Genomic DNA, 45,419 nt, shown 5'->3' with positions numbered 1-45,419 from the left:
TTCTCTTTCTGTAAATCAAAACGAATTCGTCTTGTACCATAAGACTGATAGCTCTGATTAAATAGCGTCACGATTTTATTGGCGTAGGGTCCTACTGATTTTTGTCTATTCAATTTACACTGATAATAAGCGTAATGTCTTGATAATCCTAAATATTGACATAGTTTTGTTATGCTATAACGATGTCGATTTGCTTTTAGGATAGCGATTTTCGTCCTATTATCAGTGCTGCTTGCTTTAAAATATCGTTTTCCATACGGAGTTGTTTAAGCTCTTTACGCAACGCGATTAACTCTTGTTCTTGTGGACTGCGATTATCTTTTGTTTTAAATGAACCGCTTTGGCTTGATTGCGTTATCCAACGGTCCAATGCTGATGGTGTCAAATCATATTCTGCAACGATTTCACTACGTGATTTACCATGTTGATAAAGACTGACCATTTGGTGTTTAAAATCATCTGTGAATGTTCGTCTTTTGCGTTTAATCTTATTCATATTTGTTCCTTTTTTAGTGGTGATAAGTTTACCTTACCCCTTAAAAAAGTTGTATGAATTAGTGTAGCCGATCCAGATAAACCTCCTGCTGATATGAGACCATTGCCAAAAAGGAAAAATTAATATGAATAAATGTGACATATATAAAGAAATGTTAGACTTTGCATTATCGTATATTAGAAATGTTCAGTCTCAAAATGCGATTAGAAAGGCGAAAGATATATCATGTTTTTATGAAGCTGAATTAGTTCATAATATTATGATTAGTATTTTAGAAACAGATTTTAAAGAACATGATATATGGTTTTTAAATAATCAAGCTAAGTTTTATTATGATAATTGTAATGAAGACATATCCCCAAATTATCGGGGGCATATAGAAAGAATAAAGAAATTATTTGAATTGGTTCCTTATCAGCTAAGAAATAAATTAATATGGAGTGGTCCTCAATAAGGAACAAATCCTATGTATTCGCATTACATCCTAAATTTCGTGTATTTGCTAATTAAATGTGAAAATTGATTCTATCAACCAAATTAAAAGGGATAGCGTTGGATCGACGAATAGATCGTCCAGTTATGAGTTTTTCTATCAGCTGGGCAGCCATTAATCGGTATGCTTTATGATAACGCAGGACGTGAATGTAAGCGTCGTCAAGGTAATGGACTGGTTAATTATGATATCAGCACACAGACCTCACTGTAAATATCCCAAACTTAGTACAAGATTCAAGTAGAAAATCATGCTGCTTGTTTTAGTGTTTTATACTCAATCGGTGTCATGTTATTTAACGCCTCATGCGGTCTTTCGGTATTATAAATCGTTAACCATTCTTCGGTTATTCTCCTTGCTTGCACTAAGTTGTTAAAAAGATATAAATCGAGTACTTCAGTACGATAGGTACGATTAAATCGTTCAATATAGCCATTTTGATAAGGACTACTGGGCTGGATATAATCAATGGCTATATCATGTGATTTAGCCCAGTTTATAAAAGTTTTTCCTGTAAATTCTGGCCCATTATCGACTCGTATTTTTAATGGATACCCATGATATTCAGCCAATTTATCTAAGTAACGGGTAACTCTCCCTGCCGGTAAGCTTACTGCAATATCAATGCCTAGCGCCTCACGATTAAAGTCATCGATGACATTGAACGTTCTAAACCGGCGTTGATTACGACTGCTGTCACTCATAAAATCCATTGACCAGCATTCACCTTGTTTATTAGGAACCAATAGCTTTTCTGGTGTTCGTGGGGGGGGATACATTTTTTACGCTTTACCCTGAGATTAAGCTTTAATTCACAATACACCCGATACACCCGTTTATGATTCCATTTATAGCCGAGCTTTTTGATACGATTAAAGCATTTAGGAAAGCCCCAGCGTAAATGCCGGTCTGTGATAGCATTCAACACCGAAACAATCACCGAATCATCCGGTAACTTAGGTTGATAATAGTAAGCACAACGGCTTAAGCCAACAATGGCACAACTCATAGCAATAGTAACAGAATGATTTTGTTGTAGTTGCTGTGCCCACGTTTTACGTGCCTTTGTGGGCACTAAAGCTTTTTTATGATTTCTTCCTGAAGCTGGGATTTTAAGCTCAGTTCGGCAAACATCTGTTTAAGCTTACGGTTTTCAGCCTCCAGCTCCTTTAAGCGTTTGATGTCCGAAGTTTCCATTCCGCCATATTTTTCCCGCCATTTATAGAAAGTTGAGTTAGTTATAGAAAAAATGTTAAAAGAAAACGTCACTATAAAAGAACTTTAGCTACAAAATATATCTATTTGTCAAATCATATTGTAAATTTGGATATAGAGACACATAGTAATTATGCATAAATTTTAGAAAAATTACTATTTTGTATAATAGGATTATCCTATTATACAAAATGCTGCCTAACGGGAATCTTGCCGAAATCACGGGGCATCAGCCACGTCGTTATCGTTTGTTTAAACCAAGCAAGACTAGTTGATGAATGTTGATATTAATCGTTTTGGCGATAATTTGTTACTTTGCATTACACCGGCGCCAATAAATTGCTGGTCTTGATAAATTCGCACTAAGGTTTCAACTTGCGTAGTATTTTCAAGTTCAATGGTTCGTCCTAACAATATATCTTTACCTTGTGCATCAGTCAGCGTGATTTTTGGACGATCTTGTAATGGGCTGTCAACTGGCATAAGTAAGTCATCTTTTTGGTCGATATTTTGTAACTGTTCTAACGTTACCATGTTTTCAATCGGGTAATTGGAAACTTGCAAACGCCTTAAATAAATAACATGTGCCCCACAACCCAGTAATTCGCCTAAATCATCAATAATTGTGCGAATATAAGTGCCTTTAGAGCAGTGTATTTCTAGGGTTAATTCGTTTTTTATGGCATCAAATTGGATAAATTGATTGTCGTAAACGGTAATAGGTCTAGCTTCACGTTCAATGACGATACCTTGGCGAGCATATTCGTAAAGAGGTTTTCCTTGATGTTTTAAAGCCGAAAACATGGTTGGAACTTGTAAAATATTACCTCGAAAATGCGTTAAAGCTTGGTTAATTTGCGATTCGTTCACTTTCACAGGTTTGGTACAAATAATTTGACCATCCGCATCAGAGGTATCTGTACGTTCACCAAGTTTGGCAATCACTCGGTAGCGCTTATCTGAATCTAATAAATACTGTGAAAATTTGGTCGCTTCACCAAAACAGATAGGCAACATACCTGTCGCTAATGGATCAAGAGCCCCTGTGTGACCCGCTTTTTTAGCATTAAATAACCATTTCACTTTTTGCAGCGCATCGTTAGATGTCATGCCTTGGGGTTTGTCTAGTAACAAAACGCCGTGAAGATCACGGCGAGTTCTTTTTATATTCATCATTTATTTTATACTGAAACGCATAGTTACCTGAAACTTTTTAACAAAATTCAGGGCTAATTTTAATATTAATCTTTATGACGCTCATTATCATGCTTGATAACATCCGCCACCAAACTCGACATCTGCATACCTTTAACTAACGATTCGTCGTAAAAGAATTTGATTTCGGGAATAATTCGCAGACGCATCGCTTTGCCAATTAACGTGCGAATATAGCCTTTAGCGTCATTAAGTACCGCTAAACCTTGTTCAATTACTTGCGGATCATCGTCATTTAAAAAAGTGACAAAAACCTTGGCATACGAAAGATCGCGCGAGATATCAACGCCCGAAACAGTGACCATGCCAAGACGAGGATCTTTGATTTCTCGCTGTAAGATAATTGCAATTTCTTTTTGTAGTTCATGCCCTACTCGAGATGAACGGTTAAATGTTTTTGCCATATCTATTTTCCTTAAAAAATGAATAAGCAAGGCCTAAACCTTGCTTATAACATATTGCGTAATAATTAGATAGTACGCTTGATTTCGATGGTTTCAAAAACTTCGATCGTATCGCCAACACGAACATCGTTGTAGTTACGTACACCAATACCACATTCGGTTCCATTACGGACTTCATTAACATCATCTTTAAAGCGACGTAATGATTCAAGTTCGCCTTCATAGATAACTACATTATCACGTAGAACACGAATTGGATTGTGACGTTTAACCACACCTTCGGTTACCATACAACCAGCAATTGCACCAAATTTAGGTGATTTAAATACATCACGCACTTCAGCAAGACCAATGATTTCTTGTTTGTATTCTGGTGCGAGCATACCGCTCATTGCTTGTTTAACTTCATCAATTAAGTCATAAATAACAGAATAGTAACGTAGATCTAAGTTTTCTGATTCGATCACTTTACGTGCTGATGCATCGGCACGAACGTTGAAACCTAAAATAATCGCATTCGATGCTGCAGCAAGCGATGCATCAGTTTCAGTGATACCACCCACACCTGATCCAATAATTTTAACTTTAACTTCGTCTGTTGACAGTTTAAGTAATGAATCAGAAATTGCTTCAGCCGAACCTTGAACATCCGCTTTTAATACGATATTAAGCTCAGAAACATCGCCTTCTGTCATATTAGTAAACATGTTTTCAAGTTTCGCTTTTTGCTGACGAGCAAGTTTCACATCACGGAATTTACCTTGTCGATAAAGGGCAACTTCACGTGCTTTCTTTTCATCACGCACAACGGTGGCTTCGTCACCTGCTGATGGCACACCAGACAAACCAAGGATTTCAACTGGTATTGATGGACCCGCTTCTGTCACTTCTTTGCCAAGTTCGTTACGCATTGCACGAATACGTCCATATTCAAATCCACAAAGAACGATGTCGCCTTTACGCAGTGTACCTGATTGCACAAGAACAGTAGCTACCGAACCACGACCTTTATCAAGGAATGATTCAATCACCACACCACTTGCCATACCGGTTTCGTATGCAGTAAGCTCAAGCACTTCCGCTTGTAATAAAATAGCTTCAAGGAGTTGATCAATACCGGTTCCCGCTTTTGCTGAAACATGAACAAACTGCGTATCACCACCCCAATCTTCTGACATTACACCATATTGAGCAAGTTCACCTTTTACGCGCTCTGGATCGGCTTCTGGTTTATCAATTTTGTTTACCGCAACCACCATCGGCACATTTGCTGCTTTAGCATGTTGAATTGCTTCAATGGTTTGTGGCATCACGCCATCATCAGCAGCAACAACAAGTACCACAATATCTGTTGCTTTAGCACCACGCGCACGCATTGAAGTAAATGCCGCATGACCCGGAGTATCTAAGAATGTAATTTCACCGCTTGCGGTTTTAACATGATAAGCACCGATGTGCTGAGTAATACCACCGGCTTCACCTGATGCCACTTTCGCTTTACGGATATAGTCAAGTAATGAGGTTTTACCATGGTCAACATGTCCCATAATAGTGACAACTGGCGCGCGTGCAACTTTTTCTGCACCGGTATCACGGTCGCTCATAAGTGATTCTTCAAGCTCATTTTCGCGACGTAATACCACTTTATGTCCCATCTCTTCAGCAACAAGTTGTGCCGTTTCTTGATCGATAACCTGATTAATAGTTGCCATTGCGCCCATTTTCATCATGGTTTTGATTACTTCAGAGCCTTTTACGGCCATTTTATTAGCCAATTCGGCAACAGTAATGGTCTCGCCAATAACCACATCGCGGTTAACTGCTTGTACAGGTTTATTAAAGCCTTGTTGTAAGGTACTTTTACCTTTCTTTTTATGACCACTACGTGTCGCTGCGCGAGCTTCTTCTCGTTCTGCTTTGCCTTCAGATAGTTTGCTGCCTTTTTTCTGCTTAGTCTGTTTACCACTACGACCTCGCCCTCGAGCACTTTCAACTTCCCGATCGGTATCATCCTCTGCGGCTCTCGCATATTTAGAGGTGGTCACATGATAATCTTCATCTTCTACATGCTGCTCACTATCATCAACTTTATTATATTGTTCAGCTAGTTTACGTGCTTCCTCAGCCATGCGTTTAGCATCTTCCTCTAGTTTTCGGCGACTTTCTTCTTCAGCTTTACGTTTAATTTCGTTCGCTTCAGCTTCTAATCGTGCTTTTTCCTCTTGTGCTTTTTTTACTTTAGGATCGGCTGAGTGTTCTTGCGCCGCTTTCGCTTTTTCTTCTTGAGCACGTTTTTTGGCTTCTTGCGCCGCTTTCTTTTCTTGTTCTTCAGCTTCTTTGCGCGCTTTTAATTCGGCTTCTTCTTTCGCTTTTTGCTCTGCTTCAAGGCGTGCCTTTTCTTGTTCAGCGGCAATTTCAGCTGGATCACGTTTAACAAAAGTTCGTTTTTTACGCACTTCTACTTTAATTTCTTTGCTTTTGCCACCACCGCTTGACACATTCAAGGTTGAGTGCGTTTTACGTTGCAATGTTAACTTTGTTGGGCCTTGCTGAGGTTTTAAGTGAGCAAGCAAAGCTTCTTTTTCCTTTTGTGTAACAGTATCAGATGCGGTTTTCTTCATACCTGCATCGGCAAACTGTTGCAAAAGTGTTTGCACTGGAGTGTTTATCTCTTGAGCCAGTGTTTCGATTGATACTTTGGTCATGTATTACTTTTCCTCAATTATTCATCTGCAAACCAACAAATATTACGTGCAGCCATAATAAAATCGCCAGCTTGTTCGCTTGTTAAGCCTTCAATATCGTTTAGATCCTCGGTACCTTGTTCAGCTAAATCTTCCAAAGTAATGATGTCATGTTGCACAAATTGATAGGCTAACTCTTGTGTCATACCTGGCAGTTCAAGTAACTCTTGAGCAGGTTGTTTATCGCCACTATTTGCTAGTGCCATTGTGGTTAATGCGTCTTTTGCTCGACTTCTTAAAGCTTGAACCAAATCTTCATCCAGTTCTTCAATTTCAAGTAATTCGTCAACTGGCACATAGGCAAGTTCCTCTAGTGAGGTAAAGCCTTCTTCAACTAATAGCTGAGCAAGACCTTCATCAATATCAAGATGTTTAACCAAATTATTGATTGCTGCAAAAGATTCTGCATGGTGTTTTTCTTGCAAATCTTCAGTGCTCATCACATTTAATGTCCAACCAGTAAGCTGAGACGCTAAACGGATATTTTGACCATTTCGACCAATAGCTTGTGGTAAGGTTTCAGCATTGACAGCTACATCCATGGTATGTTTATCTTCATCAACAACGATGGAAACAACATCTGCTGGTGCCATAGCATTAATTACATATTGAGCAGGATTATCATCCCATAATACAATATCAATACGTTCGCCACCAAATTCATTCGATACAGCTTGTACACGCGCACCTCGCATACCAACACATGCACCAACAGGATCAATACGACGGTCATTACTGCTAACTGCAATTTTAGCGCGTGAACCAGGATCACGAGCTACGCCTTTGATATCGATCATCTCTTCGCCAATTTCAGGGACTTCAATGCGGAATAACTCTTCCATCATTTCAGGATTTGAACGGCTAATGCAAAGTTGCGCCGGTTTATTATTTTGTTCAACTAGATATAAAATACCACGAACACGGTCACCAATACGGAAATTTTCACGCGGTAACATATCATGACGTGACATCATTGCATCAGCATTGTTGCCTAAGTCAAGAATGACACTGTCGCGATTGGTTTTTTTGACAATACCTGTCACAATATCACCAATACGATTTCTAAACATGTCAATTACCATGGCACGCTCAGCTTCACGTACTTTCTGCACAATAACTTGTTTGGCCGTTTGTGTAGTAATACGGTCAAAAGCAACCGATTCAATTTGTTCTTCAATATAATCGCCAAGTTGCACTGATGGGTCTTCATATTGTGCTGCATCTAACGTTATTTCTTTCGTTGGTTGGGAGACTTCATTAACCACTTGCCAACGACGGAATGTATCATAATCACCAGTTTTATGATCGATTTTTACTATAACATCAATATCAACAGCATGTTTCTTTTTAGTGGCCGTTGCTAATGCAGTTTCTAACGCTTCGAAAATTTTATCGCGCGTAAGCGCTTTTTCGTTTGATACCGCTTCAACAACAGCTAAAATTTCTTTATTCATCCTTTATACCCGTACTCTATTTAAGGTTAAAATTAGGTACAATGTTTGCCTTTTGAATATTGCTAAAAGCAAACACTTCATCACTATCATCCACAGTTAATGTAATCATTTCATTATCGATAGACTTAATTCGCCCTTTCCATTTGCGTCGGTTAGCAACAGGAATACGTAAACTAATTGCGACTTCTTCACCAATAAAACGTTGATAGTGTTCAATCGTGAATAAAGGTCTATCCATACCAGGCGATGAAACTTCAAGATTGTAAGCATCTTTGATAGGGTCTTCGACATCAAGCACCGAGCTAATTTGTCGACTAACATCAGCACAATCATCAACAGTTATACCATTTTCACTATCAATATAAACTCGTAACACAGGATAACGGCCACGAATGTATTCAACGCCAACTAACTCAAAACCTAGTGCATTCACTGGCTCTTGAATAATATCGGTCAATTGCTGTTCTATATTAGCCAAACAAACCTCCACTGCAGAAAATAAAAAAGGGCATATAGCCCAACATCACTTTTAAACTCACGCTTAAATCAAAACACGAAAAAAAACCTCGACATGCGAGGCTTACATTCAAAAAATAACTATAATGAAGCCACTTCATTCGAACTTTCAAACAATAACAGGATAGATTGGTTTATGAATGAAAATTTAAGTGGTTGCGGGGGCTGGATTTGAACCAACGACCTTCGGGTTATGAGCCCGACGAGCTACCAAGCTGCTCCACCCCGCGATAGATGAGTGAGAATTATACGGCATTTTCAATAAAATGCAACTGCAAATCACTGTAGTTTTATTCATATGCCTAAAATTGTGAAAAAACATTACACGCTAATTCTAGCGTGTTTAATAATAAAACAAGGCATAACTGATGAATTTATATCAGCACAATAATTCATATTTCAATGCAACTATTTGTACCGATAATTCAGTGCGTTAAATTACTTATGAGTTGCCTTTTTCATGGTTTTAACAAAATTTGCTAACTGGCTAAGCATTTGTTCTGGATTATTGAGATTTTCTTCAATAATTTTAACAGTTGCAGATCCACTAATTGCCCCAGCCGCACCTGATTTAATCACTTCGCTAACTTGAGTTGGCTCGGAAATACCAAACCCTTGTAAAGCAGCAGGCGCTCCAAACTCAATTAATTTTTTTAACAAATGAGTAAGTGGTTTATTCGCGCGATTTTCAGCACCCGTAACACCGGCACGAGATACCAAATAGGTATAACCTTTACCATACTTAGCAATATTTTTAATGACTTCATCATCAGCATTAGGTGGACAAATAAAAATGGGTGCGATATTGTATTTTTCCGCTGCAACTGTAAATTCTTGTGCATATTCAACAGGTAAATCAGCAATCAATACCGAATCAACTCCCGCTTTGGCGCACTTGGCATAAAAATTGTCGATACCATTTTTGAACACTAAATTAGCATAAATAAGTAACCCAATTGGAATATCAGCATGTTGCGCTCTCACATTAGTTAAAATCTCAAAACACTTTTCAACAGTTATTCCCCCTTTAAATGCACGAATATTAGCATTTTGGATAGTTGGACCATCGGCCATCGGGTCTGAAAATGGTATGCCTAACTCTAACGCATCGGCACCAGATTTGATCAATGTTTGAATAATGTTAAAAGACAGTTCTGGCGTTGGATCGCCAACTGGAACAAAAGGAACAAAGGCACCTCGTTTTTCGGCTGTTAATGTGGCAAACAGTTTTTTATAACGGCTCATTCGACTTCTCCTTTTGCTTTTAAAATGTCGTATACGGTAAAGATATCTTTATCGCCACGCCCTGAGAGATTAACAATTAATAGCTGTTCTTTCGTGGGATTTTCTTTGATCATTTTCATAGCATAGGCTAATGCATGTGATGACTCTAGTGCAGGAATAATGCCCTCATGTCGCGATAAAGCCTTAAAGGCATCAAGCGCTTCATCATCGGTAATGGAGACATAATCAGCGCGCCCAATGCTATCTAAGTAAGCGTGCTGTGGCCCAACTGATGGGAAGTCAAGTCCTGCTGATATTGAATATGATTCTTCAATTTGCCCTTCATCTGTTTGCATCATGGGTGATTTCATCCCAAAATAGATACCTAGTTTACCATGTTTAAGCGAAGCTCCATGTTCACCGGATTCAATACCATGACCACCAGGCTCAACGCCAATTAATCTGACGGATGTATCATCGATAAAATTAGCAAACATGCCAATAGCATTTGAACCACCACCAACACAAGCAATCACCGCATCTGGCAAACGCCCTTCTTTTTCAAGGATTTGTTGTTTTGCTTCACTGCTGATCATTTGCTGAAATTCACGCACAATGGTTGGGAATGGATGAGGGCCTGCTGCCGTACCAAGCATATAATGGGCTTTTTCATAGCTTCCAGACCAATCACGTAATGCCTCGTTACAGGCATCTTTTAACGTCGCTGAACCTGTTTCAACTGGGATCACCGTTGCCCCCATCAGTCGCATTCTAAACACATTCGGTGCTTGGCGTTTAACATCTTTTGCGCCCATATAAATTCGGCATTTTAAACCAAGTAGTGCACAAGCTAACGCTGAAGCAACACCGTGTTGCCCTGCCCCTGTTTCGGCGATAATTTCGGTTTTCCCCATTCTTTTAGCAAGTAACGCTTGCCCTAAAACTTGGTTCGTTTTGTGCGCACCGCCATGGACTAAATCTTCTCGTTTTAAATAAAGCTTGGTTTTCGTGCCAGCAGTTAGATTTTTGCATAAAGTTAATGCAGTTGGTCTGCCAGCATAGTTGACTAATAAATCGTTAAATTCTTTTTGAAAGTTGGGATCGTTGATAGCTGAAATAAAGGCGTCCTCGAGTTGCTCAAGTACAGGCATTAATATTTGGGGAACATATTGCCCACCAAATTCGCCAAAATAAGGGTTTAATTTAGACATAACCATTCCTTTTTTTTAATTAAAAATTAAATTTGCTCAAATACAGCTTGAATTTTCTGTTTATCTTTAATTCCTGGTGAAACTTCAACTCCTGAATTAAGATCAACCCCCATCACGCCTGTCGCTAACGCTGCCTTTATATTTTTTGGGTTGATACCACCTGCTAAAATAACATTATTTAAATTGTGATTAGCAAGCATTGTCCAATCAAAACATTTACCCGTGCCACCCGCCCCGTTATCAAATAGATAGCGTGAAACTAATGGATTGTCATGTTTAGGGATGGTGCTTCCAATACTTAGTGCTTTCCAAATTTGGCAAGTTTTAGGTAATTCTTGTCGCAATGTTTCGATATAGTTTTCATCTTCATCACCATGCAGTTGGACAGCATACAAGGATAACTGTTTTGCGATTTGGCATACGGTGTCAATCTCTTCATTTCGAAAAACACCAACCCAATTCAGTGGTGCCGAGGCAATAACCGATCGTGCCTTAATTGGCTGTATATAACGCGCTGAATTTGGCACAAAAATCAAACCACCATAAACAGCACCCGCTTGATAAGCATTTACTGCGTCTTCGGCGCGTGTTAAGCCACAGACTTTATTTTCGCCTAACATTACTTGGCGAATTGCCAACGTTAAGTTTGGCTCAGACATTAACGCACTACCAATTAAAAAGCCATGAGCGTAATGGCTTAATTGTTTAACTTGATTATGAGTATAAATACCTGACTCACTAATAATAATGCGATCGTCAGGAATTGATTTAGATAAAACTTTTACTCGATTTAGATCAACCGTTAGATCCCTTAAATTACGATTATTAATACCGATTACTTTTGCACCCAATTGAATGGCTCTTTCAACTTCGCTTTCAGTACTAGCTTCAGTCAGTATCCCCATATTAAGTTGATGAGCAATTTTACTTAGATGACGATATTCATCATCGTTCAATACAGATAACATTAATAGTATCGCATCAGCTTGATAATAACGCGCTAAATAGATTTGATATTCGTCGATAATAAAATCTTTACAAAGCACGGGTTGTGTCACTTCATTGCGAACTATCGGTAAAAATTCAAAGCTACCTTGGAAATATTTTTCGTCAGTTAGCACCGAAATTACCGAAGCATAATCATTATAAACCTTAGCAATACTAGCGGGATTAAAGTCATCTCGAATTAATCCTTTTGACGGTGATGCTTTTTTACACTCTAAAATAAAGACAGTTTTAGGTTGATTTAGCGCTTGATAAAAATTGCGATCACTTGGGGTTACCGCGGATTGAAAAGTCGCTAGTGGCTTTACAGCCTGCTGCTGAGTTAACCAAATTTGCTTATCTTCAATGATCTTTTTTAATACTGTTGCCATTTCAACATTTTTTACTAATGCTGCAATTGCCATGTTATTCTCCATTTATTATCTTGCTGCTAATTGTTGTAATAGCGCATAGGCTTTACCACTACGCATCATATCAATTGCACGTTGCGCATTTTGTTTTAAATCTAGTTCACCAAATAAGCTCATTAACATCGCAACATTGGCTGCAATAGCGGCCTGATGAGCCGCTTTACCATGACCTTGTAAAATGGCAAGCAGCATATCACGATTCTGCTCAGGCGTACCGCCTTCAATATCTTTTAAGGTAAATGTTGGTAAGCCAAAATCATCAGGCGTCAGAGTAAAGTATCGGATTTCGCCATTTTTCACTTCAGCAACGTAAGTTTCGCCATGAATAGCGACCTCGTCCATTCCTGCACCATGCACCACATAAGCATGGGTATAATTCAGCATGTTTAATGTTTCGGCAATCGGTTTAATTAAATCAGGATGATACACACCTAATAAAATACGTTTAGGGCGAGATGGATTGATCAACGGTCCAAGAACATTAAAGATAGTGCGTGTTTTTAACTGCTGACGAACCGACGCCGCATGACGGAAGCCTGAATGATATTGCTGCGCAAACAAAAAACACACGCCAAGCTCATCTAATGCTTGGCGGGAAGCTTGTGCCGACATATTTAATTTAATGCCTAATGCAGAAAGCACATCCGAAGAACCTGACTTACTCGATACACCACGATTACCATGTTTGGCCACTTTATAACCCAATGCTGCAGCCACAAAGGCACTGGCGGTTGAGATATTAATGCTATTAGTGCCATCACCACCGGTGCCGACAATATCGGTAAAATCATAATCGGGAATATCAAAAGCATCTGCATTTTCAAGTAAAGCCTGAGCGGCACCTGCAATCTCATCAGGTTTTTCGCCTCGAACTTTCATACTAATAATTGCACTGGCCAATATCGTTGGTTCAATTTTTCCTTGAATAATTAAATTAAATAATACTTTGCTTTCTTCTTGGCTTAATGTTTGTCCTAAATACAATTTATTTAGTGTTGGTTGAATATTGTACTCTTGCTTATCAACAATAGCTTCTTGTTTTGGTTGTTCTTTCTGTGCTGGTGGATTAAGTGCCCACGCAATTGTTTGCTCTAATAGTTTTACCCCTTGAATGGTTAGAATTGATTCAGGGTGAAACTGAAAGCCACAAACACGATCTTCATCATTACGCACCGCCATAACAACATTGTTGCAAAGCGCATTAATAGTGAGTGTTTTGGGAATATTTTCGCCTTTTAAAGAGTGATAACGCGCAACCGGTAGCGGATTGGGCAATCCTTTAAACATCGCTTGCTGATCATGTTCAATCAGCGAGGCTTTACCATGCAAAATATCGCCGGCTGGTACAATTGTTCCACCATAAGATTCAACAATCGCTTGATGACCAAGGCAAATACCAATAATAGGTAATTTACCTTTTAAGCGTTTAAGCAATTCAGGCATACAGCCCGCTTCGCTCGGTGCGCCAGGACCAGGTGATAACATTAAAATAGGATTTTGCATTTGTGACAATTTTTCAATAATAACATCGGCAGGAATGGTATTTCGATAAATAGTCACACAATGCTTGCTATTACGTAATTGATCAACCAAGTTGTAAGTAAAGGAATCAATATTATCAATAAATAAGATATTAGCCATTAGAATTCACCTTCTACATGATGTGCTGCCATAATCGCGTGAATGACAGCTCGCGCTTTATTACGCGATTCATCAGATTCAGATTGTGGTTCAGAATCCAAAACCACACCAGCACCAGCTTGTACTGTTGCAACACCCTCTTCTACGTACGCACTACGAATTACAATACAGGTATCCAAATCACCATTCGCGGTAAAATAACCAACAGCACCACCATAGCTACCCCGTTTAACTTTTTCAGATTCGGCAATTAATTGCATAGCACGAACCTTGGGAGCACCAGTTAATGTGCCCATATTCATGGTGGCTTGATAAGCATGCAGCGCATCTAAATCACTACGTAACTGACCAACTACACGCGAAACCAAATGCATCACAAACGAGTAACGATCCACTTTTAATAACTCTTTAGTGTAACGAGTACCTGGTTGACAAATGCGGGCTAAATCGTTACGCGCTAAATCCACTAACATCAAGTGTTCAGCCAGCTCTTTTTTATCAGTACGCATTTCAAGCTCTAACCGGCTATCTAAGTCATAATCTATTTCACCCTTGGCGGTTAATCCACGTGGACGGGTGCCCGCAATAGGGTAGATTTCAACTTGATTGGTTGCTTTAGTGTATTTAAGTGCACTTTCAGGCGATGCGCCAAATAATATAAAATCGTTATCTTGCATATAAAACATATAAGGACTTGGATTATTGTTTTTTAATACCTGATAAGCCGATAACGGATTAGGACAAGGTAAAGTAAAACGCCGTGAAGGCACAGCTTGGAAAATTTCTCCCTGCTCAATCGCATCTTGCATCTTTTTGACAATCGTATTGAAATCATCATCACTTTTATTACAGGTGACCTTGATATTTACCAGCGACTGGGGTTGGATGGCTTTTATTGGTTGATTTAAAGTTGCTTCTAACTCGGCTAATGTTAATGTTAAGCGTTCTATTTCTAGCGCGTCTGACGTAAACGCCGTTGCTTTTAAAATGGATACATGATCTTTATGATTTATCTCTAATAATGTTTCAGCCAAATAAAAACAGAAATCATCACAACGCTGATCAGAAGATAACATAGGCAGATTTTCAAAACCGGCAACAAGATCGTAACAAAATAGCCCACCAACAAAAACCGCATCTTGACCGCATTGCTTAGGAATATTCACAATAGTTAACAATGTGCGTAATGCATCAAAGACTGAGAGTGACTTTAATCGCGAATCTTCATCTTGCAGACTATCAATAGCCGGAAAAACCAATTTAAGGGTTTGTTTATCTATTTGTGTATTGACTAACTTGTCTAAAAAAGCCTGTTGCAATAAAGGTAATAGTTTTTCACCATTTGTAGTCAGTGCCTTAAAAGTGACTTCATTGTTTATTGCCGAAATACGTAATGCACTATCGACAATCATAACACTTTTAATACCTTGCTTATTATCAATTTCAGCCGATTCAAGCAGTAATGTTGCCGGCCGGTTATTACATAATTGACAAAACACTTGAGTCGGATCTTGATAATAACCAATGGTTTTGGTTATCTGTGTTAATGTTGGCTTGTTCATTGTTGACTCTCTATCTATGTTTAATTTTTATTCACACCAATTCTTTGACCTACTAGAAACGACAAAACCCGCACTAAGCGGGTTTTATAAGAAAAGACAATACGTCATCACATCACCCGCCAAAAGCAATGCACCACCAACCAAAAATAGTATTTTGACGAATGTGAGTTAGAAAATATTGTCGTTTCATTATTTTTAATCTGTTTAATATAAATTATGTACTATTAAACTAGTTCATTAGTTTATTGTCAAGAAAATATTGTATAAATAATTATCAAATTTTCATTCACGCATTTAAGAAGCAATAATTCGTGATTCTCTTAAAAATTAAACTGAAAAAGAATATAGAATCAGCTATTCTTCAATTTTTTTATCGAACCTAGAATATCCCATTCCTCTTTTCAAGTAAGCCTCTTTAACTTGACTGCAAGGATAGCCATCTTTAATTGAAAGTTCTAATTTATTTTTTTCCTGCCAATCCAACTCTTGAGATTTAATTTCTTGTAGCTTATTAACACATGAATTATAAGTATTAATAAATTCTGCATTATTTTCTATATATAACTTTACAAATTTGTTGCTTTCATTTTCCCAAGCCTTTTCCCAACTACTTCTACAAACGGATAATTGAGCTATATCGTCTGCACAATATAGAGATTTTTTTGCTTCAATTGTCTGAATATCAGCATTAGTTAATTCATCAGCGGCTTTTTCTTCTAATGCTTTTTGAGCAATACTACAATTAGAATTTGTTCTTTTATCTAATTTACAAAGAGACTGCATTTTTAGCTTTAGTTCATCAAAAGATAGTTGTTTTAACTCTTTTATGCCCTCATCTACTTTTTCATTATAAATCGTTTTCCACGCTTCACATTTAGGGTTTTCTCTTTGCGTGAATGTTAATCTATTCTGACATTCTTCAACCTTTAAATATTCATTAACAGAATCATTCCATGACAAACCCATAAGTTGTTTATTAATAGTGGACATCTCTGATTCTATTGCTTGTTTTTTTTCTTCTTCTTTTCGTTTCTTTTCTAATTCGTATTTTAATTTTTTATCTTTTTTAATTGCAGTCTCCGCAGCACGGCATTCTGTATCTTCCTCTACTTTTTTGATACCTTTTTCATCATTTGCCATAAATGCTTTATTAAAGGCCTTATTACATTGTTCCATTTTTTTATTAGCTGCATCTATGTTATTTAAAAAGTACTCTTCATTTTTTTTATCACAACCAACCAAAACTAAGGTGGTTGTTAATACGAATACAACAGCCTTTAAAGCTTTCATTTTTTCTCCTATTTAAATAAAATTAAAATTTTCCATAAAGTTAAATAATATTTTAGTCATTATTAGTAGATATTAGCCGACTAATCTAACATTTTCAGCAAATTATCTGATATTTAATGAACAAAATTAGAGCGAGATAATTCTAATAATTTTAAAATTATATACAACATAAATTTATATAATTACAAAACATATCCTATTGTATGTGTAAGAACTTATAAAAGAGTATTAGCATTATGGTACAAAAAAACAATGAAATAGATAAATAATAAACTTTATTATAAAAATCAATTATAACTAGTCAAATATTGAAATTATGCTTAGAATAACTAAACATTTTTATTATAAAAAATTATAAGGATTTTTGAACTATGCCAGTATTTTATATCGTCATTGGTGTTATTGTTTTACTTGCTTTAATTACTGTCTTAAAAGCCATTACGATTGTTCCCCAAGGTTACCAATATACCATTGAGCGTTTTGGTAAATATACCCATACGCTTGAACCTGGTTTAAATATTATTATTCCATTTATGGATGGTATTGGTCGTAAGATTAATATGATGGAACAGGTACTTGATATTCCATCACAAGAAGTCATTTCAAAAGATAATGCCAACGTACAAATTGATGCGGTGTGTTTTATTCAAGTACAAGAAGCAGCAAGAGCGGCATATCAAGTAAATCAATTAGAACGTGCTGTGATTAATTTAATGATGACTAATATCCGTACTGTTTTAGGTAGCATGGAGTTGGACGAAATGTTATCACAACGTGATCACATTAACTCTAAGTTGTTAAGTATTGTCGATGATGCAACTAGCCCATGGGGAATTAAAATTACCCGTATTGAAATTCGAGACGTTCGTCCACCAGCAGAACTTATTGCTGCAATGAATGCGCAAATGAAAGCAGAACGTAATAAACGTGCTGAAATCCTTGAAGCAGAAGGTGTTCGCCAAGCTGCAATTTTACGTTCAGAAGGTGAAAAACAATCTGAAATATTAAAAGCTGAAGGTGAAAAACAAGCTGCATTTTTACAAGCAGAAGCGCGCGAACGTGCAGCCGAAGCAGAAGCAAGAGCAACTCAAATGGTATCTGATGCTATTGCTGCGGGTAATATTAATGCGATTAACTACTTTGTTGCGCAAAAATATACTGAAGCGCTACAACAAATTGGCTCATCTGATAATAGTAAAGTAATTATGATGCCACTTGATGCGTCCAGTTTAATGGGCAGCATTGGCGGTATTGCTGAATTGATTAAAAACACGAAATAAAAAATCAAATTTTATACTTAAACATAGTGTTTCCTGAAACTTTTTGACAAAATCTATCAACACTATGTTTAAGATTTTTACTGAATAGATTTTAAAGGTAATTGATGATGACTGATTTTTTTATGGTTTTTTATAACTCTCCTCATTGGGTGTTTATTGCTTTAGGTGGAATTTTGCTAATTGCAGAATTACTAGGCACTGGTGGATACGGGCTTTGGAGTGGGATTGCAGCCATTATTGTAGGTTTAATTGCTTGTGTTTTATCGCTTTCTTGGCCAATTTTGTGGATCTTATTTGCAATACTAACGCTTGTATCTGCTTACCTTTGGTGGCTTTGGCTCAAAAAGCAAGGTAAAGATAAATCAGCTAAAGGCGCAATCAATCAACCACAACAAGACTTAATTGGTATTAAAACAGTTGTCACTGATGCTATTATTAATGGTTCAGGCCGTGTAAAAATCAAAGACGGTACATGGTCAGCAAGATGCGATCAAGATCTTAACGTTGGTCAACGTGTTGAAGTTATCTCTGTTGACGATTTGATTTTAAATGTACTTCCCATAAATCATTAATAACATAAATTAATTCTATTTGATTGTCAGAATAAAAATACGCATTAACAATGCGTATTTTTTGTTATAAAAGCGAAAAATGAATAACGAAAAAATGTTTTTCATTTGGATAAATATCAGAAATCACCTTTTTCAAATCACTTAACGTCATGTTCTCTTGTTTTGCATGTTCTTCAGTTAACTGTTCAAGCGTAACCGGTGTAACACTGATTATTTTTATAGTACAAAAATATTCGTCAGTTTCAAAAGTACCAACACGAAGCTTATCGCCAACTTTAAAATGTGACTCTTTATTATCGCGAATAGTAATAACTTTTAAACCAGCTAAAATATCAGACTTAAAACGTTGATAAAAAGTAATATCATTTTGCATAGTAATTATCCTGCATAAGTAATCAGCCAATTTACTTATTGGCTGATTACTTATAATTATAAATTAACAAATAATAAGTATTAAGGTTCAATGCCTATGACTTTCCAATTATGATTAGACTCATCAGTAATTTTTCCTTTTTTCACTTCGATTATATATTTTATTGTCATATTACGTATAGTACCGTCTTCATCACCAAAAGCAGTACGAGAATTCCAAATTGATTCAACTCTGCGTCCTTCTAATGGTCCCCCTTTTTTAACCAGCATTTCATAGCGATAAGCATTCATGCCAAGTTTAATTTTCATATCATCAGTAACAGGTTTACCATTAAGTAATGTTAACTCTTTAATTCTTTGACCAACAGGTTGTCTTAGATCAATGATATACTTTACACCACCAAACATATCATAAGTCATATATTTTGATGCGCCGCGAATAGAATCATATTGGTAATTATTATCTGTCGGTTTTACTTGAGCAAAATAAGCCGCAGACCATTCCATATAATCCTTTAGATCTCTACCGGTAACTTCAAAAATACTCGTTTCGCCAGCTGTGTATTGATAATTATTGGCAATATCTTTACGTGCTATTTTCCCCTTATTGAGTATAGCTTTTTTATTATCAACTAATACCGATGTCACATCAGCACCGCTATAATAAAGTTGCACTGAGTTCAATAAATTAGTTAATCCTGACTCTTCTAAATAAACAGCGGGAATACCATGAATCAATTGTTGTGGAACTAAATCACTATCGGTTTCACCAATAACTTGATTTGAAATTTCTCTTAGCTGTTGATGATACGGCGCATATATTTCTTCAATTACTGGATCGGCAGGGTAGGTTTTAACTGGCAATGTTTCTGATTTTTTATGCTCTAGCGTTTTTCTATCTGCTTGAATATCAAAAGTTAGATCCACAACCGACACCACTGTGCCATAACGATGCGGTTCAGTAATTACAACATTATTAATTACTTCTTCACTAATATTTTGATGATTATGCCCGGCAATAATTACATCGATATCCGGCACTTGTTTTGCTATATCGGCAACACCAGTACCGGGTTTATTATTTTCATTATCTAATCCCATATGAGCAATTAGAACAATTGCATCAACAGATTGTTGTTTTAGCTGATCAACTTGCTTTTTAATTTCTGGAACAGGCATTGTAAATTCCATCTGATCAACATAACCTGTTTTATTTTCATATTCAGGTACAAATGGCGTCGTTGCACCTATAAACCCAATTTTAATGCCCTCTTTTTCAATAATCGTTGACGCCGGAAGGTAAGGCTTTCCTGAATTTTTGTAAAAAATATTGGCGGCTAGCGTTTTACCATTGAACTGCGAAATAATTTTATCAACAACTGGCATCCCAAAATTAAATTCATGATTACCTAAGACCATAATGTCATAGTTCATTGCATTTAGAGCAGCCATGGCAGGGTGTTGTTTAACATCGTAAAAACGTTCGATTTGATTATCTTGAATAATATCCCCAGCATCAACCAAAATAACATTAGCATGAGCATTGCGATACTCTTTAATAAACGATGAAATTTGTGCATAAGAGCCTGAAGTATCAGTTTTATCTGTACCATAATTCCAAGGTACCATTCTACCGTGAACATCGGATGTAGCTAAAATGGATACATTAACTTCTTTAGCCAAAGCTTGAAATGAACAACTTAACACTAAAATGTTACATAATGACAATAATTTTTTGGTAATGGGCATCTTTATCTCCTATAAAAATGACACGATTTTTTATTTTAATAAATAAACAAAAGTAATAATGTGATTTTTTTCACATTTTGAATATTCATATTTTAGTTAAGTTACATTATCAAGATAACTGTGAGATATTTACTGTTAAAACAAAGTATCATTTATAAAAATGCCCAACAATATTCATATTATTGGGCAAGCGATAATTTGATTAAAATCTGATAAAGACAATAAGATGCTGAACTAACCCCAGCACCCTATTACATAAAACCTAGTGCGACATCGATGTTTTTACACCGCCCTCAGGAATTGGCACATAAGCCGTTTCTTTATCTGTTCTGTGTTTATTATTACGTACTTTTAGTGCAGTTTTAATACCAAAGAAGATGATACCGTAAACAACCAATAGGAATAAGATACTTAAACCAGCATTGGTATAGTTATTAATAACAATGTGGTGCATATTATCGATTTGTTGCGCAGTTAAATCGCTTCCTTCTGCAATGCGACGATTATATTCATTCGCTAAATAGAAGAATCCTTCTAATTGAGGATCTTGACTAAATAACTTTAATGCTAATGCCCAAGTTGTACAAATTAAAAGCCATATAGCTGGAATGATAGTTACCCAAACATATTGAGCACGTTTCATTTTGATTAATACAACTGTTGCTAAGACTAACGCAACCGCCGCTAGCATTTGATTAGAGATACCAAATAATGGCCATAAGCTCTTAACACCGCCTAGTGGATCGACAACACCTTGATAAAGTAAGTAGCCCCATAAACCAACACAACCAATTGTGCCAATAAAACCAGCAACAATTGAATCTGTTTTTTTCAAAAATGGCACAAAATTACCCAATAAATCTTGTAGCATAAAGCGACCAGATCGAGTCCCTGCATCAAGGGCAGTTAAAATAAATAGCGCTTCAAATAAAATACCAAAATGGTACCAAAATCCCATATTTGCACCGGGTAAAATTTGGTGGAACACATGCGCAATACCGACCGCTAATGTTGGCGCACCGCCGGCACGATTTAAGACTGATGGTTCACCAATGTCTTTTGCGGTTTGGATAATTTGCTCAGGCGAAATAACAAATCCCCAAGTACTTACTGTTGCCGCAGCATGGGCTGTTACCTCTTGTAATTGAGCCATAATCATTGGTGCATCTTCAGTACCAAGTCGATGTAGATCTGGCATAGTAACGCCTAACGCCGCAGGTGGCGTATTCATCGCAAAATAAAGGCCAGGCTCAATAATTGAGGCGGCAACTAAAGCCATCATTGCAACAAATGATTCCATCAACATTGCGCCATAACCAATAAAACGCGCATCGTTTTCATTGGCAAGTAATTTCGGCGTTGTACCTGATGAAATTAAGGCGTGGAAACCAGAAACTGCGCCACAAGCGATGGTAATAAATAAGAATGGGAATAATGCACCTTTCCAAACTGGTCCTGTACCATCAACGTATTGTGTAATTGCTGGCATTTTTAAATCAGGGTTTAAAATAACAATACCAATAGCTAAACCTACAATCACCCCAATTTTTAGGAACGTGGCTAAATAGTCTCGTGGCGCTAAGATTAACCATACAGGTAACATTGCTGAAACCAGCGCATAGCCAACCAATACATAAGTGATGGTCGTTGCTTTGAAGGTTAAAGCCGGTCCCCAATAGGCATCATGAGCAATAACCCCACCAAACCAGATAGATAAAACAAGTAGCACAATACCGATGATCGATACTTCTGCTACTCGACCTGGCCGAATAAATCGCATATAGATCCCCATAAATAGAGCAATCGGCACGGTTGAACAAACAGTAAAGACACCCCATGGACTTTCAGCCAAAGCTTTAACAACGATTAGCGCTAATACAGCTAAAATAATCAACATAATTAAGAAGCAACCAAACAGTGCAATGGTTCCCGGTATTAGTCCCATTTCTCCTTTGATCATTTCACCTAAAGATGAACCATTACGGCGGGAAGATAAAAAAAGCACCATAAAGTCTTGCACCGCACCAGCAAAAACCACACCAGCAAGTAGCCAAAGTGTACCGGGTAAATAACCAACTTGTGCTGCAAGTACGGGACCGACTAAAGGACCAGCACCTGCAATTGCCGCAAAATGATGCCCAAATAATACATATTTATTTGTTGGAACATAATTTAAACCATCATTATTAATGACTGCTGGGGTTGCACGAGTCGGATCTAATTGCATCACTCGATTAGCAATATATAAGCTATAATATCGATATGCGACCAAATAAATTGAAACCGCTGCTGCCACAATCCAAAGTGCACTAATATGTTCACCTCGCCGCAGCGCTATAACTGCTAAGCAGCATGCACCAACTAAAGCTAAGATAAACCATGGAATATGTTTACATACTTTATTATTCATAATGATTCTCTTTGTGATTTATAGATTAATTTGATACTTAATGCCATATCGCATATTGCTACAAACCTAATGGCTTACGATAAATTAAAAACTAGCATGTTATCATTATCAATAGATGGTTCATTTTTATATAGCTTTAAGGCATTAAGTACCTGCTAAAGGTCTTTTTATGTTCAAGCTTATAGTAAATTTTTACTTTTAAGAATGATAATAGTATTTAGGTTATAGGTTAAATTAAGAAGATGAGTGGTTAAAATTAGCGAGTTAGCGGTAAAGAAACTCGCTATAAAGCAAATAGCTATCTAAATTTTTACAATCCTAATATCTCTTTAAGTGATTTTAAGTAACGACGACTAACCGGTACAGAAACGTCATTGATAAGAATCACATCAACACCACCAGCTTGATTAAAACGAATTTCTTTAAGTTTTTTTAGATTAATTAGATATTGCCGATGACACCGAACAAGGCAGGTTTTATCTTCAAGTGTTTTTAAAGTTAATTCAGTTAAATACTCATTATTTGTTTGATTAAATACATAAATACCACTTATTTTAGAAGCTATATAAAAAACATCTTCAAGATTTAATAAATAAATTCGGTTATGTCCAACACATGGAATATATTTTAGCTTTTGATTGACACCGTCTAATTGATTAATATTTCCCGAAAAACAATGATTATGCAGACGATACAATGTTTTATTTAACCTTTCTTGCTCTATGGGTTTGAGTAAGTAATCAAATGCTTGTTCTTCAAAAGCTTTAATCGCAAATTCGCCATAAGCAGTTAAAAATACAATTCTTGGCATCGTTTCAGGGTCAAGCATCGATAGCATTTCAATACCGTTTATTTTGGGCATTTGGATATCTAAAAACACGGCATCGGGTTGAAGTCGATGAATCTCACGAATCGCTTCCATGGCATTATTACATTCAGCAACAATACAAATTTTGGGATCAGTTTCTAGCAAGCAGCGTAGATTTTCGCGTGCTGGCAATTCATCATCAACAATAATAACGTTTAACATTGAATACTTATATCCTCTTGCAAAGGTAATATTAGCATTACTTTAGTATACTCATCGGGTTTACATGCGATCTTTATACCATATTTTTCGCCATAACGAATCTTAATTCGCTTATCGACTAAATTAAGCCCTAAACCTTTAGTGTCTTTTTTATGTTCGCGGTAATGGCCAGCATTATCAATCACTTCTAAAACTAACAATTGATCTTGCTTATACGCAAAAATAGTTACATTGCCGCTATCAAGCAACTGGGATGTACCATGTTTAATGGCGTTTTCAACAATAGGTTGTAACGTAAAAGCCGGTAGTTTTATATATTCTAATTCAGAGGGAATATCGATATTAATCGTTAACTGATCCATAAACCGCATTTTTTCAATTTGTAGGTAAGCATTAACGTGTTCTATTTCATCTTTTAGGGTGACAATTTCTTCCGTTCGCTTTAAATTTTTGCGGAAAAAAGTGGAAAGGTTTTGCACAAGTTGTGATGCTTGTGTTTTATCTCGACGAATAACAGCCAGTAACGTATTTAAGGCATTAAATAAAAAGTGAGGATTAACTTGTGCATGTAGCAGTTTAATTTCGGTTTTAGATAACAGCTGCTTATAGTGCTCATTTTGCCCAGCCAAAATTTGTGCAGATAATAAACTAGCAATACCTTCGCCAAGCGTGCGATTAATTGAACTAAATAACGTATTTTTTGCCTCATAAAGCTTAATTGTACCTACAACCGTATTGTTTTCTCCCCTCAGCGGAATAACGAGTGTTGAACCTAAACGACAACTTTTATTTATTGAACATTGATAAGGATCATGAGCCCCATCAAGGTATTGTACTTCATTCTTTTCGATCGCATCTAAAGTACTATTAGATGTGATTAGTGTTCCTGGCAAATGATGATCATCACCAACACCTATAAAAGCCAATATCTTTTCGCGATCGGTAATTGAAACGGCGCCAATATCAAGTTCTCGATAAATAATTTCAGCCACTTTAGTACTATTTTGTTGATTAAAACCATCACGTAACAAACCTTCTGTACTGACCGCAATTTTTAATGCTTTAGCAGAAAAGGCGGAAGTATATCGTTCAAAGATCGCCCGTCTATCAAGCAAAATTCGCATAAACATCGCAGCACCAATGCTATTGGCAACAATCATTGGCGCAGCAATGCTTCTGACCGCATGCAACACTACATCAAAAGGCCTTGAAATCATTAACACTAAAATCATTTCGAGTGATTCAACCAACAAACCTAGCATACCGACTAAAAGCGGGTTATAAATAAGATCGACTCTCCCCCTTTTCATTAGCAAATAATGCAGTAATCCACTAATCAATCCAATTAAAATAGTGGATAACATACAACTATCAGCGGTAATACCGCCTAAAGTATATCTATGAAGCCCACCTGTGACACCCACTAAAAGCCCAACTACTGGTCCGCCAAGTAAACCACCTAAGATAGCGCCAATGGCTCGTGTATTGGCGATGGTGTCTTCAATATGCAATCCAAAATAACTGCCCATAATACAAAATAATGAAAAAATGCAATAACAAATTAATTTGTGAGGCAAATGAACCGTTACTTGCATCAGTGGAATAACGATCGGCGTTTTACTTAGTAAATAAGCAATCACTAAATAAACGCACATTTGTTGAAGAAGCTGTAGGACAAGATCAAATTCAAACATAATAATGACCACAGAAGCACAACCGTCGACAAAAGTCGACGGAAAATGAGAAATTTACTTATCAAGCAAAGTAAACGTTTGCTTATCTTGGGTAGTAGAATCGCTACCTATAAACACATTAAATTTACCTGGTTCTGCAACGTATTGCATTTTGTTATTCCAAAATTTTAACATATCATAGTTAATAACAAATTTTACTTCACCTTTTGATTGGGGTTTTAAGGTAATATTTTCAAAACCAATCAATTCCTTAACGGGACGACTAACTGACGCTGTAACATCTTGCAAATAGAGTTGAACTGTTTGCATGCCTTCTGTCTTACCAATATTTTCAACATTAACGGTAACAACAATTTCACCCTCTTTGTTCATTTCAGTACTAGATAAAGAAAAATCCATCGCAAAGTTGGTATAACTTAAACCAAAACCGAATGGGAATAATGGTTCGTTTGGACTATCAAAATACGAGGTGGTATATTTACCCATATTTTCAGTTCCATGTGGACGCCCTGTGTTTAAATGACTGTAATAAACAGGGATTTGACCGACATTATCAGGAAAAGACATTGGCAACTTACCAGAGGGGTTATACTGACCAAATAACACATCGGCAATGGCATTGCCACCTTCAGTGCCTAAAAACCAGGTTTCAAGCATAGCATCGGCTTGAGCATATTCTTCAGATAATGTTAATGGACGACCATTCATTAATGCAATAACTAAAGGTTTACCGGTTGCTTTTAGCGCTTTCAGCAAGCGTTTTTGACTTGCAGGTAAAGAAAGATCAGTTCGGCTTGATGATTCATGAGCCATACCTTCGGCCTCACCAACAAAGGCAATGACAACATCCGATTTTTGGGCTATTTTAACCGCTTCAGCAATCATTTTATCCGCTGGTCTATTATCAAACTTAGTTGTTTCGCCATATAAATTTAAAAATCGATATAAATTTGCATCATCAGAAAGGTTGGCACCAAAGGCGTAATTAACCAATTTTGAATTCTTAACTGCGTTTTTAATACCTTCTAATGGCGTTACCGCCAAATTAGCGCGTCCAGCCCCCGCCCAACTGCCCAAAATATCACGTTTAGAATCAGCCAATGGACCAATCACCGCAATTTTCTTATTTTTAGCTAGAGGCAAAATCCCATTTTCATTTTTTAATAACACAATACTACGGCGCGCCACATCACGGGCTTCTTCACGATGCAATCGATTATCAGCAAACATTGTATCAATATCTAATTTTGGGTCTAAATTACGATTAGGATCACTAAATAACCCCATATCATATTTAAGCTCCAGAATACGGCGACATGCTTGATTGACTTCATCTTCTGTAATAGCACCTTCATTAACCAATTCAGGCAAAAATTGTAAGAAATATTCATCATTCATACTCATATCAATGCCAGCTTTAATGGCAACTCGAACAGCATCTTTCGGATCACTCGCCACGCCATGATTAATCAGCTCACGAATAGCACCATGATCACTGACCACAACGCCATCAAAATGCCACTGATTGCGTAATACTTCGGTTAATAACCAATGATTAGCCGTTGCCGGAATACCATTGACACTCACAAGTGACACCATGACTGCACGACTTCCGGCATCAATTGCCGCTTTATAAGGCACAAGATATTCTTGGAACATTTTACGTTCGCTCATATCGGTACTGTTATATTCACGCCCACCTTCAACCGCACCATAAAGCGCAAAATGTTTTACCGCAGTAACCAGCGACTTTTTATCGGTAAGCGATTGCTTTTGCATCTTTTGAACAAAAATGCGTCCAGCTTCTGATGTTAAATAAGGATCTTCACCAAATCCTTCTGACACACGCCCCCATCTTGGATCGCGTGTAATATCAACCATAGGAGCCCAAGTTATATTTAATCCGTCCGATGTCGCTTCGTCGGCGGACACTTCAGCCGCTTTTGCTATCGCGCCACGATCCCAAGTTGATGCAATACCTAAATTAATCGGAAACACAGTTCGATGACCATGAATGATATCAAAGCCAAAAAACAGTGGAATTTTATTGGCAGATTTTAAAGCACGTTCTTGCATTCGAAAAAGGTCAGGTTCGACAACGGTATTAAAAATACCACCAATTTCACCTGCTCCGATTTGATCAAGCACTTTATCTAATGTTAGATCACCACCAACGCTAATCAAACGTAATTGCCCCGCTTTTTCTTGGAGCGTCATTTTTGATAATAGATTATCAATAAAAGTTTGCTTTTCATCCTTTACGTTTTTAGCATCTTTGACATCCTTAAAGTCGTCAACGTTTTGAACTTCGTTTTCTTTTTTTATTTCGATATTAGGATTTTGTGCAAACAAGTATCCAGAAAAGACAAGAAAAAATAAAAATAGCGCTAATTTTTTTATCATAATAAATATTGTTATAATTAAGAGGATAGACAAGTAAATAGCATAACGTATTCATAAAAAAAAATCTCATTCTTTACGCTACTTACATTTACGTTTAAGGCAGCATAGCAGTTGTTGGATAAACACCCAGCCCCAAATGTAGAGGTTTCTAAAATTCCTTATAAAGATAAATAATAATGGTTAAAGGATAATATTGCCGACACTTATCGGCAATATTAACGCATAACAAATTAGTCTCTAAAGTTAGTAAACTGAAACGGTTGACCAAATTCACCATTTCGAACTAATGCCATAGTTGCTTGTAAATCATCGCGCGATTTACCTGTCACGCGAACCTGTTCACCTTGCACTTGAGCTTGCACTTTAATTTTGCTGTCTTTAATTGCTTTTACAATCTTTTTGGCTAACTCTTTATCAATGCCCTGCTTAAGTTTAACAGTAATGCTATAAAGTTTACCGCTATGATCCATTTCTTCAGGGATCTCAAGTGCACCACCGTCAATACCGCGCTTGGCTAACTTGTCACGTAAAATATCCAATAATTGTTGTACTTGGAAATCAGATTGGCTTGTTGCTTTAATCGTTTCATTTTTTTCATTTAATTCAAACGATGCTTCAACGTTTTTAAAATCCCAACGGGTAGTTAATTCTCGAGTCGCATTTTCAACACCATTTTTAACTTCAGGCATTTGAATTTCTGAAACGATATCAAAAGAAGGCATAAGTTCTCCTCTTCTAATGGTTATAAAATATAAATAAATTTATTAAGGCAAGTGAACTGTATTTGCTGCCTGATAATTTAGGCAGCATTTAAATTTATACTTATTGATTACAATTAATCAATCGTTCGAAGTAATTCGTTAATACCCACTTTACCTAAAGTTTTGGCATCTACTTTTTTAACAATGACTGCACAATACAAACTATATTTACCATCTTTCGTTGGTAAGTTGCCAGAAACAACCACCGAACCTGCTGGTACACGACCATAATGCACTTCGCCTGTTGCACGATCATAAATTTTAGTGCTTTGACCAATAAATACGCCCATTGAAATGACGCTGCCTTCTTCAACAATAACGCCCTCAACAATTTCACTGCGAGCACCGATAAAACAGTTATCTTCAATGATGGTTGGATTAGCTTGTAATGGTTCTAAAACGCCGCCAATACCAACGCCCCCCGATAGGTGAACATTTTTACCAATTTGTGCACAAGAACCAACTGTTACCCATGTATCAACCATAGTACCTTCATCAACATAAGCACCAATATTGACATAAGATGGCATCAATACGGTATTACGAGCAACATAGGCACCTTTACGCGCAATAGCTGATGGAACAACACGGAAACCTTCTTGTTGGAATCTTGCTTGATCATATTCAGCAAATTTTAATGGCACTTTGTCATAATAATTAGTCGGCCCGCCATCGATCAGCTGGTTTTCGTTAATACGGAAAGAGAGCAGAACAGCCTTTTTTAACCATTGATGAGTCACCCAATCGCCATTGATTTTTTCAGCGACACGCATTTTACCGCTATCTAATAAAGCGATACATTGATTAATTGCATCACGTGTAACCGTATCTACATTTGATGGTGTAATTTCAGCACGACGTTCAAATGCTGCTTCAATAATTGTTTGTAATTGTTGCATCTCAAGTTTCCTTTAACCTATAAGTCCGTTAGCAAATAATAAATGGATAAACAGTATAATATAATCTGCTTTGCTTTTTAAGTGGTTTAATCAGATCATCTAAATCAATCTTGCCCCCCTCTTTTTTATGATGATAATTAACTCTTCAGCAAAAAAATAAAAAACACCAAAATAAAAAATATAATTTATTTGGATAGTACATCACAAATTAAGCTCAACAAATAACTCATTATTTTATTTAAAGCTACACTAGCGCTATCACAATATAAAAAAGACAATATTATGCAAGATTGGGGATTTTCACTACTGGAATTGTTAATAGCCATCTGCATTAGTGCCATTTTAACCACTATTGGTATTGCACATTGGAAAGAGCAACAACGGCGTAATGAATTAGCCGATACAACCAAACAGCTGGCTTATTTTTTATATGAAGTTCAAATAAAAGCGTCAAGCAGAAACGAGAATTACATCATTCACCAATTTACATCACCTTGGTGCATTGCCATTACTCACAATGAAAAACCCACCTTGTGCAGTGCAGGCATACTTTATTTTATGAAACCAGATAATTCTGTTGAAATTAGTGAGTTAACAAATAATAAAACTGCTTTTATTTTAGGGCGCCGCAATATGGCACAAACAATCTCTTTTCAATTAAAAAATAAGATAGGTACCAGCAGAGTTTTAATTTCTTTAATTGGACGCATTCGTTTCTGTGCAGAAAACAGTTATATAACAGGTTTACCGCCATGTTAAAAGCATCTGGATATTCCCTATTTGAAATGCTCATTGGCATGATATTATCAAGCTTAATTGTGCTGGGAATGACCTCTTTTTACATTCAATTACAAGCAAGCATCATACAATATTATCAAAAAACACGTTTGCAACAGGCGATCGAATTGGGATTAGCCGGCATGAAGAAAGACATAAAACGCGCCGGTTTTATTGCTAATGATCCAAACAAAATGACCGCTAAAGCAATTGAAATCAATAAACAGTCCAAATGTATTATTCTGCGATATGATAGTGAGATTCGCAATTCATGGGTTTGGGATAGATTCAACCCAATGAGTTCAGATGTTTTTACCTATCGCTATAAAGAAAACAACATCGCCTATAGAACAGGATCAATAGATTGTGTTGGCAGCAAATGGGAAAACTTGTTCGATTCAAACGAAATTAAAGTAACCGACTTTACAATAAAACAGCTACCCTATGCTATAAGCCTATCAGTTACTGCTGAATTAAGAAAAAACAAACAGATTAAATATCATAGAACTGAAATAATCAAAAATGAAAACCGATTTTAAACAACATTATGTGTCGCATGGTTTTAGCACTATTTTAATGGTGATTATTTTAATGGTTGTGGGTTTGGTTATATTGATCGGCTTTAATTTGCTTATTGCCTCATGGCAAAAAGCGATATTAATGGAATGCCAATACTATCAGCGATTTAATCAAGCCAGTTCATCGTTAACGTGGGCAATTAGTCAAAATTGGCAAGCGCCTAAGGCTCATTGGCATTGTATGACCGAACCAACTTATCAACTAAAGGCCTGTATAAAACAGTCTTTATTAAAAGTCGATGAATATGTATTAGTCCGTGGCGAAGCCAAAGACGAAGATATTTATTTATATACACTTGCACATTTTGATAAAAATCGATTAATTGTCGAAAAAGGCCATTGGCTCGATTATTGCCCAGAAAAAAAGGCTATTCATTGTGAATAATAAAGATATAGCTGGCTTTAGTTTGATTGAAGTCATGATAGCAACGTTACTATTTTCAATTATTATGCTGGGATTTATTAACTATCAACAAGCGTTGCTCAATAAACATCGCTACTTTGCAAACTATTTGCGCGCCAATAAAATTGCTTTTCAGCTACTTGATAGCTATCCTTATACACCCAATGAAATTATCCCTTCTGGTTGGCGTTATACGATCACCAGTAAAAGATATAATGCCCAGTGTAAAATGGTGGTAATAACAGTTAGTGCACCCAACAAACAAGTCGTCAAACAGCAGCGTTTTTTTTGTGATTCACATTGATATTTAACAGTTAAATATTATTTAATCACCTAACCAGTTATGTAAAAGTTGTAAAACTTGCTGCGTTTTTTCAAAATGAACATTATGCCCTGCCCCTTCAACCACTTCAATTTTTGCATTCGGAAATTGCTCAAAAATAGCTTGATAAGCCTGATCGGTGATATAAGGTGAATTGCCACCGCGTATAAATAACGTCGGTTTTAACCAAGGTGAAATCGTTTGCCAATCGCAAATATGACCATACTGTTCGTTAATAGCCTGAATATTAAATAACCAATGTTCATTTTTAAACGATTTTAATAAAAAAAGAATGATTGCATCACTAATACCCTCTTGTCTCATTAAATCCATGATCTGTTTTTTGTCGGTAATCTTCTTTGCAAGGCAATAAGTTAATACTCTTAGAATGATAGCATTGGCTGAGCGCTGATATTTTATGGGAGCAATATCAATAGCAACTATTTTTTGGATAGTATCTGAGAGCACCTGTGACAATTGTAAAGCTACCTTGCCCCCCATTGAATGACCAATTAATATTATATCTTTTAATTGTAAATCATAACAAAGTTCAGCCACATCTTCGGCCATGGCTTGATAGTCCATCTTATCAGACCACGGCGAATGCCCATGGTTACGCAAATCAACTTGCACTGTTTGATAATGCTTTGCAAAATCTTTCGCAAGCATATTTAAATTATCTAAACTACCAAATACCCCATGCAAAAATACAATCGGCTGTCCATCGCCCTGCAATTTATAATTTAATTTCATACTGTAATTCGACCAATAATTTTAAGTAGCGTTATTATACGTCTATTTTCAACGTCATCACCGATTAATTCAATAACCACAATTTGCATAAATATGATAGAATTTAATACTAACTTTTTAACTAGTGTTAAGCCATATGTTTCAAAATAACCCTCTACTTGCACAATTAAAACAAGCACTCCATGAACAAACGCCTCGCGTTGAAGGTATTGTTAGAGCTCATGAAAAAGGATTTGGTTTTTTAGATGTAGATAATAAAAAAAGTTATTTCATCCCTGTCGCTAAGATGAAAACAGTCTGTAATGGCGATAAAGTTTCAGGAACAGTAATAAGTCATAACGATAAAGAGTCTTTCGAACCTGAATCATTAATTGAAGGTGCATTGCAACAATTTATCGGCAAAATTGGTTTTCAAGATCGTTCGATGGTGATCTACCCTGAAAATATGCCCACAAATTTCGCCATTTGCTGCAAAATAAACAAACAAGTTAGCGAAAAACTACAAGAAGGAGATTGGGTGGTTGCAACGCTTATTTCTCATCCTTTGCAAGAACAAAATAACCATTTCCTTGCTGAAGTTATTCGTTTTGTTTCAGAAAGCTGCTCACCTTATCAACTTTGGCTAAAAACATTAGCCCGTTACGATTTAGAAACGCACGCGCCACAAACCGAAACATTGACAATTAGCGAGGGTGAGCTAGTTAACCGTCAAGATTTAACCGATGTTCACTTTTTTACCATCGATAGCGAAGAGACTGAAGATATGGATGATGCCATTGCGGTTTCTAAAGATGAACAGGGGCATTATCAATTAATGGTTGCCATTGCTGACCCTACCGCATATGTATTACAAAATAGCGAATTAGATAATATTGCCAAAGTTAGAAATTTCACAACTTATTTACCTGATTTTAATATCCCTATGTTACCTGCAGATCTTGCCAATGAACTATGCTCATTAAAAGCAAATCAAAAACGCCCAGCAATGATATGTAAGATGAGTGTTGACCAAGCGGGCAATATTATTCCCGATGATATTTCCTTTATTCCAGCTTGGATTGAATCAAAGGCTAAACTAGCTTATAACCATGTCTCTAACTTTTTAGAAAATAATGACGAATTAACCACCAATAACCCAATTATTGTACAGCAATTAAACTGGTTAGCTGATTTAGCTAAAATTCGCATAACATGGCGACAAACTCATGCATTAGTCTTTAAAGATAATGGTGATTATCGCTTTAAACTTAATGAAAATCGTCAAGTTCAATCCATAATTAAAGAGACTCGTCGAATTGCTAATCATATTGTTGAAGAAGTCATGGTTCTTGCCAACCAAGCTTTAACATTACAATTACAACATAAAATTGGCTTTGGGATTTTTAATATTCATTCGGGCTTTGATAATAAATATATTGAACAAGTGGTAAATTTTTTAAATGATAACGGGATTACAGAGTTTGATAAAGAATCACTCTTATCTTTCGATGGATATGTAAAGTTACGACGTATAATCGACAATAATCCATTTTTGGCCACCAAGCTCCGCAAATTCCAAAGTCCTGCAGATTTTTCAACTGAGCCACAACCGCATTTTGGTTTAGGATTTGACGCCTATGCTACATGGACTTCACCAATACGTAAATACGGCGATATGGTCAATCATCGACTAATCAAAGCGTATATCCGCTCACAAGAATTAACCCCGCCAGATAAAGAGCAATTAAAAAGTATGAATGAAAGACGCAAAATATTACGCTTTGCTGAACGCGATATGGCTGAAAATCTTTATGCTCAATACTTATCAGATAAAATCGGCGAAAATTACTCAGCTGAAATTATTGATATTAATCGTGGTGGCGCTCGGGTTCGCTTATGTGATATAGGTGCTTTTGCATTTGTGCCGCTGTCAATGATTCACCCAGTCAAAGAAGAAATTATTCCATTACCCGATGAAGGCATCATCAAAATTAAAGGTGAAACTTGCTATAAACTAGCTGACACTATCTCGATTGTTATTCATCAAGTTAAAAGAGAAAATCAAACAATCATCGCCAAATTATCCATGAATAAAGAATAAAAATAACGTTACACTTTATTCAATGTTTTGCCACCGTCGCTCTTACTTTTCCCCTGATATACATCAGGGGAATCAGCAAAAGAAATTTATGATATTTTTAATATTTAACCTCTTTTTTTTACTGGTAATATCTGCTATCTTTCACTGCTCGAAACGTTGAGTTTCATGACTTAAATGAACAACAACTTAGGAGGCTATAATGTCAATTCACGGACATAAAGTTTTGCATATGATGGATGGGAATAACTACACAGAATCTTCCTTACTTAATGCCATCAAAGACAAATTTGGCGCAAATGCAAAGTTTCATACTTGTTCTCAATTTGATATGAATGCCGAGCAACTTATCACTTTTTTCAAATCAAAGGGTAAATTTAAACCTTCTGTTGTTCATGAATCTGTGTTTACAGTTGATAATAAAAAAATATGTAAACATTAGAAAAAACGGCTATATCGCTATATAGCAGGTTCTTTTATAAATTTAATTTAATCTGCTAGTGTTTTTAAAACAATAAGAGTATATAATTTTGCGCTACAATAATAATCGTTATCGGTAACGGTTGTTACTAATAACAGGATTAAATGGATAGCAAATTTGTTCACTTTGAAATTATACTCAAGAATATATTCATGGAATTTGATAAATGAAAGTAAGTAACATCCTTATATGCGCCATTGTCTCTATTCTTGTCGCAAGTTGTGCCCAAAAAGTTTCACCAAAAAAAAATAAAGAAACGATTTCACAAGCAGATCAGCTATTTCTATTAAAACAACAAACTGAAACTAATGACCCTTATGTCGTTGATGCTAAAAATCAATTAATTCAGATTGTTGGTGATAAAAACTTCGACAACTATATTACCAAACATGGCATTTTAAATTGCAAAGATGATAGTAACCAGTCATCATGTGTGTTGAGTTTTTATTTGAACGAAAATTATAAATTAAAGTATGGTATGCAACTCAAAAAAGTAGTTGAAGAAAACCAAGCTGAACATGATATTGAATTAAGCAAAATAAAAGCAACTGACACCAATATTAAAAATTATTGTCAGGATTCGGCCGATTTTGTTGCTGCAATTTATACAAAAGATACCGCTAAAATAACCCAATATTTTCAACCACAATTTAGAATGTCTGAACAAGATATATTATCCTTAAAAGCAAAGATTGCTAAAGATGACTATTCTCACTTCCTGATTGATGAAAATCCGAGCATCATTCAAGAAATAAAAGTAGATTATGTCGAAAAATGCTTGGGTGCCCCAAAAGATAATATTATCAACTACTTCAATATTTTTAGATAATAATGCGAGCCTTTATGTACAATTTTTTACCCAATAATCCTTTTAGTCAAACACTAATTAGCAAGGTGCTTTGCATGGCTTGTGTTTCTTGCATTAGTTTTTCTTCGTGGGCCTTTTCGTTTGATGATGTGGTTGCAAAAGCCGAAAAATCATCCCAAAAAGCTTATGTTCAGCCATCTAAAAATATACCAAACGAATTAGCATCTTTACAATTTGCTGATTATCAAAAAATTCTATTTAATCATCAAAAGGCCTATTGGGGTGATCGAAAAAGCCGTTTTAAACTTGAGTTTTATCATGAAGGTATGTACTTTGACGTTCCAATAAAAATCAATGAAATTGTTGATAATCAAGTTAATCCAATTAAATATGATCCTAGCTATTTTGATTTAAGCCAAATCAAACTTGATAAACTAGACAATAAAAATCTTGGTTTTGCTGGCTTTAAAGTTCATTATCCAATTAATACGCCAACAAAAACTGATGATGAAATATTCTCAGCACTTGGTGGCAGTTATTTTCGTGCAGTAGGAAAAGATCAGCGATATGGCCTTTCAGCTAGAGGTCTGGCTATTGACACAGGAGAAATGTCCGGAGAAGAGTTTCCACGTTTTAAAGAGTATTGGATTGAAAGGCCTGAACCAAACCAAAAGCATTTAGTTATCTATGCATTACTCGATTCACCAAGTGTTACTGGCGCTTATAAAATTACACTCGTACCAAGTGTTGATACTACTATCACCGTGCAAGCGAAAATATTCTTCCGTAATTCAGTAAAAAAATTAGGCATAGCGCCATTAACCAGTATGTTTTTATTTGGACCTAATCAACCATCACCATTGCTAAATTACCGTCCAGCAATGCATGATTCAAATGGGCTTTCTATATTAGCTAATAATAATGAATGGATTTGGCGTCCATTAAATAATCCAAAGCGTTTATCGTTTTCATCTTATAGTTTAGAAAACCCAAAAGCATTCGGTTTAATTCAGCGTGATAAAGGTTTTGATGATTATCAAGATCTTGATGATCACTATGAAAAACGACCAAGTGTTTGGACTGAAATTTTAGGTGATTGGCACAAAGGACGCGTTGAATTAGTCGAAATTCCAACATCTGATGAAACTAACGACAATATTGTTACTTTTTGGGTACCCGAAAAACAATACAAAGCGGGAGATGCACTTGATATCAAATATCGATTACATTATTCATTAAACGAAAAACAACGTTATCCCAATAATGTAGCAAAAGCAGTTAGCACACGCTTATCACTAGGTGATATAAAACAAGCTAATTTAATTCGTAAACTTGATGGTTCTAATGCATATGTGATTGACTTCGCCGGTTCAACATTATCAGAAAATGAGCCAGTCAAAGTGATTTCAAGTATTAACAATGGTTCTATCGTAAGTTGTGACAAGCAATACAATCCAGTAATTAAAGGCTGGCGAGTAATTGTTCGATTCAACGTTGAAGACAGTAAAAAAGCAACTGATATTCGCATACAACTCGCTTCGCAAGCAACTAATGAAGTGATTTCCGAAACTTGGAGTGGGCAATATCCCGCACAATAATTATTATATTATTATGATAAAAATATGAAAAAAGATTACTTTGCCCATCTTTCTGACGCTGAAGTTTGGCATCAGAAATGTGAAAACAATGCAACGCCACCTGACGATGTCGAGTTTTTAAAATATCGTTTAAACCAAGTTGGTGATACATCTTCCTTTATTGATGACCGAAGGCAACAACCGAGTTATCCTAAAGTTGATCGCGTTTCAATTCAACCACAGATATGGAACCAACGCTATACGGCCAAAGCGAAATTTGGCATTAATGTCCTAGCTATAATCCGTCGCTTTATTATGTTTGTACTCATTACTGTACAAACCTATTACGGAACCACTTACCTATCGTCTTTACTGCCTTATCAAAGTTGGCAAAAAATCAATTTTATGGCAAATTGGGATATCAATCCTGAATTAGCCATTTACAGTATAATCCCTTATATTATCCAAGGTGCGATTATTACCTTATTTGCTATTTTGTTTTTCTGGATTTCGATTGGTTTTTGGACCAGCATTATGGGGCTAATATTGGCTGTTATGGGAAAAGATCGTTACACTATCCCTATTCCTAATGACCCTGCATCGCATATTGATGCTAAGCATCGAACTGCACTTGTTATGCCAATTTGTAATGAAGATGTTGCTCGGGTATTTGCTGGATTACAGGCAACTTATCAGTCCCTTGTTGAAACAGGTCACGCCGCTTGCTGTGATTTTTTTATCTTAAGTGATACTAACGATCCCGATCTATATGTCAACGAACTTAAAGCTTGGGCGGAATTTAATGCGACAAAACCAAACAACGGTTGTAATATTTTTTATCGTCACCGCAAACGTCGAGTGAAACGTAAAAGCGGTAATATTGATGATTTTTGCCGCCGTTGGGGTCATCAATACGAATACATGATGATCCTTGATGCCGACAGTATTATGACCGGTGATTGTATCTTAAAAATGATTGCCATGATGGAAATGACTCCTAAAGCAGGCATTTTACAATCCCCGCCAAAATCCGTCAGAATGACAACGCTTTACGGACGTATTCAACAATTTGCTAACCAAATTTACAGCGATATCTTCTGTTCTGGCACACATTTTTGGCAACTAAGCGAAGCCCAATATTGGGGACACAATGCCATGATTCGCTTAAAACCTTTTATAGAACATTGCATATTATCGCCACTTCAAAAACGTAAAGGAACAATTCATATCTTATCGCATGATCTGGTTGAAGCAACACTTATGCGTCGTGCCGGCTATGGCGTTTGGATTGCTTATAATATGAACGGCAGTTATGAAGAGCTACCCGGTAATATGATTGAAGATCTAAAACGCGATAATCGTTGGTGTATGGGCAACTTAATTAACCTAAGGTTAATTTTCAAAAGCGGTATTAAATTAACACACCGCATCATGTTTGCAACTAGTGGTATGGCTTATATCTCTTCATTATTGTGGTTAGTGTTTTTAATATTTTCAACACTATTATTATTGGTGTTTAATATTTCTGAACCCCAATACTTCTTCCAACCTAACCAATTTTATCCAACTTGGCCAAGGTGGGATGAGCAATTGGCCATACAACTACTCTCAACCACGATGGTTTTACTATTTGCACCTAAATTTTTCAGCTATGGCATTATTATAGCCAGAACAGGGGCAAAAGATGTTGGTGGTATATTTAAATTAACCTTATCAATACTAATTGAAATGGTTTGGTCGATGATCCTTGCGCCAATACGCATGATCTTCCATAGTAAATTTGTACTTAGAGCATGGATGGGTAGCAAAATTCAATGGAAGTCACCTTCCCGAAGTGACGATGCGTTAACATGGGGAGAATCATTTTATTTTTGTTGGCCACTGTCGCTATTAGGCATTGTATGGCTAGGGATAATAATCTGGCTGAATCCACAATTTACTTATTGGTATATAGCAATATTAATACCTTTAACCATTTCGCCTTTAGTAATTAGGGTATCGGGGCTTTCTAGCATTGGTATGAAAGCAAAAAAAGTAGGGTTATTTTTAACACCAGAAGAAACCCACCCTGCAAAAGCAATCACACTTACAGGTGAATATTTAGTTAAAACTGAAGCGGCATTTATTGAAAATGGCTTTGTTATGGCGTTGGTCGATCCTATCTATAATGCGCTAGCTTGCGCTTTATCAACGTCACGACATCAAGTGAATAATAAAAACCAACAAAAACGTGATGAACTTATTGCTCAGTATCAACACATAGATTTAGAAAAAATGAGTAAAGAAAAACAGTTAGCAATTTTAGAAGATCCTATTATTCTTTCCGCATTACATCGTCATATTTGGCAGCAACAAGAAAAATACGACAATTTGTTCTCATTATGGCAAAATGAACGCCAACAATAAGAAATAGGGCTTTTGCCCTACTTCACTTCTTTTAGTAACTAATCAAAAACCCATGGATATTTTTATGACTTGGCAACCTTCTGCATCTATCAATAATTTACTTAAGCGCGCAAAAATTGTTTCTCAAGTACGCCAATTTTTTGCTGATCGCTGTATTTTAGAGGTTGAAACACCGACCTTAAGCCAATATGCAGTAACAGACGTGCATTTAAGTTCTTTTCACACTAAATTCTTAAAACCAGGGGAGCACGAAGAACAACAAGGGCAACAAATGTCATTAATTACCAGCCCTGAATATCATATGAAGCGCTTACTAGCCGCTGGCAGTGGTCCTATTTATCAAATGTGTAAATGTTTTCGTAATCATGAAGAAGTTAGTCGTTATCATAACCCTGAGTTCACCATGCTCGAATGGTATCGCATCCAATTTGATATGATGCAAATGATCAATGAAGTCGATGACTTACTGCAAACTGTTTTAGATTGTGAACCGGCTGAACGTATTTCTTATCAAAAGGTATTTCAACGTCATCTTAATATTGACCCTTTAGAAGCTGATCACGCAACCTTAGTTAATGCCGCAAACCAACTTGATATTGGACTTAATACTGACAATTATGATAAAGATGGATTACTCCAATGCTTGTTCACTTTTGGTGTTGAACCGCATATTGGGCAAGATAAACCTATTGCAGTATTCAACTTTCCAGCATCACAAGCAGCATTAGCTGCCATTAGTTCAGAGGATCACCGAGTAGCGAGCCGTTTTGAGTTCTATTACAAAGGTGTTGAACTTGCTAATGGTTTTAAAGAACTCACCAATGCTCAAGAACAACGAATGCGTTTTGAACAAAATAATTTAGATCGCACAAATCAAAACCTACCAGCACAAAATATTGACATTGAGTTACTCGCTGCCATGGAAGCTGGCCTACCTGACTGTGCGGGTGTTGCGGTAGGATTAGATCGTTTAATTATGCTTGCACTAGAGTGCAAAAATTTAGATGAAGTGATGTCATTTACTTTTGAAAGGGCTTAATTATGTTCAATAATTTAGGATTAGCCGAATGGATTGCGATTATTATTGGTATTGCCGCCCTAATTTTATTGGTGTTAACAGTAAAATCGCACCTAACAATTAATAATTTACATCAACTATTTGATCTGCAACTGATCCAAAAAAAGGAAGAAAACCAATCTTTAACAATTCAAGTAAGACAGCTGGAGCATCAATTAGATCAGTATCGACAACAAAATCTAGCGCAAAATGTCAAAATTAGTGAACTCAAAACACGTTTAGAAGAAACGTTAAGTGCTACCCAAGAACGGCAAACGATATTAGAACAAAGTGAACAACGGCTCACGACCCAATTTGAAAACCTTGCCAATCGTATTTTTGAACAAAGTGGCAAAAAGATTGAGCAACAAAATAAACAAAGCCTTGATTTTTTACTTTCACCACTCAAAGAACAGCTAGAAGGTTTCAAAAAACAAGTACAAGATAGTTTTGGTCAAGAGGCTAAAGAACGCCACACACTCACGCATGAAATTCGTAACTTGCAACAGCTAAATGAGCAAATGAGCAAAGAAGCAACCAACTTAACCAATGCGCTAAAGGGCAATAACAAAACCCAAGGGAACTGGGGCGAATTTATCCTAAGCCAAATTCTAGATAATTCAGGATTACGTTCAGGTTATGAATATGAAACTCAAGTCAATTTAACGAACGAAAGTAATCAGCGATTACAACCCGATGTTATTGTTCACTTACCGCAAGGCGGGGACGTGGTTATTGATTCAAAAGTAACATTAGTTGCCTATGAGCGTCATTTTAATAGTGATGACGAAACAATTAAAGCGAAAGCGATGACCGAACATTTAGCAGCTGTTCGTAACCACTTAAAGCAACTGAGCCAAAAAGATTATCATAAACTCATTGGTATTAATTCATTAGATTATATTTTGATGTTTATCCCTGTCGAGCCAGCATTTTTAAGTGCGATCGATAATGATCCTGCATTAATCAATGATGCTTTAAAAAATAATATTATGATAGTCAGCCCAACCACATTGTTAGTGGCATTACGAACTATTCATAATTTATGGCGATTTGAATATCAAAATCGTAATGCCCAGCTGATTGCTGATAGAGCAAGTAAACTGTACGACAAAATGCGCGGCTTTGTTGAAGATATGGAAAACCTAGGCAGTTGTTTAGACAAAGCACAACAGACTTATCAAAATTCCATGAACAAATTATCAAAAGGTCGTGGTAACGTAATTGGGCAAATTGAACGATTCCGTGAAATGGGTATTGAAGTTAAAAAACCGATTAATCCAAATATTACCTTATTAGCAATGGAAGAGTCTAATTACGAAGATGAGAGCAAATCAACAAATTAGCTAATCGTTAAATCAAAGGTTAACAAGCATTAATATCGCTTGCGCAGTGATAAATAAGCAAACGCCGTGATTCACGATTATTTGAAATAAGTGTATACTCATCAAACGTAAAGAGGAATTGAAAATGGCAAAAAAACAAGACAAAGAAGTAAGTTTCGAACAGACACTTAAACAGCTCGAAACCATTGTATCTCAACTAGAAAACGGCGATTTACCATTAGATGAAGCGCTAACTGAGTTCGAAAAAGGAATTAAATTAGCAAAAGCAGGACAAAAACAGTTACAGCAAGCCGAGCAACGCATTCAGATTTTATTATCTGAAAATAGTGATGCCGAACTGTCAGAGTTCTCAAATGATAATAATGAATAGTTTAAAACCATTACAAGAACGAATTGACTCGTTTTTAACTACCTGTATTTCACAAATTAAGCCATCCACACTTCAACAAGCAATGCGTTACAGCTTGCTGGCTGGTGGCAAACGGATTCGACCTATTTTAGTCTATTTAACAGGCAAAATGTTCAATTGCCCGCTTTCTAAATTAGACGAAGTGGCTGCCGCCATTGAATTAATTCATACCTATTCATTGATTCATGACGACCTACCCGCCATGGATAATGACGATTTACGCCGAGGCAAACCAACCTGCCATATCCAATTTGGTGAAGCACAAGCAATATTGGCTGGTGATGCCTTGCAAAGCTTAGCTTTTTCATTATTAGCAGGCAGTGAGTTAATCGATGCAGATGCTAAAATCAAAATGATAGCTGAGCTTGCCCATGCCAGTGGTGTTACCGGTATGTGCCTTGGTCAATCGCTCGATTTACAAGCCACACATCAGTCAATTAACCTTGAACATTTGCAAAAAATCCATTGTTATAAAACTGGCGCTTTAATCAAAGCAGCTATTCGTTTAGGTGCTTTTGCTTGTGATGATATAGCAAAACCATACCTTATAACACTCGATCACTATGCCGAAGCAATTGGACTGGCATTTCAAATTCAAGATGATATTTTAGACATCATTGGTGAGCAATCTATTATGGGTAAACCGCAAGGTTCAGATCTGGCTCATGAAAAAAGCACATACCCTGCATTAATTGGACTTGATAACGCAATAAAACTCACTGAGCAACTTTATCAGCAAGCTATCGATAGTCTAAAGCCAATACCTTATAATAGCCAGCCATTGCAGGATCTTGCTGGTTTTATTATTAATCGTAATAGTTAACAACTAACTAAAATATAGCATTACATAATGAATTTAGATAATTACCCATTGTTAAAACAGATAGATTCGCCCGAGGATCTAAGAGGTTTTCCTCAGTCACAGTTATCGGCGATTTGCCACGAGCTTAGGCAATATTTACTAGCATGTGTTAGCCAATCAAGTGGTCATTTAGCATCGGGGCTAGGCGTGGTTGAATTAACCACAGCACTGCATTATGTCTATCATACACCTTTTGATAAAATTATTTGGGATGTTGGTCATCAAGCCTATCCTCATAAAATTTTGACTGGTCGTCGCGATCAAATGCTCACTATTCGCCAAAAAGGAGGGCTTCATCCATTTCCTCATCGTAATGAGAGCGAATATGATGTACTAACCACAGGGCATTCTTCGACTTCAATTAGTGCTGCGCTTGGAATTGCAATTAGTGAACAAAAAAAACAATCAGGTAAAAAAGTTGCCGCTATCATTGGCGATGGTGCATTAACGGCTGGTATGGCATTTGAAGCGATGAATCATGCTGGTCATGTTAAGCCCGATATGCTAGTGATAGTTAACGACAATGACATGTCGATTTCAGCAAATACCGGCGCACTAAGCCAACATCTTACTCAAATCTTATCAAGTAGAGCCTATACCTCTTTTCGGGAAAGTGGCAAACGTGTATTAGCAAATATTCCGCCATTAAAAGAACTGATTAAAAAGACTGAAGAACACTTAAAAGGATTAATCACACCAGCCGTCTTATTTGAAGAACTAGGTTTTAATTATATAGGTCCTGTTGACGGGCATGATGTTGATGGTCTAGTGACAACTTTACAAAAAGTTCGCCAACTAAAAGGCCCACAACTGCTGCATGTGATTACACAAAAAGGCAAAGGTTATGCGCCAGCTGAAAAAGATCCGACTTTATGGCACGGCGTACCAAAATTTAATCCTAATGAAGGCATCTTACCTATCGCCACAAAAGCAATCCCAACATATTCGCAAGTTTTTGGCGATTGGCTATGCGAAATGGCGCAAAATGATAAACGTTTAATGGCAATAACCCCTGCAATGAGCGAAGGTTCAGGTATGACAAAATTTGCCAATTGTTATCCAGACCAATTTTTTGATGTTGCAATAGCTGAACAACATGCTGTTACCCTAGCTGCTGGGTTTGCAATTAGTGACTTAAAGCCTGTTGTAGCTATTTACTCAACTTTTTTACAACGCGCATATGATCAAGTTATTCATGATGTTGCCATTCAAAACCTACCTGTATTATTTGCCATCGATCGTGCTGGCATCGTTGGCGCCGACGGTGAAACTCACCAAGGTGCATTTGACTTAAGTTATCTACGCTGTGTACCTAATATGGTCATTATGACACCGAGTGATGAAAACGAATGTCGGCAAATGCTGTACACAGGCTATTTACATAATGGACCTGCGGCAGTGCGTTATCCTCGAGGGGAAGGCACTGGTACACAATTAACACCATTAACCGTAATTCCTTTAGGGCAATCTAAATTATACCGACAAGGTAAGAATATTGCTTTACTTAATTTTG

The 45,419-nt window shown here is 36.6% G+C and carries 41 protein-coding genes and 1 tRNA gene (1 of these 42 running past the window's edge); 17 read left to right on the top strand and 25 right to left on the bottom strand.

Going from position 1 to position 45,419, the window contains the following annotated elements; all coding sequences use genetic code 11:
• Positions 1-196: 196 nt before the first annotated feature.
• Positions 197-496, bottom strand: a complete 300-nt coding sequence (locus tag GQ593_RS00990) for a transposase (RefSeq protein ID WP_065585449.1) — start codon at positions 494-496, stop codon at positions 197-199.
• A 124-nt stretch (positions 497-620) separates the two neighbouring features.
• On the opposite strand from GQ593_RS00990, the gene GQ593_RS00985 reads away from it, so the two are divergent.
• Positions 621-950, top strand: coding sequence for a zinc ABC transporter substrate-binding protein (locus GQ593_RS00985; RefSeq protein WP_160430209.1), 330 nt, complete (start codon positions 621-623; stop codon positions 948-950).
• A 287-nt stretch (positions 951-1,237) separates the two neighbouring features.
• Here GQ593_RS00985 and GQ593_RS00980 read toward each other — a convergent pair whose 3' ends face one another.
• From GQ593_RS00980 to GQ593_RS00910, 15 genes are all read right to left on the bottom strand, one after another.
• Positions 1,238-1,768, bottom strand: a complete 531-nt coding sequence (locus tag GQ593_RS00980; protein WP_237397655.1) for an integrase core domain-containing protein — start codon at positions 1,766-1,768, stop codon at positions 1,238-1,240.
• Positions 1,690-2,064 carry an IS3 family transposase gene (locus tag GQ593_RS00975; RefSeq protein WP_160430207.1) on the bottom strand — a complete coding sequence of 125 codons (375 nt, stop codon included), beginning with the start codon at positions 2,062-2,064 and terminating at the stop codon, positions 1,690-1,692. The genes GQ593_RS00980 and GQ593_RS00975 overlap by 79 nt, the downstream gene beginning before the upstream one ends.
• Positions 2,064-2,258, bottom strand: a complete 195-nt coding sequence (locus GQ593_RS13740; protein ID WP_160430206.1) for a transposase — start codon at positions 2,256-2,258, stop codon at positions 2,064-2,066. Before GQ593_RS13740 ends, GQ593_RS00975 begins: the two co-directional genes overlap by 1 nt.
• 213 nt (positions 2,259-2,471) lie before the next feature.
• Positions 2,472-3,380, bottom strand: coding sequence for a tRNA pseudouridine(55) synthase TruB (gene truB, locus GQ593_RS00965; protein WP_160430205.1), 909 nt, complete (start codon positions 3,378-3,380; stop codon positions 2,472-2,474).
• 65 nt (positions 3,381-3,445) lie between these two features.
• Positions 3,446-3,823 carry a 30S ribosome-binding factor RbfA gene (gene rbfA, locus GQ593_RS00960; RefSeq protein ID WP_085247488.1) on the bottom strand — a complete coding sequence of 126 codons (378 nt, stop codon included), beginning with the start codon at positions 3,821-3,823 and terminating at the stop codon, positions 3,446-3,448.
• Between the two features lie 65 nt (positions 3,824-3,888).
• Positions 3,889-6,528, bottom strand: coding sequence for a translation initiation factor IF-2 (gene infB, locus GQ593_RS00955; RefSeq protein ID WP_160430204.1), 2,640 nt, complete (start codon positions 6,526-6,528; stop codon positions 3,889-3,891).
• Between the two features lie 17 nt (positions 6,529-6,545).
• Positions 6,546-8,021: a transcription termination factor NusA gene (gene nusA / locus GQ593_RS00950; RefSeq protein WP_160430203.1), complete on the bottom strand. Its 1,476-nt coding sequence runs from the start codon at positions 8,019-8,021 to the stop codon at positions 6,546-6,548.
• Positions 8,022-8,037: 16 nt separating this feature from the next.
• A complete protein-coding gene (gene rimP / locus GQ593_RS00945; protein WP_160430202.1) occupies positions 8,038-8,499 on the bottom strand; it encodes a ribosome maturation factor RimP in 462 nt (153 codons plus the stop codon).
• A gap of 191 nt (positions 8,500-8,690) precedes the next feature.
• A tRNA-Met gene (locus tag GQ593_RS00940) sits at positions 8,691-8,767 on the bottom strand.
• Between the two features lie 208 nt (positions 8,768-8,975).
• Positions 8,976-9,782 carry a tryptophan synthase subunit alpha gene (trpA, locus tag GQ593_RS00935; protein WP_160430201.1) on the bottom strand — a complete coding sequence of 269 codons (807 nt, stop codon included), beginning with the start codon at positions 9,780-9,782 and terminating at the stop codon, positions 8,976-8,978.
• A complete protein-coding gene (trpB, locus tag GQ593_RS00930) occupies positions 9,779-10,972 on the bottom strand; it encodes a tryptophan synthase subunit beta (RefSeq protein ID WP_160430200.1) in 1,194 nt (397 codons plus the stop codon). Before trpB ends, trpA begins: the two co-directional genes overlap by 4 nt.
• A 26-nt stretch (positions 10,973-10,998) precedes the next feature.
• Positions 10,999-12,381, bottom strand: coding sequence for a bifunctional indole-3-glycerol-phosphate synthase TrpC/phosphoribosylanthranilate isomerase TrpF (gene trpCF, locus GQ593_RS00925; RefSeq protein WP_160430199.1), 1,383 nt, complete (start codon positions 12,379-12,381; stop codon positions 10,999-11,001).
• A 15-nt stretch (positions 12,382-12,396) separates the two neighbouring features.
• Positions 12,397-14,028, bottom strand: a complete 1,632-nt coding sequence (trpD, locus tag GQ593_RS00920) for a bifunctional anthranilate synthase glutamate amidotransferase component TrpG/anthranilate phosphoribosyltransferase TrpD (protein WP_160430198.1) — start codon at positions 14,026-14,028, stop codon at positions 12,397-12,399.
• Entirely contained in the window at positions 14,028-15,590 is a 1,563-nt protein-coding gene (locus tag GQ593_RS00915; protein ID WP_160430197.1) for an anthranilate synthase component 1, read from the bottom strand. Before GQ593_RS00915 ends, trpD begins: the two co-directional genes overlap by 1 nt.
• A 354-nt stretch (positions 15,591-15,944) precedes the next feature.
• Positions 15,945-16,880 (bottom strand): hypothetical protein, encoded by a 936-nt coding sequence (locus tag GQ593_RS00910; protein WP_160430196.1) that lies wholly within the window; start codon positions 16,878-16,880, stop codon positions 15,945-15,947.
• Positions 16,881-17,251: 371 nt separating this feature from the next.
• Here GQ593_RS00910 and GQ593_RS00905 point away from each other — a divergent pair, with 371 nt between their 5' ends.
• The gene (locus tag GQ593_RS00905; protein ID WP_160430195.1) at positions 17,252-18,160 is read left to right on the top strand and encodes an SPFH domain-containing protein; all 909 of its coding nucleotides are present in this window, start codon (positions 17,252-17,254) and stop codon (positions 18,158-18,160) included.
• Positions 18,161-18,264: 104 nt separating this feature from the next.
• Positions 18,265-18,732, top strand: a complete 468-nt coding sequence (locus tag GQ593_RS00900; protein WP_237397654.1) for an NfeD family protein — start codon at positions 18,265-18,267, stop codon at positions 18,730-18,732.
• A gap of 64 nt (positions 18,733-18,796) precedes the next feature.
• Here the strand turns inward: GQ593_RS00900 and yqfB are convergent, their stop codons facing one another.
• The 8 genes from yqfB to dapD form a co-directional block, all read right to left on the bottom strand.
• A complete protein-coding gene (yqfB, locus tag GQ593_RS00895; RefSeq protein WP_160430193.1) occupies positions 18,797-19,105 on the bottom strand; it encodes a N(4)-acetylcytidine aminohydrolase in 309 nt (102 codons plus the stop codon).
• An 80-nt stretch (positions 19,106-19,185) separates the two neighbouring features.
• On the bottom strand, positions 19,186-20,853 hold the full coding sequence (locus GQ593_RS00890; protein WP_160430192.1) for a bifunctional metallophosphatase/5'-nucleotidase: 1,668 nt from the start codon (positions 20,851-20,853) through the stop codon (positions 19,186-19,188).
• A gap of 262 nt (positions 20,854-21,115) precedes the next feature.
• A complete protein-coding gene (locus tag GQ593_RS00885; RefSeq protein ID WP_202115319.1) occupies positions 21,116-23,263 on the bottom strand; it encodes a carbon starvation CstA family protein in 2,148 nt (715 codons plus the stop codon).
• Between the two features lie 310 nt (positions 23,264-23,573).
• Positions 23,574-24,293, bottom strand: a complete 720-nt coding sequence (gene btsR, locus GQ593_RS00880) for a two-component system response regulator BtsR (protein ID WP_160430191.1) — start codon at positions 24,291-24,293, stop codon at positions 23,574-23,576.
• The gene (locus GQ593_RS00875; RefSeq protein ID WP_160430190.1) at positions 24,287-25,987 is read right to left on the bottom strand and encodes a sensor histidine kinase; all 1,701 of its coding nucleotides are present in this window, start codon (positions 25,985-25,987) and stop codon (positions 24,287-24,289) included. The genes btsR and GQ593_RS00875 overlap by 7 nt, the downstream gene beginning before the upstream one ends.
• 54 nt (positions 25,988-26,041) lie before the next feature.
• Positions 26,042-28,390 (bottom strand): beta-glucosidase BglX, encoded by a 2,349-nt coding sequence (gene bglX, locus GQ593_RS00870; protein WP_160430189.1) that lies wholly within the window; start codon positions 28,388-28,390, stop codon positions 26,042-26,044.
• A gap of 230 nt (positions 28,391-28,620) precedes the next feature.
• Positions 28,621-29,112, bottom strand: a complete 492-nt coding sequence (locus GQ593_RS00865; protein WP_085247508.1) for a YajQ family cyclic di-GMP-binding protein — start codon at positions 29,110-29,112, stop codon at positions 28,621-28,623.
• Between the two features lie 113 nt (positions 29,113-29,225).
• Positions 29,226-30,050, bottom strand: coding sequence for a 2,3,4,5-tetrahydropyridine-2,6-dicarboxylate N-succinyltransferase (gene dapD, locus GQ593_RS00860; protein WP_065610979.1), 825 nt, complete (start codon positions 30,048-30,050; stop codon positions 29,226-29,228).
• A gap of 282 nt (positions 30,051-30,332) precedes the next feature.
• Between dapD and GQ593_RS00855 the strand changes: the two genes are divergently transcribed.
• The 4 genes from GQ593_RS00855 to GQ593_RS00840 are packed head-to-tail and all read left to right on the top strand — an operon-like array spanning position 30,333 to position 32,112.
• On the top strand, positions 30,333-30,809 hold the full coding sequence (locus GQ593_RS00855) for a prepilin-type N-terminal cleavage/methylation domain-containing protein (protein WP_160430188.1): 477 nt from the start codon (positions 30,333-30,335) through the stop codon (positions 30,807-30,809).
• Positions 30,803-31,366: a prepilin peptidase-dependent protein gene (locus tag GQ593_RS00850; protein ID WP_160430187.1), complete on the top strand. Its 564-nt coding sequence runs from the start codon at positions 30,803-30,805 to the stop codon at positions 31,364-31,366. The genes GQ593_RS00855 and GQ593_RS00850 overlap by 7 nt, the downstream gene beginning before the upstream one ends.
• Positions 31,350-31,790, top strand: a complete 441-nt coding sequence (locus GQ593_RS00845; RefSeq protein WP_160430186.1) for a DUF2509 family protein — start codon at positions 31,350-31,352, stop codon at positions 31,788-31,790. The genes GQ593_RS00850 and GQ593_RS00845 overlap by 17 nt, the downstream gene beginning before the upstream one ends.
• A complete protein-coding gene (locus GQ593_RS00840) occupies positions 31,783-32,112 on the top strand; it encodes a prepilin-type N-terminal cleavage/methylation domain-containing protein (protein WP_160430185.1) in 330 nt (109 codons plus the stop codon). The genes GQ593_RS00845 and GQ593_RS00840 overlap by 8 nt, the downstream gene beginning before the upstream one ends.
• 21 nt (positions 32,113-32,133) lie before the next feature.
• On the opposite strand, the gene GQ593_RS00835 is transcribed toward GQ593_RS00840, so the two are convergent.
• A complete protein-coding gene (locus GQ593_RS00835) occupies positions 32,134-32,883 on the bottom strand; it encodes an alpha/beta fold hydrolase (RefSeq protein WP_160430184.1) in 750 nt (249 codons plus the stop codon).
• A gap of 136 nt (positions 32,884-33,019) precedes the next feature.
• Here GQ593_RS00835 and GQ593_RS00830 point away from each other — a divergent pair, with 136 nt between their 5' ends.
• The 10 genes from GQ593_RS00830 to dxs form a co-directional block, all read left to right on the top strand.
• A complete protein-coding gene (locus GQ593_RS00830) occupies positions 33,020-34,963 on the top strand; it encodes an exoribonuclease II (RefSeq protein WP_160430183.1) in 1,944 nt (647 codons plus the stop codon).
• Positions 34,964-35,162: 199 nt separating this feature from the next.
• Positions 35,163-35,402: a YecH family metal-binding protein gene (locus tag GQ593_RS00825; protein WP_202115318.1), complete on the top strand. Its 240-nt coding sequence runs from the start codon at positions 35,163-35,165 to the stop codon at positions 35,400-35,402.
• Between the two features lie 205 nt (positions 35,403-35,607).
• Complete coding sequence (locus GQ593_RS00820) at positions 35,608-36,270, top strand: hypothetical protein (protein WP_160430182.1); 663 nt, start codon at positions 35,608-35,610, stop codon at positions 36,268-36,270.
• A gap of 74 nt (positions 36,271-36,344) precedes the next feature.
• Positions 36,345-37,847, top strand: coding sequence for a glucan biosynthesis protein G (locus tag GQ593_RS00815; protein ID WP_160430181.1), 1,503 nt, complete (start codon positions 36,345-36,347; stop codon positions 37,845-37,847).
• 24 nt (positions 37,848-37,871) lie between these two features.
• A complete protein-coding gene (gene mdoH / locus GQ593_RS00810; RefSeq protein ID WP_160430180.1) occupies positions 37,872-40,232 on the top strand; it encodes a glucans biosynthesis glucosyltransferase MdoH in 2,361 nt (786 codons plus the stop codon).
• A gap of 64 nt (positions 40,233-40,296) precedes the next feature.
• Complete coding sequence (gene epmA / locus GQ593_RS00805; RefSeq protein ID WP_237397653.1) at positions 40,297-41,271, top strand: elongation factor P--(R)-beta-lysine ligase; 975 nt, start codon at positions 40,297-40,299, stop codon at positions 41,269-41,271.
• Positions 41,272-41,273: 2 nt separating this feature from the next.
• A complete protein-coding gene (gene rmuC, locus GQ593_RS00800) occupies positions 41,274-42,635 on the top strand; it encodes a DNA recombination protein RmuC (protein WP_160430178.1) in 1,362 nt (453 codons plus the stop codon).
• A 124-nt stretch (positions 42,636-42,759) separates the two neighbouring features.
• On the top strand, positions 42,760-43,005 hold the full coding sequence (xseB, locus tag GQ593_RS00795; protein ID WP_085247520.1) for an exodeoxyribonuclease VII small subunit: 246 nt from the start codon (positions 42,760-42,762) through the stop codon (positions 43,003-43,005).
• Positions 42,998-43,867 carry a (2E,6E)-farnesyl diphosphate synthase gene (gene ispA / locus GQ593_RS00790; RefSeq protein ID WP_202115317.1) on the top strand — a complete coding sequence of 290 codons (870 nt, stop codon included), beginning with the start codon at positions 42,998-43,000 and terminating at the stop codon, positions 43,865-43,867. Before xseB ends, ispA begins: the two co-directional genes overlap by 8 nt.
• Positions 43,868-43,894: 27 nt before the next feature.
• Positions 43,895-45,419, top strand: partial view of a 1-deoxy-D-xylulose-5-phosphate synthase gene (gene dxs, locus GQ593_RS00785; RefSeq protein WP_160430176.1) — the 5' portion only. It continues 332 nt past the right edge of the window; the window shows 1,525 of its 1,857 coding nt (coding positions 1-1,525); it begins with the start codon at positions 43,895-43,897; its stop codon lies off the right edge, out of view.

The sequence above is a fragment of the Gilliamella sp. Pas-s25 genome (assembly GCF_009795885.1).
Taxonomy (GTDB): Bacteria; Pseudomonadota; Gammaproteobacteria; order Enterobacterales; family Orbaceae; genus Gilliamella.
Note: the sequence above shows the minus strand (reverse complement) of the source record. Positions and strands in the feature narration are given on the sequence as shown.

Bases quoted from the DNA above. Each gene is read 5' to 3' on its own strand.
- GQ593_RS00865 (WP_085247508.1), bottom strand. From the start codon at position 29,112: ATGCCTTCTTTTGATATCGTTTCAGAAATTCAAATGCCTGAAGTTAAA.
- bglX (WP_160430189.1), bottom strand. From the start codon at position 28,390: ATGATAAAAAAATTAGCGCTATTTTTATTTTTTCTTGTCTTTTCTGGA.
- GQ593_RS00915 (WP_160430197.1), bottom strand. From the start codon at position 15,590: ATGAACAAGCCAACATTAACACAGATAACCAAAACCATTGGTTATTAT.
- dapD (WP_065610979.1), bottom strand. From the start codon at position 30,050: ATGCAACAATTACAAACAATTATTGAAGCAGCATTTGAACGTCGTGCT.
- ispA (WP_202115317.1), top strand. From the start codon at position 42,998: ATGAATAGTTTAAAACCATTACAAGAACGAATTGACTCGTTTTTAACT.
- mdoH (WP_160430180.1), top strand. From the start codon at position 37,872: ATGAAAAAAGATTACTTTGCCCATCTTTCTGACGCTGAAGTTTGGCAT.
- GQ593_RS00825 (WP_202115318.1), top strand. From the start codon at position 35,163: ATGTCAATTCACGGACATAAAGTTTTGCATATGATGGATGGGAATAAC.
- GQ593_RS00905 (WP_160430195.1), top strand. From the start codon at position 17,252: ATGCCAGTATTTTATATCGTCATTGGTGTTATTGTTTTACTTGCTTTA.
- truB (WP_160430205.1), bottom strand. From the start codon at position 3,380: ATGATGAATATAAAAAGAACTCGCCGTGATCTTCACGGCGTTTTGTTA.
- rmuC (WP_160430178.1), top strand. From the start codon at position 41,274: ATGTTCAATAATTTAGGATTAGCCGAATGGATTGCGATTATTATTGGT.
- GQ593_RS00980 (WP_237397655.1), bottom strand. From the start codon at position 1,768: ATGTATCCCCCCCCACGAACACCAGAAAAGCTATTGGTTCCTAATAAA.
- GQ593_RS00830 (WP_160430183.1), top strand. From the start codon at position 33,020: ATGTTTCAAAATAACCCTCTACTTGCACAATTAAAACAAGCACTCCAT.
- GQ593_RS00885 (WP_202115319.1), bottom strand. From the start codon at position 23,263: ATGAATAATAAAGTATGTAAACATATTCCATGGTTTATCTTAGCTTTA.
- rbfA (WP_085247488.1), bottom strand. From the start codon at position 3,823: ATGGCAAAAACATTTAACCGTTCATCTCGAGTAGGGCATGAACTACAA.
- GQ593_RS00855 (WP_160430188.1), top strand. From the start codon at position 30,333: ATGCAAGATTGGGGATTTTCACTACTGGAATTGTTAATAGCCATCTGC.
- nusA (WP_160430203.1), bottom strand. From the start codon at position 8,021: ATGAATAAAGAAATTTTAGCTGTTGTTGAAGCGGTATCAAACGAAAAA.
- xseB (WP_085247520.1), top strand. From the start codon at position 42,760: ATGGCAAAAAAACAAGACAAAGAAGTAAGTTTCGAACAGACACTTAAA.
- yqfB (WP_160430193.1), bottom strand. From the start codon at position 19,105: ATGCAAAATGATATTACTTTTTATCAACGTTTTAAGTCTGATATTTTA.
- GQ593_RS00850 (WP_160430187.1), top strand. From the start codon at position 30,803: ATGTTAAAAGCATCTGGATATTCCCTATTTGAAATGCTCATTGGCATG.
- trpCF (WP_160430199.1), bottom strand. From the start codon at position 12,381: ATGGCAATTGCAGCATTAGTAAAAAATGTTGAAATGGCAACAGTATTA.
- GQ593_RS00815 (WP_160430181.1), top strand. From the start codon at position 36,345: ATGGCTTGTGTTTCTTGCATTAGTTTTTCTTCGTGGGCCTTTTCGTTT.
- GQ593_RS00845 (WP_160430186.1), top strand. From the start codon at position 31,350: ATGAAAACCGATTTTAAACAACATTATGTGTCGCATGGTTTTAGCACT.
- btsR (WP_160430191.1), bottom strand. From the start codon at position 24,293: ATGTTAAACGTTATTATTGTTGATGATGAATTGCCAGCACGCGAAAAT.
- trpD (WP_160430198.1), bottom strand. From the start codon at position 14,028: ATGGCTAATATCTTATTTATTGATAATATTGATTCCTTTACTTACAAC.
- epmA (WP_237397653.1), top strand. From the start codon at position 40,297: ATGACTTGGCAACCTTCTGCATCTATCAATAATTTACTTAAGCGCGCA.
- GQ593_RS00990 (WP_065585449.1), bottom strand. From the start codon at position 496: ATGAATAAGATTAAACGCAAAAGACGAACATTCACAGATGATTTTAAA.
- GQ593_RS00820 (WP_160430182.1), top strand. From the start codon at position 35,608: ATGAAAGTAAGTAACATCCTTATATGCGCCATTGTCTCTATTCTTGTC.
- GQ593_RS00890 (WP_160430192.1), bottom strand. From the start codon at position 20,853: ATGCCCATTACCAAAAAATTATTGTCATTATGTAACATTTTAGTGTTA.
- GQ593_RS00985 (WP_160430209.1), top strand. From the start codon at position 621: ATGAATAAATGTGACATATATAAAGAAATGTTAGACTTTGCATTATCG.
- GQ593_RS00900 (WP_237397654.1), top strand. From the start codon at position 18,265: ATGATGACTGATTTTTTTATGGTTTTTTATAACTCTCCTCATTGGGTG.
- trpA (WP_160430201.1), bottom strand. From the start codon at position 9,782: ATGAGCCGTTATAAAAAACTGTTTGCCACATTAACAGCCGAAAAACGA.
- infB (WP_160430204.1), bottom strand. From the start codon at position 6,528: ATGACCAAAGTATCAATCGAAACACTGGCTCAAGAGATAAACACTCCA.
- GQ593_RS00875 (WP_160430190.1), bottom strand. From the start codon at position 25,987: ATGTTTGAATTTGATCTTGTCCTACAGCTTCTTCAACAAATGTGCGTT.
- GQ593_RS00910 (WP_160430196.1), bottom strand. From the start codon at position 16,880: ATGAAAGCTTTAAAGGCTGTTGTATTCGTATTAACAACCACCTTAGTT.
- trpB (WP_160430200.1), bottom strand. From the start codon at position 10,972: ATGTCTAAATTAAACCCTTATTTTGGCGAATTTGGTGGGCAATATGTT.
- GQ593_RS00835 (WP_160430184.1), bottom strand. From the start codon at position 32,883: ATGAAATTAAATTATAAATTGCAGGGCGATGGACAGCCGATTGTATTT.